Annotated in this window: 47 protein-coding genes and 2 tRNA genes (1 of these 49 running past the window's edge); 28 read left to right on the forward strand and 21 right to left on the reverse strand. The window is 61.7% G+C overall.

Translation table 11 applies throughout. The annotated features are described in order from the left end of the window. Positions 1 to 537 precede the first annotated feature (537 nt). From DMX11_RS20250 to DMX11_RS20260, 3 genes are all read right to left on the reverse strand, one after another. A complete protein-coding gene (locus tag DMX11_RS20250) occupies positions 538 to 3348 on the reverse strand; it encodes an FAD-binding and (Fe-S)-binding domain-containing protein (RefSeq protein WP_110746125.1) in 2811 nt (936 codons plus the stop codon). A gap of 75 nt (positions 3349 to 3423) precedes the next feature. Next, on the reverse strand, positions 3424 to 4569 hold the full coding sequence (gene lldD / locus DMX11_RS20255) for an FMN-dependent L-lactate dehydrogenase LldD (RefSeq protein ID WP_110746127.1): 1146 nt from the start codon (positions 4567 to 4569) through the stop codon (positions 3424 to 3426). Between the two features lie 63 nt (positions 4570 to 4632). Next, positions 4633 to 6303: a lactate permease LctP family transporter gene (locus tag DMX11_RS20260; RefSeq protein WP_110746129.1), complete on the reverse strand. Its 1671-nt coding sequence runs from the start codon at positions 6301 to 6303 to the stop codon at positions 4633 to 4635. 256 nt (positions 6304 to 6559) lie between these two features. Between DMX11_RS20260 and DMX11_RS20265 the strand changes: the two genes are divergently transcribed. Further along, positions 6560 to 7327, forward strand: coding sequence for an FCD domain-containing protein (locus DMX11_RS20265; protein ID WP_003249911.1), 768 nt, complete (start codon positions 6560 to 6562; stop codon positions 7325 to 7327). A 163-nt stretch (positions 7328 to 7490) separates the two neighbouring features. Here DMX11_RS20265 and smpB read toward each other — a convergent pair whose 3' ends face one another. Then, positions 7491 to 7973: an SsrA-binding protein SmpB gene (gene smpB / locus DMX11_RS20270; protein WP_110746131.1), complete on the reverse strand. Its 483-nt coding sequence runs from the start codon at positions 7971 to 7973 to the stop codon at positions 7491 to 7493. 163 nt (positions 7974 to 8136) lie between these two features. On the opposite strand from smpB, the gene DMX11_RS20275 reads away from it, so the two are divergent. Further along, entirely contained in the window at positions 8137 to 8571 is a 435-nt protein-coding gene (locus DMX11_RS20275) for a type II toxin-antitoxin system RatA family toxin (protein ID WP_110746133.1), read from the forward strand. 61 nt (positions 8572 to 8632) lie between these two features. Here DMX11_RS20275 and DMX11_RS20280 read toward each other — a convergent pair whose 3' ends face one another. Further along, complete coding sequence (locus DMX11_RS20280; protein ID WP_110746135.1) at positions 8633 to 9169, reverse strand: outer membrane protein assembly factor BamE; 537 nt, start codon at positions 9167 to 9169, stop codon at positions 8633 to 8635. 97 nt (positions 9170 to 9266) lie between these two features. Here DMX11_RS20280 and fur point away from each other — a divergent pair, with 97 nt between their 5' ends. Next, a complete protein-coding gene (fur, locus tag DMX11_RS20285) occupies positions 9267 to 9671 on the forward strand; it encodes a ferric iron uptake transcriptional regulator (protein ID WP_110746137.1) in 405 nt (134 codons plus the stop codon). Positions 9672 to 9861: 190 nt separating this feature from the next. Here the strand turns inward: fur and recN are convergent, their stop codons facing one another. Then, the gene (recN, locus tag DMX11_RS20290; protein WP_110746139.1) at positions 9862 to 11535 is read right to left on the reverse strand and encodes a DNA repair protein RecN; all 1674 of its coding nucleotides are present in this window, start codon (positions 11533 to 11535) and stop codon (positions 9862 to 9864) included. Between the two features lie 192 nt (positions 11536 to 11727). Here recN and grpE point away from each other — a divergent pair, with 192 nt between their 5' ends. The 8 genes from grpE (at position 11728) to DMX11_RS20330 (ending at position 22086) form a co-directional block, all read left to right on the forward strand. Beyond that, the gene (gene grpE / locus DMX11_RS20295; RefSeq protein ID WP_110746141.1) at positions 11728 to 12285 is read left to right on the forward strand and encodes a nucleotide exchange factor GrpE; all 558 of its coding nucleotides are present in this window, start codon (positions 11728 to 11730) and stop codon (positions 12283 to 12285) included. Between the two features lie 101 nt (positions 12286 to 12386). Then, positions 12387 to 14312, forward strand: a complete 1926-nt coding sequence (gene dnaK / locus DMX11_RS20300; protein WP_110746143.1) for a molecular chaperone DnaK — start codon at positions 12387 to 12389, stop codon at positions 14310 to 14312. A gap of 197 nt (positions 14313 to 14509) precedes the next feature. After that, a complete protein-coding gene (gene dnaJ, locus DMX11_RS20305; protein ID WP_110746145.1) occupies positions 14510 to 15634 on the forward strand; it encodes a molecular chaperone DnaJ in 1125 nt (374 codons plus the stop codon). 13 nt (positions 15635 to 15647) lie between these two features. Further along, entirely contained in the window at positions 15648 to 16451 is an 804-nt protein-coding gene (dapB, locus tag DMX11_RS20310; protein WP_012053753.1) for a 4-hydroxy-tetrahydrodipicolinate reductase, read from the forward strand. A 265-nt stretch (positions 16452 to 16716) separates the two neighbouring features. After that, on the forward strand, positions 16717 to 17853 hold the full coding sequence (gene carA / locus DMX11_RS20315; RefSeq protein ID WP_110746147.1) for a glutamine-hydrolyzing carbamoyl-phosphate synthase small subunit: 1137 nt from the start codon (positions 16717 to 16719) through the stop codon (positions 17851 to 17853). 105 nt (positions 17854 to 17958) lie between these two features. Then, on the forward strand, positions 17959 to 21180 hold the full coding sequence (gene carB / locus DMX11_RS20320) for a carbamoyl-phosphate synthase large subunit (protein WP_110746149.1): 3222 nt from the start codon (positions 17959 to 17961) through the stop codon (positions 21178 to 21180). A 2-nt stretch (positions 21181 to 21182) separates the two neighbouring features. Continuing rightward, positions 21183 to 21659 carry a transcription elongation factor GreA gene (greA, locus tag DMX11_RS20325; protein ID WP_024717413.1) on the forward strand — a complete coding sequence of 159 codons (477 nt, stop codon included), beginning with the start codon at positions 21183 to 21185 and terminating at the stop codon, positions 21657 to 21659. After that, entirely contained in the window at positions 21637 to 22086 is a 450-nt protein-coding gene (locus tag DMX11_RS20330; protein ID WP_110746151.1) for an MFS transporter, read from the forward strand. The genes greA and DMX11_RS20330 overlap by 23 nt, the downstream gene beginning before the upstream one ends. Positions 22087 to 22098: 12 nt before the next feature. On the opposite strand, the gene yhbY is transcribed toward DMX11_RS20330, so the two are convergent. Next, on the reverse strand, positions 22099 to 22407 hold the full coding sequence (yhbY, locus tag DMX11_RS20335; RefSeq protein WP_003249945.1) for a ribosome assembly RNA-binding protein YhbY: 309 nt from the start codon (positions 22405 to 22407) through the stop codon (positions 22099 to 22101). Positions 22408 to 22509: 102 nt separating this feature from the next. On the opposite strand from yhbY, the gene rlmE reads away from it, so the two are divergent. The 16 genes from rlmE (at position 22510) to DMX11_RS20420 (ending at position 38476) form a co-directional block, all read left to right on the forward strand. Beyond that, positions 22510 to 23136 (forward strand): 23S rRNA (uridine(2552)-2'-O)-methyltransferase RlmE, encoded by a 627-nt coding sequence (gene rlmE, locus DMX11_RS20340; protein WP_110746153.1) that lies wholly within the window; start codon positions 22510 to 22512, stop codon positions 23134 to 23136. Positions 23137 to 23339: 203 nt separating this feature from the next. Further along, on the forward strand, positions 23340 to 25244 hold the full coding sequence (gene ftsH, locus DMX11_RS20345) for an ATP-dependent zinc metalloprotease FtsH (protein ID WP_110746155.1): 1905 nt from the start codon (positions 23340 to 23342) through the stop codon (positions 25242 to 25244). Positions 25245 to 25252: 8 nt separating this feature from the next. Continuing rightward, the gene (gene folP, locus DMX11_RS20350; RefSeq protein WP_110746157.1) at positions 25253 to 26104 is read left to right on the forward strand and encodes a dihydropteroate synthase; all 852 of its coding nucleotides are present in this window, start codon (positions 25253 to 25255) and stop codon (positions 26102 to 26104) included. Between the two features lie 16 nt (positions 26105 to 26120). Continuing rightward, positions 26121 to 27461, forward strand: coding sequence for a phosphoglucosamine mutase (gene glmM, locus DMX11_RS20355; protein ID WP_110746160.1), 1341 nt, complete (start codon positions 26121 to 26123; stop codon positions 27459 to 27461). Positions 27462 to 27526: 65 nt separating this feature from the next. Continuing rightward, positions 27527 to 28282, forward strand: coding sequence for a triose-phosphate isomerase (tpiA, locus tag DMX11_RS20360; protein WP_110746162.1), 756 nt, complete (start codon positions 27527 to 27529; stop codon positions 28280 to 28282). 4 nt (positions 28283 to 28286) lie between these two features. After that, complete coding sequence (gene secG, locus DMX11_RS20365; RefSeq protein WP_110746164.1) at positions 28287 to 28685, forward strand: preprotein translocase subunit SecG; 399 nt, start codon at positions 28287 to 28289, stop codon at positions 28683 to 28685. Between the two features lie 21 nt (positions 28686 to 28706). Beyond that, positions 28707 to 28792: transfer RNA gene (locus DMX11_RS20370), tRNA-Leu, on the forward strand. Positions 28793 to 28892: 100 nt separating this feature from the next. Continuing rightward, positions 28893 to 28969, forward strand: a tRNA-Met gene (locus DMX11_RS20375). Positions 28970 to 29099: 130 nt separating this feature from the next. Further along, entirely contained in the window at positions 29100 to 29558 is a 459-nt protein-coding gene (rimP, locus tag DMX11_RS20380) for a ribosome maturation factor RimP (RefSeq protein WP_060509592.1), read from the forward strand. A gap of 59 nt (positions 29559 to 29617) precedes the next feature. Further along, positions 29618 to 31099 carry a transcription termination factor NusA gene (gene nusA, locus DMX11_RS20385; RefSeq protein ID WP_009685349.1) on the forward strand — a complete coding sequence of 494 codons (1482 nt, stop codon included), beginning with the start codon at positions 29618 to 29620 and terminating at the stop codon, positions 31097 to 31099. Between the two features lie 27 nt (positions 31100 to 31126). Beyond that, positions 31127 to 33655 carry a translation initiation factor IF-2 gene (gene infB / locus DMX11_RS20390; RefSeq protein ID WP_110746166.1) on the forward strand — a complete coding sequence of 843 codons (2529 nt, stop codon included), beginning with the start codon at positions 31127 to 31129 and terminating at the stop codon, positions 33653 to 33655. A 116-nt stretch (positions 33656 to 33771) separates the two neighbouring features. Next, a complete protein-coding gene (gene rbfA, locus DMX11_RS20395) occupies positions 33772 to 34170 on the forward strand; it encodes a 30S ribosome-binding factor RbfA (protein ID WP_051101213.1) in 399 nt (132 codons plus the stop codon). A gap of 3 nt (positions 34171 to 34173) precedes the next feature. Then, the gene (gene truB, locus DMX11_RS20400) at positions 34174 to 35091 is read left to right on the forward strand and encodes a tRNA pseudouridine(55) synthase TruB (RefSeq protein ID WP_110746168.1); all 918 of its coding nucleotides are present in this window, start codon (positions 34174 to 34176) and stop codon (positions 35089 to 35091) included. A gap of 147 nt (positions 35092 to 35238) precedes the next feature. Further along, positions 35239 to 35508: a 30S ribosomal protein S15 gene (gene rpsO / locus DMX11_RS20405; protein WP_003249971.1), complete on the forward strand. Its 270-nt coding sequence runs from the start codon at positions 35239 to 35241 to the stop codon at positions 35506 to 35508. A 250-nt stretch (positions 35509 to 35758) separates the two neighbouring features. Continuing rightward, positions 35759 to 37864: a polyribonucleotide nucleotidyltransferase gene (gene pnp / locus DMX11_RS20415; RefSeq protein ID WP_110746170.1), complete on the forward strand. Its 2106-nt coding sequence runs from the start codon at positions 35759 to 35761 to the stop codon at positions 37862 to 37864. 261 nt (positions 37865 to 38125) lie between these two features. After that, positions 38126 to 38476: a BON domain-containing protein gene (locus tag DMX11_RS20420; protein ID WP_012274238.1), complete on the forward strand. Its 351-nt coding sequence runs from the start codon at positions 38126 to 38128 to the stop codon at positions 38474 to 38476. Between the two features lie 75 nt (positions 38477 to 38551). Here the strand turns inward: DMX11_RS20420 and DMX11_RS20425 are convergent, their stop codons facing one another. Continuing rightward, positions 38552 to 38854 carry a putative quinol monooxygenase gene (locus DMX11_RS20425; RefSeq protein ID WP_110746172.1) on the reverse strand — a complete coding sequence of 101 codons (303 nt, stop codon included), beginning with the start codon at positions 38852 to 38854 and terminating at the stop codon, positions 38552 to 38554. Between the two features lie 60 nt (positions 38855 to 38914). Between DMX11_RS20425 and DMX11_RS20430 the strand changes: the two genes are divergently transcribed. Next, positions 38915 to 39328, forward strand: coding sequence for a VOC family protein (locus DMX11_RS20430; RefSeq protein ID WP_019752964.1), 414 nt, complete (start codon positions 38915 to 38917; stop codon positions 39326 to 39328). Between the two features lie 57 nt (positions 39329 to 39385). On the opposite strand, the gene DMX11_RS20435 is transcribed toward DMX11_RS20430, so the two are convergent. The 13 genes from DMX11_RS20435 to dksA form a co-directional block, all read right to left on the reverse strand. Then, positions 39386 to 42322 carry a DUF748 domain-containing protein gene (locus DMX11_RS20435; RefSeq protein WP_110746174.1) on the reverse strand — a complete coding sequence of 979 codons (2937 nt, stop codon included), beginning with the start codon at positions 42320 to 42322 and terminating at the stop codon, positions 39386 to 39388. 78 nt (positions 42323 to 42400) lie between these two features. Beyond that, positions 42401 to 43270, reverse strand: coding sequence for an oxygenase MpaB family protein (locus tag DMX11_RS20440; protein ID WP_110746176.1), 870 nt, complete (start codon positions 43268 to 43270; stop codon positions 42401 to 42403). Positions 43271 to 43313: 43 nt separating this feature from the next. Then, positions 43314 to 45248 carry an acetate--CoA ligase gene (gene acs, locus DMX11_RS20445; protein WP_110746178.1) on the reverse strand — a complete coding sequence of 645 codons (1935 nt, stop codon included), beginning with the start codon at positions 45246 to 45248 and terminating at the stop codon, positions 43314 to 43316. A gap of 195 nt (positions 45249 to 45443) precedes the next feature. After that, the gene (gene pgi / locus DMX11_RS20450; RefSeq protein WP_110746180.1) at positions 45444 to 47108 is read right to left on the reverse strand and encodes a glucose-6-phosphate isomerase; all 1665 of its coding nucleotides are present in this window, start codon (positions 47106 to 47108) and stop codon (positions 45444 to 45446) included. A gap of 176 nt (positions 47109 to 47284) precedes the next feature. Then, positions 47285 to 48148: a pantoate--beta-alanine ligase gene (gene panC, locus DMX11_RS20455; RefSeq protein WP_110746182.1), complete on the reverse strand. Its 864-nt coding sequence runs from the start codon at positions 48146 to 48148 to the stop codon at positions 47285 to 47287. Next, entirely contained in the window at positions 48145 to 48945 is an 801-nt protein-coding gene (gene panB / locus DMX11_RS20460) for a 3-methyl-2-oxobutanoate hydroxymethyltransferase (RefSeq protein ID WP_110746184.1), read from the reverse strand. The genes panC and panB overlap by 4 nt, the downstream gene beginning before the upstream one ends. A 262-nt stretch (positions 48946 to 49207) precedes the next feature. Further along, on the reverse strand, positions 49208 to 49687 hold the full coding sequence (gene folK / locus DMX11_RS20465; protein WP_110746186.1) for a 2-amino-4-hydroxy-6-hydroxymethyldihydropteridine diphosphokinase: 480 nt from the start codon (positions 49685 to 49687) through the stop codon (positions 49208 to 49210). Continuing rightward, on the reverse strand, positions 49684 to 51072 hold the full coding sequence (locus DMX11_RS20470; protein ID WP_110746189.1) for a polynucleotide adenylyltransferase PcnB: 1389 nt from the start codon (positions 51070 to 51072) through the stop codon (positions 49684 to 49686). Before DMX11_RS20470 ends, folK begins: the two co-directional genes overlap by 4 nt. A 768-nt stretch (positions 51073 to 51840) precedes the next feature. Next, positions 51841 to 53289 carry a sigma-54 dependent transcriptional regulator gene (locus DMX11_RS20475; RefSeq protein WP_110746192.1) on the reverse strand — a complete coding sequence of 483 codons (1449 nt, stop codon included), beginning with the start codon at positions 53287 to 53289 and terminating at the stop codon, positions 51841 to 51843. A gap of 4 nt (positions 53290 to 53293) precedes the next feature. Continuing rightward, complete coding sequence (locus tag DMX11_RS20480; RefSeq protein WP_177410769.1) at positions 53294 to 56269, reverse strand: sensor histidine kinase; 2976 nt, start codon at positions 56267 to 56269, stop codon at positions 53294 to 53296. Beyond that, a complete protein-coding gene (locus tag DMX11_RS20485; RefSeq protein WP_003250005.1) occupies positions 56253 to 56429 on the reverse strand; it encodes a hypothetical protein in 177 nt (58 codons plus the stop codon). The genes DMX11_RS20480 and DMX11_RS20485 overlap by 17 nt, the downstream gene beginning before the upstream one ends. A gap of 182 nt (positions 56430 to 56611) precedes the next feature. Further along, the gene (gene gluQRS / locus DMX11_RS20490) at positions 56612 to 57499 is read right to left on the reverse strand and encodes a tRNA glutamyl-Q(34) synthetase GluQRS (RefSeq protein WP_177410770.1); all 888 of its coding nucleotides are present in this window, start codon (positions 57497 to 57499) and stop codon (positions 56612 to 56614) included. 63 nt (positions 57500 to 57562) lie between these two features. Beyond that, positions 57563 to 57671, reverse strand: partial view of an RNA polymerase-binding protein DksA gene (gene dksA, locus DMX11_RS20495; RefSeq protein ID WP_016501618.1) — the end only. 338 nt of this gene lie beyond the right edge of the window; 109 of the gene's 447 nt are visible here — the last part of the coding sequence; its start codon lies off the right edge, out of view; its stop codon occupies positions 57563 to 57565.

Consider the following 57671-nt stretch of genomic DNA (forward strand, 5'->3'; position numbering starts at 1 on the left):
GGGTAGGTGCTTGGCGGGGCATGTTCGGGGGCTGGGAGACCGAGCGCCGCCCGCGCGGCGCTCGGTCTCACGGGCGACGTACCTCTACCGCCATACCCTTAAAGCGACACCGCATGGCATGAGATTGCGGAATGCCCGGGAGTGTTTGGCGCGAGTTTTAGGGTGTTGCAGAAATCGAGCGCCGCCCGCGCGGCGCATCGCGAGCTGCGCTCGCTCCTACATTTGTTTCGGGCCAGTTATGCCTGTGACAGGCGCGCGCGACCGCCTTGTTTGTACGACGCGATATCGCGCCATGCGCCAGGGCGTTCGCGCGCAATTTCCCCAGGAATAATTGGCCCGAAACGCCTGTGACAGGCGCCCGCGACCGCCTGGTTCATACGACGCGATATCGCGCCATGCACCAAGGCGTTCGCGCGCAAATCCCACAGGCATAATTGGCCCGAAACAAACGTGGGAGCGAGCGCAGCTCGCGATGCGCCGCGCGGGCGGCGCTCGATCGCCCAGGCGCCGCACCCCTCACGGCGAACCGCCCCCCGCCTAAATACTACGCGGCCGGGTAACGCGGTCGACCAGGTAAACCAACCCGTGATAATCGATGCCACTGTGGCTCGACAGCCCAATTTCGCACGTGCGGCTGGTAGAAATCCCTTCGCTGCAATACTGCACCGCATCTTTCAGGCTGCGCAGCGAGTGGGCGTTCAGCTCGGGGGTGGTGAAGCCCTTGTCCCCGGCGAACCCGCAGCAATGAATGCCTTCCGGAATCACCACCTGCTTGCTGCAACGCCGCGCCAGGTCGATCAAGGCCTGGCTTTCGCCCAAGTGCTGGGTGCTGCAGGTCACGTGCACAGCTACCGGTTCGTCCTGAGGGGTGAACTCCAGTCGGTGGACCAGGTGGGTGCGGATGAAGCGCACGGGGTCGTACAGGTCCAGCCGGGTGTCGCTCAGGTCCTGCACCAGGCGCAGGGTGCAGGGGCTGGTGTCGCAATAGATCGGGTCGAGGCCGCCGCGGCTGGCGTGCAGCAGGGCGGTGATCAGCTCCTGGCGCTTGTGTTCGGCCTGCTCGGGGTAGCCCTTGGAGGCGAACGGTTGGCCGCAGCACAGGCTGTCGGCGTTGTCGGGGAACACCACCTGGTAACCGGCCTTTTCCAGCAGGGCGCGGGTTTTGTCCAGCAGCGAACTTTGCTCGCGATCGGAATACGCCGGGCCCATCACCCGCGACACGCAGGCAGCCAGGTACACCACGCGGGGGCGGGCGTCGTTGCTGGCCGGGCCGAAATCCAGTGGGCGCAGTGGTTGCGGCATGGCCGGGGTCCACTGCGGCAGGCGGCCCTTGCTGGCTTTGCTCATCGACGCACTCAGGCGGCCCAGGCGTGGAGCGCCTAGGAGCTTGCGTGCGGTATTGGCGGCGATCAGCGTCAGGCGGGCGCCGCCCAAGGCGGTGTGGAAGTGTTCGGCCAGCCAGTTGGCGGTCTTGGTGTGGTCGGCGGCCTGGCTGCGCAGTTTCTTCACCAGCTCGCCGGTGTTGATGCCGACCGGGCAGCGCTGGGCGCACAGGCCGGTAGCGGCGCAGGTGTCGATGCCCTGGTACTGGTAGGTCTGCATCAGTTCGCGGGTATCGATGCCGGCGCGCTGCTTGGCCTGGATGTCACGCCACATGACGATGCGCTGGCGTGGGCTGAGGGTCAGGCCTTTGGAGGGGCATACCGGTTCGCAGAAGCCGCACTCGATGCACTTGTCGACGATTTCGTCGGCGGCCGGCAGCGGCTTGAGGTTTTTCAGGTGGATATCCGGGTCGTCGCTCAACACCACGTCGGGGTTGAGGATGCCGTTGGGGTCGAGCAGGCGCTTGAGCTTCCACATCAGCTGGTAGGCGTCTTGGCCCCATTCCAGCTCCACGAACGGTGCCATGTTGCGGCCTGTACCGTGCTCGGCCTTCAGCGAGCCGCCAAACTCCACCGCCACCAGTTGGGCCACGTCGTCCATGAATGCCTGGTAACGGGCGACTTCTTCGGCGCTGTTGAACCCCTGGGTAAAGACGAAGTGCAGGTTGCCTTCCAGCGCATGGCCGAAAATGATCGCTTCGTCATAGTGATGCTTGTCGAACAGCTGGATCAGGCGGTTGACGCCCTCGGCCAGTTGCTCGACGGGGAAGGTCACGTCTTCGATGATGACCGTGGTGCCAGTCTGGCGCACGGCACCGACGGCGGGGAAGGTGTCCTTGCGGATTTTCCACAGCTGGTTGTACACGGCTGGGTCTTCGCTGAAGTCCACCTGTTGTTCCAGCGGGAAGTCGGCGATCGAGGCCATGATCTGCTGCAGTTGCTCGTGCAGCAGGCTCTGGCTGGCGGCGCGGGACTCGATCAGCAGGGCGCAGGCATTGTCCGACAGGCCTTTTACCCACAGCGGCATGCCGGGCATGTTCTGCACCGAGCGCAGGCTGCGGCGGTCGAGCAGTTCCACGGCCGAGACCGGCTGCTGCTTGAGGACGGGTACCGCGCGGCAGCAGCTTTCGACGCTGGGGAACACCAGTAAGGCGCTGGCCTTGTGCGGGTGGTCGGGCACGGTGTCGTACGTGACGGCGCTGATGAAGCCCAGGGTGCCTTCGGAGCCGACCAGCAGGTGCTGCAGAATGTCCAGCGGCTGGTCGTAGTCCACCAGTGCGTTCAGTGACAGGCCTGTGGTGTTCTTCAGCCTGTATTTGTGCCGGATGCGTTCGGCCAGCGCGGTGTTGGCGCGGGTTTCGCGGCCCAGGCGGGCCAGTGCTTCCAGCAGCTCGGCGTGGCTGCTTTCGAAGGCGGCGACGCTGGCAGGGTCTTCGCTGTCCAGGCGGGTGCCGTCGGCCAGCACCAGGCGCAGGCCGGCCAGGGTGTGGTAGGTGTTCTGCGCGGTGCCGCAGCACATGCCGCTGGCGTTGTTGGCGACGATGCCGCCGATCTTGCAGGCGTTGATCGAGGCCGGGTCAGGGCCGATCTTGCGCCCGAACGGGGCCAGCCAAGCGTTGGCCTGGGCGCCGATCACGCCGGGTTGCAGGCGGATTTGCTCGCCCTGGCCACGGATCTCGCGGCCATTCCAGTTGTCACCGAGCACGATCAGCACCGAGTCGCTGATGGCCTGGCCAGACAGGCTGGTGCCGGCAGCGCGGAAGGTGACCGGCACCCGCTCGCGCTGGGCCAGCTTGATCAGGCTGACTACTTCGTCTTCGGATTCGACGCGCACCACCAGCTTGGGGATCAGCCGGTAGAAGCTGGCGTCGGTGCCAAAGGCCAGGGTGGACGTGGGGTCGTCGAAGCGGCGTTCGGCGGGTATCAGGCGCTCGGCATCACGCAGGAACGCGGCGGGCAAGCTCATGCAGTCTCCTCGCGGGGCTGTGGCGTCTGTGCGCCACATGCCCCAGGTCAATCAGGCGTTGGTTCTTGCAGGCGGTCAGGCGCCCAGTTCGCGTACCAGCGAGTCGCGGGTGATCTCGCTGATCGACTTGGCGCCGGTCAGCACCATGGCCACGCGCATTTCCTTCTCGAACAGCTCCAGCAGGTTCTTCACCCCGGCTTCGCCATGCACGGCAAGGGCCCAGAGGAAGGCGCGGCCGATCAGCACGGTGTCGGCGCCCATGGCGATCATGCGCACCACATCGAGGCCGCTGCGGATACCGGAGTCGGCCAGAATCTTCAGGTCACCTTTGACCGCGTCGGCGATTGCCGGCAGGGCGCGGGCGCTGGACAGCACGCCGTCGAGCTGGCGCCCGCCGTGGTTGGACACGACGATACCGTCGGCACCGAACTTGACCGCATCGCGGGCGTCATCGGCATCGAGAATGCCCTTGATGATCATCGGGCCGTCCCAGAACTCGCGGATCCACTCCAGGTCTTTCCACGAGATGGACGGGTCGAAGTTGTTGCCCAGCCAGCCAATGTAGTCGGCCAGGCCGGTGGGGTTGCCGCGGTATTTCGAGATATTGCCCAAGTCGTGCGGGCGGCCCATTACGCCAACGTCCCACGCCCATTCTGGGTGGGTCATCGCTTGCAATACCCGGCGCATCGGCCCGTTCTTGCCGCTCATGCCGGAGTGCGCGTCGCGGTAGCGGGCGCCGGGCACCGGCATGTCGACGGTGAACACCAGGGTCTTGACCCCGGCAGCCCTGGCCCGCTCCAGCGCATTGCGCATGAAGCCGCGGTCCTTCAGCACATACAGCTGGAACCACATCGGCCGGTTGATGGCGGGCGCCACTTCTTCGATCGGGCATACCGACACGGTAGACATGGTGAACGGGATGCCATGGGCGGCGGCTGCGCGCGCGGCCTGCACTTCGCCACGGCGGGCGTACATACCGGTGAGGCCGACCGGGGCCAGGGCCACCGGCATGCTCAGGGTCTCGTCGAACAGCCGGGTCTCGAGGCTGAGTTCGGACATGTTCTTCAGCACGCGCTGGCGCAGGGCAATGCTGGCCAGGTCGGACACGTTGTGGCGCAGGGTGTGTTCGGCGTAGGCGCCGCCGTCAGCGTAGTGGAACAGGAAGGGAGGCAGCTTGCGTTGGGCCGCGGCGCGATAGTCGGTAGAGGCAGAAATGATCATGGATTCTCGCAGCGTTGCTTGTGGGGAATGCCGGGCGCTTGACGGCGCCCGGCCCCTTTCACTTTAGTGATGAACCAGCATGCCGGTCAGCCAGTAAGCCTGGATCAGGGTGATCAGGCCGACGATGGTGGCGAAGAACAGGCTGTGCTTGACGGTGAAGCGGAACAGGTCGGATTCCTTGCCGACCAGGCCGGTGGCGGCGCACGCCACGGCGATCGACTGTGGCGAAATCATCTTGCCGGTCACGCCGCCGCTGGTGTTGGCGGCTACCAGCAGGGTGTCGTTGACCCCGATCTGGTGCGCGGTGGTGGCCTGCAGCGAGCTGAACAGGGCATTGGACGAGGTGTCCGAGCCGGTCAGGAACACGCCCAGCCAGCCGAGGAACGGCGAGAAGAACGGGAACGCTGCGCCCGTGCCGGCCAGCACCAGGGCCATGGTCGAGGACATCCCCGAATAGTTGGTGACAAAGGCGAAGGCCAGCACCATGCCGATCGACAGGATCGGCCAGCGCAGCTCCCAGAAGGTCTCTTTGAAAGTGGTAAGACCAGTTTTGAAATTGATCTTCAGTACCGCCATGGAAATCAGTGCCGATAGGAAGATCGCGGTGCCGGTGGCAGAGATCGGGTCCAGCTTGAACACCGCTGGCATGGCGGTTGGCGCGGCAACGATCGGGGCGGTCTTGATGACCAGCTGGTCCAGGTGCGGGATGGCGAAGTTGAACACGAAGTTGTACATCGCGCCGCCCGGGGCGAAGGCCGCCTTGAACGGCTTCAGGGTCCAGATGGTGACCAGCACGGTGAGGATCAGGAACGGCGACCAGGCCTTGAAGATCTCGCCAAAGCTGTACGGGCTTGGCTGGCTGCCGCTTGGCTGGACCACGGCGGCGCCGACGCTGCCCTTGGCTTCGCCGAACGAACGCTTGGGTTGCCAGACTTTCAGGAACAGGGTCAGGCAGATCAGGCTGGCCAGGGCCGAAGTGATGTCAGGTAGCTCTGGGCCGATGAAGTTGGAGGTGAAGTACTGGGTGACGGCAAAGCTCAGGCCGGCGACCAGGGCTGCGGGCCAGGTTTCCTTCACGCCACGCAGGCCGTCCATCATGAACACCAGCCAGAACGGTACGAACAGCGACAGCAGCGGCAGCTGGCGACCGGTCATGGCGCCGATGTGGAAGGCGTCGATGCCGGTAACCTGGCCGGCCACGATGATCGGGATGCCGAGGGCGCCGAAGGCCACGGGGGCGGTGTTGGCGATCAGGCAAAGGCCGGCGGCGTACAGCGGGTTGAAGCCCAGGCCTACCAGCAGCGCGGCCGTAATGGCCACGGGTGCGCCAAAGCCTGCCGCACCTTCCAGGAAGGCACCGAAGCAGAAGCCGATCAGCAGTACTTGCAGGCGCTGGTCGTCGGTAATCGACAGCACCGAGCTGCGGATCACTTCGAACTGGCCGCTCTTGACCGTGAGTTTGTACAGGAACACCGCGGCAACGATGATCCAGGCAATTGGCCAGAGGCCGTAGAGGAAGCCGTAACCCGCAGCGGCGAAGGCCATGTCGACAGGCATCTGGAAGGCGAAGATCGCTACCAGGATCGACAGTGCCAGGGTGATGCTGCCAGCCACGTGGCCCTTGAGTCGGAACACGGCCAGGGCGAGGAAGAAGAACACGATCGGGATGACCGCCGCGAGTGCGGACAGGCCAAGGCTACCAAGCGGGCTATAGAGTTGTTGCCAGGTTTGCATATGGGGTGGCCCCTAATTGTTGTTGGTCAGGCGCTGGCATTGGATAATTGGTAAGACCAATTTACAATGGCTGGTCGCTAGGTTAAAAGGGCTGTCGTGGGTGTGTCAATTTGTCCCGTGCAAAACTTTGGTCGTGTATCGATGAGCGGGCACCTGATGTGCTGCGAAAAACGCGGTGTGATGGGTGTTCGCGCTGCCTGGATCGGCGAGAATAGGCCACCCCTGAAATTTGCCGGGGGTTTGTGGAGAGCATGTGATGGTTTTTGATCAGGTCCGCCAACGGCGCCTGTCCGACGACATTGTCGATCGGCTGGAAGGGATGATTCTGGAAGGCACGCTGACCTCGGGGCAGCGGCTGCCGGCCGAGCGCGTCCTGGCCGAGCAGTTTGGTGTATCCCGCCCGTCACTGCGTGAGGCGATCCAGAAGCTGGTGGCCAAGGGGCTGCTGGTCAGCCGCCAGGGTGGCGGCAATTTTGTTGCCGAATCGCTGGGGTCTACGTTCAGCGATCCACTCCTGCAATTGCTTGAGCACAGTGCTGAGGCGCAGCGGGACCTGCTCGAGTTCCGCCATACCCTGGAGGCGTCCTGCGCCTATTACGCGGCCCAGCGTGCCACCGAGCCGGACCGGGCACGGTTGAAGGCGGCCTTCGATACGCTGCAGGACTGCTATGCCAGGGTCGATGAGGTGACCCGTGCGGAAGAGGGCGCGGCTGATGCGCGCTTCCACCTGGCGATCGCCGAGGCCAGCCATAACGCGGTGTTGCTGCACACCATCCGGGGTTTGTTCGACCTGCTGAAACGCAACGTGGTGACCAACATCGGGGGCATGTACCAGCAGCGTACCGAAACCCGGGACATGCTGATCAGTCAGCACCGGGAGCTGTACCTGGCGATTGTCGAGGGCAGGGCGGAGGATGCGCGGGAAGTGTCCAGCCGGCACATTTTGTATGTGCAGGAAGTGCTGCATGAGGCGCACGAAGAAGCGCAGCGGGTGGCACGGGCGGAGCGGCGCAGCGGGCGCTGAGAGCGCGTACTTTGTGCTGTAACGTGGGGCCTGTGGGAGCGGCCTTGCGTCGCGAAAGGGTCGCAGAGCGGCCCCAGGATCGGCGTCGATGCGCAGATTACTGAGGCTGCTTCGCAGCCCTTTCGCGACACAATGCCGCTCCCACAGCGGCCAGGCAGGCTGGTTACTCTTCCTTGCCCTTGTTCCGCACAGCCCGCTGCAGCTCGCGGTTGGAATCGCGTTCGCGCACGGTATCGCGCTTGTCGAATTCCTTCTTGCCCTTGCCGAGTGCGATTTCGCACTTGATCAGGTGCTTGCTCCAGTACAGCGACAACGCCACGCAGGTGTAACCCTTTTGCGCGACCGCAGCTTCCAGCCGTTCAAGCTCGCGCTTGTTCAGCAGCAGCTTGCGTGTGCGGATAGGGTCGGCGATGACGTGGGTGCTGGCCGTGGTCAGCGGGGTGATGTGGCTGCCGAACAGCCAGGCTTCGCCGTCCTTGAGCAGCACGTAGCTGTCAACGAGGTGCGCCTTGCCGGCTCGCAGGCTTTTTACTTCCCAACCGGACAGGACCAGCCCGGCCTCGAACTTGTGTTCGATGAAGTAATCGTGTCGCGCCTTCTTGTTTTGCGCGATGGTCCCGGTCGGATGTTTCTTTTGCTTAGCCATAGGGGCCGCATTATAGGCAACTCGAAGCGTCGTCCGCTACGGGATTTCGGTGTGCTTGAGCCACCGGAATGAATACCGGACAATACAAAGCCTGTCATATGCACAGAACCTGTTTTCGGCACGCTGCGAAGCACCGCCACCCAGCCTTGGAAGTGACGCCTGGATGACTACCCATATTCAACGCTCCGCCCTGCTGCCTTACCCTGCCCAGGCGCTCTACGATCTGGTCAACGATGTGGCCAGCTACCCTGAGTTTTTGCCGTGGTGCTCGGCCTCGACGGTGATCGAAGCCGGCGACACCCACATGCGCGCCAAGCTCGAGGTGGCCAAGGGGGGCATGAGCCAGCACTTCGTGACGCGTAACGTACTGGTGCCGGGGCAGTCCATCGAAATGAACCTGGAGGAGGGGCCGTTCACCCAGTTGCATGGTGTTTGGGTGTTCAAGCCGCTGGGCGAAAAAGCCTGCAAAATCAGCCTGGACCTGTCCTTCGATTACGCTGGGCCGATTGTGCGCGCCACCTTGGGGCCACTGTTCAATCAGGCAGCCAATACGCTGGTTGATGCGTTTTGCCAGCGTGCCAAGCAACTGCATGCCTGACTGAGTACGCGACAACAAAAAGCCCGGAACAAGTCCGGGCTTTTTTGCATCTGCGTGCCGATTACTGGGTTTCCAGCGGTGCCGGAGTCGGGACCGGGGTGGTCTCGATGGTATCGATCTCGCGCTGGATGGACTCTTCGGTCGAACCAGGTTTGGCTGGCTTTTCTTCAGGCTGAACAGCTGGCTGCTCGGTCTGGCCTGGCTCGGTGGCCGGGCTGACCGTGGTGTCGCCGCTGCCACCCAGGATTTCCTGGTCGCGGCTGACGCCCGGCATGAAGTCGCCAGACAGGCTGACCAACTGGTCGCTTTCGTTGAAGAAAATGCTCATGCGCTCCTGCTGGCGTTTGCCGCCACCAGGTTGCAGGCTGTACAGGTAATCCCACCGGTTGGTGTTGAAGGTGTCCTGAATCAGCGGGTTGCCCATGATAAACCTTACTTGCCGGCGGGTCATTCCGGGGCGTAATTGGTCTATCATGTCTTGCGTGACGACATTGCCCTGCTGGATGTCGATTTTGTAAACCCCGGGAAACGAGCAACCGGCGAGTGCGAGCAGTCCCGCGAGGGCGAGGCTGTTTAGCAAGAGCTTGGTGTTTTGCATCGGTGGGCGACTTCCACTATCTTGGCTGGACAACGTAAACCCCGATCATACCCGTATTAAGAGAAGCTGCGAAGCAGCATCGGCGAGAAAGCTGACCATGGTTGAAAATAGCGAATTGCGCAAAGCCGGTCTCAAGGTAACCCTGCCTCGAGTTAAGATCCTTCAGATGCTCGATTCTACCGAGCAGCGTCACATGAGTGCCGAGGACGTCTACAAGGCGCTGATGGAAGCTGGCGAGGACGTCGGCCTGGCCACCGTGTATCGCGTACTGACCCAGTTCGAAGCGGCGGGCCTGGTGGTTCGCCACAACTTCGACGGCGGCCACGCTGTGTTCGAGCTGGCCGATGGCGGTCACCACGACCACATGGTCAACGTGGATACCAGCGAAGTTATCGAGTTCATGGATGCTGAAATCGAGAAGCGTCAGCGTGAAATCGTGGAAGAGCACGGTTTCGAGTTGGTGGACCACAATCTGGTCCTGTACGTCCGTAAGAAGAAGTAACGATTTTTTCGTTACGGATGACAAAGGCGACCTTCGGGTCGCCTTTGTGCTTTCTGGGGTTGAAAAATGTGTTGCCCGTGCCGGCCTCTTCGCGGGCGCGCCCGCTCCCACAGGTACATCTCAGGTTTCAGATCCTGTGATCACCCTGTGGGAGCGGGCGTGCCCGCGAATCGCCCTGGAAAAGAAAGGATCAGGCCTTGCCGCTCACCACCATCTTGCGTGCATGGGCCAGGGATTCCTTGGTCAGGTCGATGCCGCCCAGCATCCGCGCCACTTCCTCGACTCGCTCGCGCTTGCCAAGGCTAGCCACGGCGGTGTGGGTGGTGTCGCTGTTGCGTACCTTGTGCACGAACAAATGGTGATGCCCCTGCGCCGCCACCTGCGGCAGGTGGGTCACGGTCAGTACCTGGCCGCGCTCGCCCAGGCGCCGCAGCAGTTGGCCGACGATTTCTGCCGTTGGCCCGCCAATACCCACGTCAACCTCGTCGAACACCAGGGTAGGAATGCGCGAGGTCTGCGCGGTAATCACCTGGATCGCCAGGCTTATACGTGACAGTTCACCACCCGAAGCCACCTTCGCCAGGCCCTTGAGCGGCTGGCCAGGGTTGGCGCTGACCAACAGCTCGATCTGCTCCAAGCCATGGGGTGACAGTTCGGCGCCTTCGTTCGCTGTCAGTTCGATGCAGAAACGCCCGCCGGGCATGCCCAGGCGCTGGATTTCATGTTCCACGGCCACTGCCAGCTGCTGGGCAGCCTGCTGGCGCAGGGCGCTGAGTTCGCGGGCCTTCTCTTTATAGTGCTGGGCAAAGGCCGCCAGTTCTTCGCCAAGCTGCTCGATCGATTCGTCGCTGGCGTTCAGGCCTTCCAGCTCTTCCATCAGCTGTTGTTGCAGGCGGGGCAGCTCAGTCGGGTGCACGCGGTGCTTGCGTGCCAGTGTATAGATAGTGTCCAGGCGCTCTTCCAGTGCCTGCAGGCGCATCGGGTCGGCGTCGAAGTTGTCGAGGAAGCGATTGAGTTCACCCATGGCCTCCTCGACTTGAATCTGCGCGCTGGCGATCAGGTTGGCGGCTTCACCCAGTGCCTTGGGTGAATTGGTGGCAGCGCCCAGGCGGTTGAGGCTGGCGGTGAGGGCGCTGAGCACATTCCCCGAATCGCTTTCGCTGCACTGGTCGATGACCTGCCGGCAGATGCCGAACAGGGCTTCGGCGCTGGTCAGGTTTTTGTGTTCCTGCTCCAGTTGCTCCAGTTCGTGTTCACCCAGGCCGAGGTTGTCCAGTTCTTCTAGCTGGTAGCTCAGCAACTGATGGCGCGCGCGTTGCTCGTCACCGGAGTTGGACAGGCGCTCCAGCTCGAGGCGGGTCTGGTTCCAGCGTTTGGCGGCCAGTTGCACTTGGCGGGCCAGGTCGACCGCGCCGGCGTACTCGTCGAGCAGGCGGCGGTGGGTGTCGGTCTTGAGCAGTGACTGATGCTCGTGCTGGCTGTGGATGTCGATCAACAGCTCGCCCAGTGCCTTGAGGTCGCCAAGCGGGCAGGGCGTGCCATTGATGTAGCCACGGCTGCGGCCTTCGGCGGTGATGACCCGGCGCAGGATGCACAGGCCGTCGTTGTCCAGATCACGCTCGGCCAGCCAGGTGTGTGCCTCGGGGATGTCCACCAGGTCGAACGTGGCGAGGATGTCTGCCTTGTCGGTGCCGGGGCGCACCACGCCGCTGTCGGCACGGTCGCCCAGGGCCAGGCCGAGGGCGTCGAGCATGATCGATTTGCCAGCACCGGTCTCGCCAGTGATGACGGACATGCCGCGAGCGATTTCGAGGTCGAGGTGCTCGACGATGGCGTAGTTGTGAATGGACAGGTGCACCAGCATGGGGGCGGCTCCCGAAAGTCAGGTCTGGTTATTTATACAGTACTTTTTTCAGGCCTGCCAATGCCCCTTGGCAGATTCTGTTTCGGGCCGGAAAACCACCTTGCCCCTTGAAGCTGGTTTTTCCGGCCCCATATAGCCGACATCCAAGGCGAGCCTGGCTCGCAGTCCACAAAATTGCGCAGGAGAGACCCCATGGCTGACGAACAGCTGAACGAAAAAGACCTTAATGTTGAAGAAACTGGTGCAGAAACCACTGCTGACGCCCGTGTTCTGGAACTCGAGGAACAGCTGGCCGCCGCCAAGGACCAGTCGCTGCGCGCCGTAGCCGACCTGCAGAACGTGCGCCGTCGCGCCGAGCAGGATGTCGAAAAGGCTCACAAGTTCGCCCTGGAAAAGTTCTCCAGCGACCTGCTGCCGGTGATCGACAGCCTGGAACTGGCCTTGGCCCACTCCAGTGCCGAGGACGAGCACGTCAAGCAGATCCGCGAAGGCGTCGAGCTGACCCTGAAGATGTTCCAGGACATCCTCAAACGCTACCACCTCGAAGCGGTCGACCCGCACGGTCAACCATTCAACCCTGAGCACCACCAGGCCATGGCCATGCAGGAAAACGCCGAGGTCGAGCCAAACAGCGTGCTGAATGTGTTCCAGAAGGGTTACCTGCTGAACGGCCGCCTGCTGCGCCCCGCCATGGTGGTGGTCAGCAAGGCGCCGAGCGCGGCGCAACCCTCGATCAATGAAAAGGCTTGAAATCCTCCGGGGCATCCCCATCTAGGTGTCAAGCCTTCAAGTATTACCGCAGTTGGCCAAAGTAGTCGCTGCTACCAAATTCAAGTTTCGGGAGAGTTAACATGGGTAAAATCATCGGTATCGACCTGGGGACCACCAACTCGTGCGTCTCCATTCTGGAAAACGGTAACGTCAAGGTCATCGAAAACGCCGAAGGTGCGCGTACTACCCCTTCGATCGTGGCCTACGCCAATGACGGCGAAATCCTGGTTGGTCAGTCGGCCAAGCGCCAGGCTGTGACCAACCCGCACAACACCCTGTTCGCAGTGAAGCGCCTGATTGGCCGCCGCTTCGAAGAAGACGTCGTGCAGAAAGACATCAAGCTGGTGCCGTACAAGATCGTCAAGGCGAACAACGGTGACGCCTGGGTCGAGGCTGCTGGCAAGGAAATGGCTCCGCCGCAAATCAGCGCCGAAGTCCTGAAGAAAATGAAGAAGACCGCCGAAGACTACCTCGGCGAGCCTGTCACCGAAGCGGTCATCACCGTTCCGGCCTACTTCAACGACAGCCAGCGTCAGGCTACCAAAGACGCCGGCCGCATCGCTGGCCTGGACGTAAAACGCATCATCAACGAGCCGACTGCCGCTGCACTGGCTTACGGCATGGACAAGGCCAAGGGCGACCACACCGTCATCGTTTATGACCTGGGTGGTGGTACCTTCGACGTTTCGGTCATCGAAATTGCCGAAGTCGACGGTGAGCACCAGTTCGAAGTACTGGCCACCAACGGCGACACCTTCCTGGGTGGTGAAGACTTCGACATGCGCTTGATCGACTACCTCGTCGACGAGTTCAAGAAAGAGTCGGGCATGGACCTGAAGAACGATCCTCTGGCCCTGCAGCGCCTGAAAGAAGCCGCAGAAAAAGCCAAGATCGAGCTGTCGTCCGCCCAGTCGACCGACGTCAACCTGCCGTACATCACTGCAGACGCCACCGGTCCTAAGCACCTGAACGTGAAGATCTCCCGCGCCAAGCTGGAGTCGCTGGTCGAAGACCTGGTCAAGCGTACCATCGAGCCTTGCCGCATCGCCCTGAAAGACGCCGGCATCGACGCAAGCAAGATCGACGACGTGATCCTGGTGGGCGGTCAGACCCGCATGCCGCTGGTGCAGAAAGAAGTTGCCGACTTCTTCGGTAAAGAAGCGCGCAAGGACGTCAACCCGGACGAAGCCGTCGCCATGGGCGCCGCCATCCAGGGTGCTGTTCTGGCCGGTGACGTGAAAGACGTGCTGCTGCTGGACGTCAGCCCGCTGACCCTGGGTATCGAAACCATGGGCGGCGTGATGACTGCGCTGATCGAGAAGAACACCACCATCCCGACCAAGAAGTCGCAGGTGTTTTCCACTGCCGACGACAACCAGGGCGCCGTGACCATTCACGTACTGCAGGGTGAGCGTAAGCAGGCTGCGCAGAACAAGTCGCTGGGCAAGTTCGACCTGGCTGACATTCCGCCAGCACCGCGTGGCGTTCCACAGATCGAAGTGACCTTCGACATCGACGCCAACGGCATTCTGCACGTAGGCGCGAAAGACAAGGCTACCGGCAAGACTCAGTCGATCGTGATCAAGGCCAACTCCGGCCTGTCGGACGAAGAAATCGAGCGCATGGTGCGTGACGCCGAGGCAAACGCCGAGGAAGACCGCAAGTTCGAAGAGCTGGCCGCCGCCCGTAACCAGGGTGATGCGCTGGTTCACTCGACCCGTAAGATGGTCGCTGACGCGGGTGACAAGGTCACCGCTGAAGAGAAAACAGCCATCGAGGCTGCCGTTGTTGCCCTGGAAACCGCTGTCAAAGGCGACGACAAGGCCGCGATCGACGCCAAGGTCGAAGAGCTGTCCAAGGTATCTGCCCCGGTTGCCCAGAAGATGTACGCCGAGCAGTCGGCCGAGCAGCCTCAGGGTGGCGCGCAGCAGGCTGAGCCGGAAGCCAAGCACGATGACGTGGTCGACGCCGAGTTCGAAGAAGTGAAAGGCGAAGACAAGAAGTAATCGTTGCATGTTGTCGGCCAGTTCATCGTCGTTTGCCGGTGAGCTGGTAGGATGTCGCCGCGCGGGGGCTTGCTCCCGCGTTGGCGTATCTGGAATTCGAGAATTTTTACAGCATCTGTCAGCGGCCCGTTCGGGCGAGTGGCAGGTGCTGATGGCGCGGCGCAGATGCCGGACGCCCAACAAGGTGCAAATGACCTATGTCCAAGCGTGATTATTATGAGGTACTGGGTGTCGAGCGCGGCGCCAGCGAGTCTGACCTCAAAAAAGCCTATCGCCGCCTGGCGATGAAATACCACCCGGACCGCAACCCGGGTGACAAAGAGTCGGAAGACATGTTCAAGGAGGCCAACGAGGCCTACGAAGTGCTGTCTGATGCCAGCAAGCGCGCAGCGTTCGACCAGTATGGCCATGCGGGTGTCGACCCGAGCATGGGCGGTGGTGGTGCGGGCTTCGGTGGCGCCAACTTCTCCGACATCTTCGGTGATGTATTCAGCGACTTCTTTGGCGGTGGCCGTGGTGGTGGACGCGGTGGTGCCCAGCGCGGCAGCGACCTGCGCTACACCCTGGAACTGAACCTGGAAGAAGCGGTGCGCGGCACCACGGTCAGCATCCGTGTGCCGACCCTGGTCAACTGCCAGCCGTGCGACGGCTCCGGCGCCAAGAAGGGCTCGACCCCGTCGACCTGCCCGACATGTGGTGGCATCGGCCAGGTCCGCATGCAGCAGGGCTTCTTCTCGGTGCAGCAGACCTGCCCGCGTTGCCATGGCCAGGGCAAGATCATCACCGACCCATGCACCTCGTGCCACGGCGAAGGCCGTGTCGAGGAATACAAGACGCTGTCGGTCAAGGTGCCGGCGGGTGTCGACACCGGTGACCGCATCCGCCTGTCGGGCGAGGGCGAAGCCGGTACCCATGGTGGCCCGACTGGCGACCTGTATGTGGTGATCAGCGTGCGTGAGCACGAAATTTTCCAGCGTGACGGCAAGCACCTGTACTGCGAAGTGCCGATCAGCTATACCGATGCTGCCCTGGGTGGCGAGCTGGAAGTGCCGACCCTCGACGGTCGCGTGAAGCTGAAGATCCCGGAAGGCACCCAGACCGGTAAGCAGTTCCGTCTGCGTGGCAAGGGTGTTGCCCCGGTGCGTGGTGGTGGTGCGGGTGACCTGCTGTGCCGTGTGGCCGTAGAAACCCCGGTCAATCTCAGTCGCCGTCAGCGTGAGCTGCTCGAAGAGCTGCGTGATTCGCTGGAAGGCGACAGTTCCCACTCGCCCAAGGCCAGCGGCTGGTTCGATGGTGTGAAGCGCTTCTTCGGCGATCTCTGACAAGGAACAGGTTATGCGACGTATTGCAGTGATGGGCGCGGCGGGGCGGATGGGTAAAACCCTCATCGAAGCCGTGCAACAAACCTCGGGCGCGGGGCTGACCGCAGCGATCGATCGCCCTGACAGCTCGTTGGTCGGGGCTGATGCCGGAGAGCTGGCGGCACTTGGCCGAATTGGCGTGCTGCTGTCCGACGACCTGGCCAAGGTTGCCGACGAGTTCGATGTACTGATCGACTTCACTCACCCCTCGGTGACCCTGAAGAACCTCGCGTTCTGCCGCAAGCATGGCAAGGCGATGATCATCGGCACGACCGGTTTTACAGTCGAAGAGAAGCAGCTGTTGGCCGAAGCTGGCAAGGACATTCCAATCGTGTTCGCCGCCAACTTCAGCGTGGGGGTCAACCTTAGCCTCAAGCTGCTGGATATGGCTGCGCGGGTGCTGGGCGATGATGTCGATATCGAAATCATCGAGGCGCACCACCGGCACAAGGTCGATGCGCCATCGGGTACTGCGCTGCGCATGGGTGAAGTGGTTGCCAATGCGCTGGGCCGTGATCTGCAGGAAGTGGCGGTGTATGGCCGTGAAGGGCAAACCGGCGCGCGTGATCGCAAAACCATCGGTTTCGCTACCGTGCGTGCCGGCGATGTGGTGGGCGATCACACCGTGTTGTTCGCTGCCGAAGGCGAGCGCCTGGAAATCACCCACAAGGCCTCCAGCCGCATGACCTTCGCCAAGGGTGCCGTGCGTGCGGCACTGTGGCTGGATGGGCGCGAGCCTGGCCTGTACGATATGCAGGATGTGCTCGAGCTGCGTTAAGCCGTTCGAGTGGTATTGGCTGCTTCGCGGGCTTGCTCGCGAAGCGTCCACTGCCGATGTCAGTCTGTCGCAATCTTGTGTTTTAGAGACACATTCACGGTAGACCGAAAACGCACTTTTCTGTAAGCTACAGCTTTAGTGTGTCCACTAAAAGCGCGCAGCGAATTGAATTCAGCACATGAAAGCGGGGTGACGTGTCCATACGTCACTCCGCTTTTTTGCAACCTGCGATCGCCCTTTCATGCTTGATTTACGGGAGGTCTTCTTGACAAAGCCAGCCATACTCGCCCTTGCCGACGGCAGTATTTTTCGCGGTGAAGCCATCGGTGCCGACGGTCAGACCGTTGGTGAGGTGGTATTCAACACCGCTATGACCGGCTACCAGGAAATCCTTACAGACCCTTCCTACGCGCAGCAAATCGTTACCCTGACCTACCCGCACATCGGCAATACCGGTACTACGCCGGAAGATGCCGAGTCGAACCGTGTCTGGTCCGCTGGCCTGGTCATCCGTGACCTGCCGCTGCTGGCCAGCAACTGGCGTAACACCCAGTCGCTGCCTGAGTACCTCAAGGCCAACAACGTCGTTGCCATCGCTGGCATCGACACCCGCCGCCTGACCCGTATCCTGCGTGAAAAAGGCGCCCAGAACGGTTGCATCCTCGCCGGTGACAACATCAGCGAAGAAGCCGCCATCGCCGCCGCCCGCGGCTTCCCAGGCCTGAAGGGCATGGACCTGGCCAAGGTAGTTTCCACCAAGGAACGCTACGAGTGGCGCTCCAGCGTGTGGGAGCTGAAAACCGACAGCCACCCGACCATCGACGCAGCCGACCTGCCCTACCATGTGGTCGCCTTCGACTATGGCGTGAAGCTGAACATCCTGCGCATGCTGGTTGCCCGTGGCTGCCGCGTGACCGTGGTGCCGGCCCAGACCCCTGCCAGCGAAGTGCTGGCACTCAACCCGGACGGCGTGTTCCTGTCCAACGGCCCTGGTGACCCTGAGCCGTGCGACTACGCGATCCAGGCGATCAAGGAAATCCTCGAAACCGAGATCCCGGTGTTCGGTATTTGCCTCGGCCATCAGCTGCTGGCCCTGGCTTCCGGCGCCAAGACCGTGAAAATGGGGCACGGCCACCACGGTGCCAACCACCCGGTCCAGGACCTGGACACCGGTGTGGTCATGATCACCAGCCAGAACCACGGCTTCGCCGTTGACGAGGCAACCCTGCCGGCTAACGTTCGCGCCATTCACAAGTCGCTGTTCGACGGCACCCTGCAGGGTATCGAGCGTACCGACAAGAGCGCGTTCAGCTTCCAGGGCCACCCTGAAGCGAGCCCAGGCCCGACCGACGTCGCGCCGCTGTTCGATCGTTTCACCGATGCCATGGCCAAGCGCCGCTGAGCATCCTGCTTCAAGGCCCCGGGCCGGCACACGCCGCGCCCGGCAGCGCCTGACCCAGATTGTTCAAAGCGGCTTGCCGACTGACCCCGGATTTGAGTGACCACCATGCCAAAACGTACAGACATCAAAAGCATCCTGATTCTCGGTGCCGGCCCGATCGTGATCGGCCAGGCCTGCGAATTCGACTACTCCGGCGCCCAGGCTTGCAAAGCCCTGCGCGAAGAAGGTTTCCGCGTTATCCTGGTGAACTCCAACCCAGCCACCATCATGACCGACCCGGCCATGGCTGACGCCACCTACATCGAGCCGATCAAGTGGCAATCGGTGGCCAAGATCATCGAGAAAGAGCGCCCGGACGCCGTCCTGCCGACCATGGGTGGCCAGACCGCCCTGAACTGCGCCCTGGACCTGGAGCGCCACGGCGTTCTGGAGAAGTTCGGCGTAGAGATGATCGGCGCCAACGCCGACACCATCGACAAGGCCGAAGACCGCTCGCGCTTCGACAAGGCCATGAAGGACATCGGCCTGGAGTGCCCGCGCTCCGGTATCGCCCACAGCATGGAAGAGGCCAATGCGGTCCTCGAGAAGCTCGGCTTCCCATGCATCATCCGTCCATCGTTCACCATGGGCGGCACTGGCGGCGGTATTGCCTACAACCGTGAAGAATTCGAAGAAATCTGCACCCGTGGTCTGGATCTGTCGCCGACCAAGGAACTGCTGATCGACGAATCGCTGATCGGCTGGAAAGAGTACGAGATGGAAGTGGTCCGCGACAAAAAGGACAACTGCATCATCGTCTGCTCGATCGAGAACTTCGACCCGATGGGTGTGCACACCGGTGACTCGATCACTGTTGCCCCGGCGCAGACCCTCACCGACAAGGAATACCAGATCATGCGCAACGCCTCGCTGGCGGTGCTGCGTGAAATCGGTGTGGAAACCGGCGGTTCCAACGTCCAGTTCGGCATTTGCCCGAATACCGGCCGCATGGTCGTCATCGAGATGAACCCGCGCGTTTCGCGTTCCTCGGCGCTGGCATCGAAAGCCACCGGCTTCCCGATCGCCAAGATCGCCGCCAAGCTGGCCATCGGCTACACCCTCGACGAACTGCAGAACGACATCACCGGTGGCCGTACCCCGGCGTCCTTCGAGCCGTCGATCGACTACGTCGTCACCAAGCTGCCACGCTTCGCCTTCGAGAAATTCCCGAAAGCCGACGCTCGCCTGACCACTCAGATGAAATCTGTGGGTGAAGTCATGGCCATCGGCCGTACTTTCCAGGAATCCCTGCAGAAAGCCCTGCGCGGCCTGGAAGTCGGCGCCTGCGGCCTCGACCCGAAAGTCGACCTGGCCAGCCCGGAAGCCGGCAGCATCCTCAAGCGCGAACTGACCGTGCCGGGTGCCGAGCGTATCTGGTACGTCGCCGACGCCATGCGTTCGGGCATGACCTGCGAAGAAATCTTCAATCTGACCGGCATCGATATGTGGTTCCTGGTGCAGATGGAAGACCTGATCAAGGAAGAAGAGAAGGTCAAGACCCTGGCCCTGTCGGCAATCGACAAGGACTACATGCTGCGCCTCAAGCGCAAGGGCTTCTCTGACCAGCGTCTGGCTGTGCTGCTGGGTATCACCGACAAGAACCTGCGCCGTCACCGCCACAAGCTGGAGGTGTTCCCGGTGTACAAGCGCGTCGACACCTGCGCCGCCGAGTTCGCCACCGACACCGCCTACCTGTACTCCACCTACGAGGAAGAGTGCGAGGCCAACCCGTCCACCCGCGACAAGATCATGATCCTGGGTGGCGGCCCGAACCGTATCGGCCAAGGTATCGAGTTCGACTACTGCTGCGTACACGCCGCCCTGGCGCTGCGTGAAGACGGTTACGAGACCATCATGGTCAACTGCAACCCGGAAACCGTCTCCACCGACTACGACACTTCCGACCGCCTGTACTTCGAGCCGCTGACCCTGGAAGACGTGCTGGAAGTCTGCCGCGTCGAGAAGCCGAAGGGCGTGATCGTTCACTACGGCGGCCAGACCCCGCTGAAGCTGGCCCGCGCCCTGGAAGAAGCTGGCGTTCCGATCATCGGTACCAGCCCTGACGCCATCGACCGCGCCGAAGACCGTGAGCGCTTCCAGCAGATGGTTCAGCGCCTGAACCTGCTGCAGCCGCCAAACGCCACCGTGCGCAGCGAAGAAGAGGCCATCCGTGCTGCTGGCAGCATCGGCTACCCGCTGGTCGTGCGCCCGTCATACGTACTGGGCGGCCGTGCCATGGAGATCGTCTACGAGCTGGACGAGCTCAAGCGCTACCTGCGTGAAGCGGTACAAGTGTCGAACGACAGCCCGGTACTGCTCGACCACTTCCTCAACTGCGCCATCGAGATGGACGTGGATGCGGTGTGCGACGGCACCGACGTGGTCATCGGCGCGATCATGCAGCACATCGAGCAGGCCGGCGTACACTCCGGCGACTCGGCGTGCTCGCTGCCACCTTACTCGCTGAGCAAGGAAGTGCAGGATGAAGTCCGCGTTCAGGTCAAGAAAATGGCGCTGGAGCTGGGCGTGGTCGGCCTGATGAACGTGCAGCTGGCCCTGCAGGGCGACAAGATCTACGTGATCGAAGTCAACCCGCGTGCCTCGCGTACCGTACCGTTCGTGTCCAAGTGCATCGGCACTTCCCTGGCGATGATCGCGGCCCGCGTCATGGCTGGCAAAACCCTGAAAGAGCTGGGCTTCACCCAAGAAATCATCCCGAACTTCTACAGCGTCAAGGAAGCCGTCTTCCCGTTCGCCAAGTTCCCAGGGGTTGACCCGATCCTCGGCCCTGAGATGAAATCGACCGGTGAAGTCATGGGTGTCGGTGACAGCTTCGGTGAAGCCTTCGCCAAAGCCCAGATGGGTGCCAGCGAAGTGCTGCCGACCGGCGGTACCGCGTTCATCAGCGTGCGCGACGACGACAAGCCACAAGTGGCTGGCGTTGCCCGCGACCTGATCGCCCTGGGCTTCGAAGTGGTTGCTACTGCCGGCACCGCCAAGGTTATCGAAGCGGCTGGCCTGAAAGTGCGCCGTGTGAACAAAGTGACCGAAGGTCGCCCGCACGTGGTCGACATGATCAAGAACGACGAAGTGTCGCTGATCATCAACACCACCGAAGGCCGCCAGTCGATCGCCGATTCCTACTCGATTCGTCGCAATGCGCTGCAGCACAAGATTTACTGCACCACTACCATTGCGGCTGGTGAAGCCATCTGCGAAGCGCTGAAATTCGGTCCGGAAAAGACCGTTCGCCGCTTGCAGGATCTGCATGCAGGACTCAAAGCATGAGTATTACCAAGTACCCGATGACCGTCCAGGGCGCCCGCGCCCTGGAAGAGGAGCATCTGTTCCTGAGCAAGACCGAGCGCCCGCGCCTGAGCCAGGCCATCGGTGAAGCACGGGAACTGGGTGACCTCAAGGAAAACGCCGAATACCATGCCGCCCGCGAGGAGCAGGGCATGGTCGAGGCGCGTATCCGTGATATCGAAGGCCGTCTGCAGAATTCGGTGGTCATTGATGTGACCACTATCCCTCATACTGGCAAGGTGATTTTCGGTACCACCGTGGTACTGGCCAACACCGAAACAGATGAAGAGGTGACCTACCAGATCGTTGGCGAGGATGAAGCCGACGTGAAGCAGGGCAAGCTGTCGAGCGGCGCTCCCATTGCCCGTGCCATCATCGGCAAGGAAGAAGGTGATACCGTCGTCGTCAAGACGCCTAGTGGCACGGTCGAGTACGAGATTGTCGAAGTCAAGCACATCTGACCGGCGCCTGCGGGCGCCATCCCTTGAGGGGATCCTCTGGCAACTGGCCCAGGTATTCTGGGTCGGAGGCCTGTGGGTGTTCCACGTGGGGCTGGTGCCTGCGCTCAAGGTCAGTGGCCTGGCGCCGCTGCTGGTGCAGGATATCGCCGGGCAGATCGACCGCTGGTTGATCGGCGTGGCGTTACTTGGCTTGTTGACCCAGCTGGCAGTGCTGGCAAGGGTGGACGGCCTGGCGGCCTGGTGGCGGCAGTTCCGGGGCCAGATGCTGTTGCTCGGCTTCGGTGCCTGCGTGGGGTACTACACCTTGCGCTACGGCATTTCCGTCGGCGAGCGCTGGCAGATGTTCTGCTTCCTGGTGCTGGGCTTTTCCGGCATTGTCCTGGTGGCCCAGCCGGTGCCGGTCAGGGCGCGTCCGACGCGCCACTGACCGGGGCCACTGTTACTTGTAACGGTGGATGTTGGACAGCTGCTTGTTCGGCTGTGGGTTCTTGCGGTAGATCAGGGCTTTCTTGCCGATGGTCTGCACCAGCTCGGCACGGCCGGCCTTGCACAGCTCGGCAATGGTCTCTGCGCGTTCTTCGCGGTCTTCCGAGCGGATTTCGACCTTGATCAGTTCGTGGTCGACCAGAGCGCGCTCCAGCTCGGCGATGACGCCTTCATTCAAACCGTTGCCAGCAACGATCAGGACCGGCTTCAGGTCATGACCAATGGACTTGTATTGCTTCTTCTGCTCGTTATTGAGCGGCATAATCTGACCCTTTCCGTCTGATTCTGTAAAATTGACCGGCATTTTACCCGAGGGCCACCGGCTCCGCCCAGTCAATCACGACGCATATCATCGAGGTGCCCCGTGGTACAACGTTCCAAAAGCAGCGCAAACTGGCTGCGAGAGCATTTCAACGATCCTTTTGTGAAGCAGGCACAGAAGGATGGCTACCGCTCGCGTGCGAGCTACAAACTGCTGGAGATCCAGGAAAAAGACCGCCTGATCCGTCCCGGCATGAGCGTCATCGACCTCGGCGCGGCCCCGGGTGGCTGGTCGCAGGTGACCAGTCGTCTGATTGGTGGCCAGGGTCGGTTGATCGCTTCCGACATCCTGGAAATGGACTCGATCCCCGATGTGACCTTCATTCAGGGCGATTTCACCGATGATGCCGTGCTCCAGCAAATCCTCGAGGCGGTAGGGGATTCGCATGTAGACCTTGTGATTTCCGACATGGCCCCCAATATGAGTGGTACGCCCGAAGTGGACATGCCGCGCGCAATGTTCCTCTGTGAGCTGGCCCTGGATCTGGCAACCCGCGTACTGAAGCCTGGCGGTGATTTCCTGATCAAGATTTTCCAGGGCGAAGGTTTCGACATGTACCTGAAGGATGTGCGCACCAAATTCGACAAGGTGCAGATGCGCAAACCATCCTCTTCGCGGGATCGTTCGCGTGAGCAGTACCTGTTGGGCAAAGGTTTCAAAGGCGCTTGAAAGGCGTGAAGCGCGGCGGCTGATAGTTATTTCCAATTGGCCGCGGCGTCAGGATTGTCCGAACTTCGTGTAGTCTAGCTTTCACAAAGGGTTACAGACGGTGCCTGCGGCTGCGTAGGTAATGTAGTAAGTTAGGGCGATGAATATCATGCGAGGCACGGCTGCGTCGTGCGCCGGCCTCAGAGGGTAGCGAATTGAACGACATGGCAAAGAATCTGATCCTGTGGTTGATCATCGCAGCTGTCCTGGTGACAGTGATGAACAACTTCTCCAGCCCTAACGAGCCGCAGACCCTCAACTACTCCGACTTCATCCAGCAGGTCAAGGATGGCAAGGTCGAGCGTGTGACTGTCGACGGCTACATCATTACCGGCAAACGCGCCGACGGCGACAACTTCAAGACGGTGCGCCCGGCCATTACCGATAACGGCCTGATTGGCGACCTGGTCGACAACCATGTGGTCGTCGAAGGCAAACAGCCTGAGCAGCAGAGCATCTGGACCCAGTTGCTGGTAGCCAGCTTCCCGATCCTGGTGATCATTGCCGTGTTCATGTTCTTCATGCGCCAGATGCAGGGCGGTGCGGGCGGCAAGGGCGGGCCGATGAGTTTCGGCAAGAGCAAGGCGCGCCTGCTGTCGGAAGACCAGGTCAAGACCACCCTGGCCGATGTCGCAGGTTGCGATGAAGCCAAGGAAGAAGTCGGCGAGCTGGTCGAGTTCCTGCGTGACCCGGGCAAGTTCCAGCGCTTGGGTGGCCGTATCCCGCGTGGCGTGCTGATGGTTGGCCCGCCCGGTACGGGTAAGACCCTGCTGGCCAAGGCCATCGCCGGTGAGGCGAAGGTGCCGTTCTTCACCATCTCCGGTTCGGACTTCGTGGAAATGTTCGTCGGTGTCGGTGCCAGCCGCGTTCGCGACATGTTCGAACAGGCCAAGAAGCACGCCCCGTGCATCATCTTCATCGACGAGATCGACGCCGTTGGTCGCCACCGTGGCGCCGGCATGGGTGGCGGTCACGACGAGCGTGAGCAAACCCTCAACCAGTTGCTGGTGGAGATGGACGGCTTTGAAATGAACGATGGCATCATCGTCATCGCCGCAACCAACCGTCCGGACGTGCTCGACCCGGCATTGCTGCGTCCCGGCCGCTTCGACCGCCAGGTAGTGGTTGGCCTGCCGGATATCCGTGGTCGCGAACAGATCCTCAAGGTGCACATGCGCAAGGTGCCGATTGGCGAGAACGTCAACCCGGCCGTCATTGCCCGTGGTACCCCAGGCTTCTCCGGTGCCGACCTTGCCAACCTGGTCAACGAAGCATCGCTGTTTGCCGCGCGTTCCAACAAGCGCCTGGTCGAAATGAAAGAGTTCGAGCTGGCCAAGGACAAGATCATGATGGGCGCCGAGCGCAAGACCATGGTCATGTCCGAGAAGGAAAAGAAGAACACCGCTTACCACGAGGCTGGCCATGCCATTGTCGGTCGCCTGGTGCCTGAGCACGACCCGGTCTACAAGGTTTCCATCATCCCGCGTGGCCGTGCCCTGGGTGTGACCATGTTCCTGCCGGAAGAAGACCGCTACAGCCTGTCCAAGCGTGCGCTGATCAGTCAGATCTGCTCGCTGTACGGTGGCCGTATTGCCGAAGAGATGACGCTGGGCTTCGATGGCGTCACCACCGGTGCGTCGAACGACATCATGCGTGCCAGCCAGATCGCTCGGAACATGGTCACCAAGTGGGGCCTGTCCGAGAAGCTCGGCCCGCTGATGTACGCCGAAGAAGAGGGTGAAGTGTTCCTCGGCCGCAGTGCCGGCAGCCAGCACGCCAGTGTCTCGGGCGAGACTGCCAAGCTGATCGACTCCGAGGTCCGCAGCATCATCGATCAGTGCTACGCCACTGCCAAGCAGCTGCTGATCGAGAACCGCGACAAGCTTGAAGCCATGACCGAAGCGCTGATGAAGTATGAGACCATTGATGCCGATCAGATCGACGACATCATGGCTGGGCGTACGCCACGCGAACCGCGTGACTGGGACGATGACAAGGATTCGGGCACGCCTGCGGCCCAGAATGATCGTCCGGAATCGCCAATCGGCGGCCCAGCAGCTCAACACTAAGGGCATCTATGAGCTCAGTGCAGTACCCGACCCGGTTGCCTTGCGGCAACCGGGTTCTTGATTTGTCACGTACCCATGTCATGGGTATTCTCAATATCACCCCTGATTCCTTCTCCGATGGCGGGCGTTTCAGCCAGCGCGACGAGGCTCTGCGTCATGCCGAAGCCATGGTTGCCGCAGGCGCCACGCTGATCGACATTGGTGGCGAGTCCACCCGGCCAGGCGCGCGCGCGGTCTCGGTCATCGAGGAACTGGAGCGGGTGGCGCCGATGGTCGAGGCCATCAATAGCCGCCTCGACGTGGTCATCTCTGTCGATACCTCCACGCCTGCCGTTATGCGTGAGTCGGCCCGTCTCGGTGCCGGGCTCATCAACGACGTGCGGGCCCTGGAGCGCGATGGTGCGCTGGATGCAGCGGCAGATACCGGTTTACCCGTGTGCCTCATGCACATGCGTGGCGAGCCCGGTAACATGCAGGACGACCCGCATTACGAAGACGTGACTGCCGACGTTGCACGATATCTTGAGCAGCGGATGGCCGCCTGTGCGGCCGCCGGCATCGACACGAACAAAGTCATTCTTGACCCGGGCTTTGGTTTCGCCAAGACATTGGCGCACAACCTGAGCCTGTTCAAGCACATGGAAGCGCTCTATCGCCTGGGGCGCCCGTTGTTGGTGGGCGTTTCACGAAAGAGCATGATCGGCCTGACGCTGGAACGTCCGGTCGGCGAGCGGTTGTACGGCAGCCTTGCGCTGGCGGCGTTGGCCATGACCAAGGGAGCCAGCATCCTTCGTGTCCATGACGTGGCCGAAACTGTCGATGTGGTGCGCATGATCGCTGCGGTGCAAAACGCCGAATAAGAACATTGGAGTCCCTATGAGCAGAAAATACTTTGGTACCGACGGCATTCGTGGCCGCGTCGGCGAATACCCGATCACGCCTGACTTCATGCTGAAGCTTGGCTGGGCGGCAGGCATGGCCTTCCGCAAGCAGGGGCACTGCCGTGTGCTGGTGGGCAAGGATACGCGTATCTCCGGCTACATGTTCGAGTCCGCACTCGAAGCCGGTCTGGCCGCGGCAGGTGCCGATGTCATGCTGCTGGGGCCAATGCCTACGCCGGCCATCGCCTACCTGACCCGCACCTTCCATGCCCAGGCGGGGATTGTCATCAGTGCCTCGCACAACCCGCACGAAGACAACGGCATCAAGTTTTTCTCGGGCCAGGGCACCAAGCTGCCGGACGAAGTCGAGCTGATGATCGAGGAGCTGCTTGACCAGCCGATGACGGTTGTCGACTCGGGCAAGTTGGGCAAGGTTTCCCGCATCAATGATGCTGCCGGCCGCTACATCGAGTTCTGCAAGAGCAGCGTGCCGACCAGCACCAGCTTCGACGGTCTCAAACTGGTGGTCGATTGCGCCCACGGCGCCACCTATAAGGTCGCGCCTAGCGTATTCCGCGAGCTGGGTGCCGACGTAACGGTGCTGCATGCCCAGCCGGACGGTCTGAACATCAACGAAGGTTGCGGTTCGACCCACATCGAATCGCTGCAGGCCGCCGTGTTGGTAGGCCATGCCGACCTCGGTATTGCCTTCGACGGTGATGGCGACCGCGTGTTGATGGTCGATCACACCGGTGCCATCGTTGACGGTGACGAACTGCTGTTCATCATCGCGCGCGATCTGCACGAGCGTGGCAAGTTGCAGGGCGGGGTGGTGGGCACGCTGATGAGCAACCTGGGCCTGGAGCTGGCGCTGAAGGACCTGGATATCCCATTCGTGCGGGCCAAGGTAGGCGACCGTTACGTCATGGCCGAGTTGCTGGAGCGTGAATGGCTGGTGGGGGGTGAAAACTCCGGCCACGTCGTGTGCTGCAACCACACCACCACGGGTGACGCGATCATCGCTGCGCTGCAGGTGTTGATGGCGCTCAAGCGTCGTGGCGAAACCCTGGCTCAGGCCCGTCAGGCCCTGCGCAAGTGCCCGCAGGTGCTGATCAATGTACGCTTCGGTGCCAGCAAGGTCGACCCGCTGGAGCACCCGGCCGTCAAGGAGGCCAGTGCCAAGGTTACCGAAGCACTGGCTGGCCGTGGCCGCGTGCTGTTGCGCAAGTCGGGCACCGAGCCTCTGGTGCGGGTGATGGTCGAGGGCGAGGACGAAAGCCAGGTGCGTGGTCATGCAGAAGCACTGGCCAAGCTGGTCGGCGAAGTTTGTGTCTGAAGGCGCTTGCCAGCGCAGATCTGGTTGGGTAAGATCTGCGCCCACTTTGACCGACGAGGTAAAGCATGCGTCGCCCTATGGTAGCTGGTAACTGGAAGATGCACGGTACCCGCGCTAGCGTCGCTGAGCTGACCAAAGGCTTGAGCAATCTTGCCTTGCCGAGCGGAGTGGAAGTCGCGGTATTTCCACCGGCCCTGTTCATCAATCAAGTGATCGATGGCCTGGCGGGTAAAGAAATTACTGTCGGCGCACAGAATTCTGCTGTACAACCCGAACAGGGTGCGCTGACCGGAGAAATTTCTCCTGAGCAGCTGGTTGAAGCAGGTTGCAAGTTGGTGTTGATTGGCCATTCGGAGCGTCGCCAGATCATTGGCGAAACCGATGAAGTGCTGAATCGCAAGTTTGCAGCGGCCCAGGCCAAAGGTTTGAAGCCAGTGCTTTGTATCGGGGAAACCCTTGAAGAGCGCGAGGCTGGCAAGACGCTCGAAGTTGTCGGGCGTCAACTAAGCAGTATCATCGAAGCATTCGGTGTTAAGGCTTTTGCCAATGCAGTAATTGCCTATGAGCCTGTATGGGCCATCGGCACCGGCCTTACGGCCACGCCACAGCAGGCCCAGGATGTGCATGCCGCCATCCGCGGCCAGCTGGCGGCAGAAGATGCTGAAGTAGCTGCGAAGGTGCAGTTGCTCTACGGCGGCAGCGTGAAGGCGGCCAATGCGGCCGAACTGTTCGGCATGCCGGATATCGATGGGGGTCTCATTGGTGGGGCTTCCCTGAACGCAGACGAATTCGGTGCAATTTGTCGCGCCGCAGGAAACTGAACAAATGCTGGAAACAGTCATCGTTGTTTTTCATCTGTTGGCAGCGCTGTCGCTTGTAGTGCTGGTTCTGTTGCAACAGGGTAAAGGTGCGGAAGCAGGTGCATCTTTCGGCGCGGGTGCTTCTAATACCGTGTTCGGGAGCCAGGGCTCTGCAACGTTCCTAAGTAAATTAACTGCAATACTCGCTGCCACTTTCTTTTTGACAGCACTTGGGTTAGGATACTTCGCGAAGCAACAAGCTCACCAGCTTAGCCAAGCAGGTCTTCCAGATCCAGCAGTGCTAGAAGTGAAAGAGCCGCAAAAACCGGCAGTTAATGATGATGTACCGGTGCTCCAACAGCAGAAGAGCGAAACCACCAATACCACTGGTGATGTACCTCCTCCAGCGCAAGAGCAGAAGTAACGGGTTTCAAGTAGTAACATTGCCGAGGTGGTGGAATTGGTAGACACGCAACCTTGAGGTGGTTGTGCCCATAGGGTGTAGGGGTTCGAGTCCCCTTCTCGGTACCAATTGAAGCTTGAGAGCCCGCTTTAGCGGGCTTTCTTGCAGGTGAAGGTTTGGATTTGACCCTCAGCAGGGTTCGGTCTTATACTTTCGCCCCAGCTTTGTCGCGGGGTGGAGCAGCTTGGTAGCTCGTCGGGCTCATAACCCGAAGGTCGTTGGTTCAAATCCAGCCCCCGCAACCAGCTTCAGCGGAGCCCCTTTTCAGGGGCTTTTTGCTAACCGAACAGTTTTCGGCGTCGTTGTCCAACGGCGCTTTCAGGGATGGGCGCTTTGCCCATTTTTTATTTGCACAGCATGCACGAGGGGGTTCAGGTGTCGAGCAAGCTAGAACAGTTGCAGGCCTTGTTGGCCCCGGTTGTCGAGGGTCTGGGCTATCAGTGCTGGGGGATCGAGTTCGTTTCCCAGGGTAAGCATTCGGTACTGCGCATCTACATCGACAAGGAAGACGGCATTCTGGTGGATGACTGCGAAGCGGTCAGCCGTCAGGCCAGCGCCATTCTCGATGTGGAAGATCCAATCAGCAGTGAGTACACCCTCGAGGTGTCTTCTCCAGGCATGGATCGCCCACTGTTCACTCTGGAACAGTTTGCCTCGCATGCCGGCGAACAAGTGAAGATCAAGCTGCGCTCACCCTTCGAGGGTCGTCGTAACTTCCAGGGCCTTCTCCGCGGTGTGGAGGAGCAGGACGTGGTGGTCCAGGTGGACAACCAGGAGTTCCTGTTGCCGATCGACTCGATCGACAAGGCCAATATTATTCCCAGTTTTGACTGAGACGTGCCGGGCCCGGCGGACTATCCGGGCCCAATGGCTTGCGCAAGGCGAGGCGTACGATGAGCAAAGAAGTACTGCTGGTTGTTGAATCGGTATCCAACGAAAAAGGTGTACCGCCCGGCGTCATTTTCGAAGCGCTGGAAGTGGCCCTGGCCACTGCAACCAAAAAACGTTTTGAAGACGAAGTCGATCTGCGTGTGGAAATCAACCGCCACACCGGTAGCTACGAGACCTTCCGTCGCTGGACCGTGGTCGATGAAGCGGATCTTGATGATCCGGCGATCGAGACCTGGCTGGACAAGATCAAGGACACCCACCCTGAAGCCAAGGTTGGTGACGTGATCGAAGAGAAGATCGAGTCCATCGAGTTCGGTCGTATCGCCGCCCAGACCGCCAAGCAGGTCATCGTGCAGAAGGTCCGTGAGGCCGAGCGCGCCCAGGTGGTCGATGCTTACCGCGAGCGCGTTGGCGAGATCATTTCCGGTACCGTGAAAAAGGTTACCCGCGACAACGTCATCGTTGACCTGGGCAACAACGCCGAGGCCTTGCTGGCCCGCGAAGACATCATTCCGCGCGAAACCTTCCGTGTCGGCGTGCGCCTGCGTGCGCTGCTCAAGGAAATTCGCACTGAAAACCGTGGCCCTCAGCTGATCCTGTCGCGCACCGCGCCGCAGATGCTGATCGAGCTTTTCCGCATTGAAGTGCCGGAAATTGCCGAAGGGCTGATCGAAGTCATGGCTGCTTCCCGTGATCCGGGTTCGCGAGCCAAGATCGCCGTCCGCTCCAAGGACAAGCGCATCGACCCGCAAGGCGCCTGCATCGGCATGCGTGGTTCGCGCGTCCAGGCCGTATCCGGGGAGCTGGGTGGTGAGCGTGTGGATATCGTCCTGTGGGACGATAACCCGGCGCAGTTTGTCATCAACGCCATGTCGCCGGCTGAAGTCGCGGCGATCATCGTTGATGAAGATGCCCATGCCATGGACATCGCCGTCGCCGAGGACAACCTGGCCCAGGCCATTGGCCGTGGCGGTCAGAACGTTCGTCTTGCCAGTCAACTGACCGGTTGGACCCTGAACGTGATGACCGAGAAGGACATCCAGGCCAAGCAACAGGCCGAAACCGGTGACATCCTGCGCAATTTCATCGATGAACTGGAAGTCGACGAGGAGCTGGCCCAAGTGCTGGTCGACGAAGGCTTTACCAGCCTCGAAGAAATTGCCTACGTACCGTTGGAAGAAATGCTCAACATCGATGGCTTTGACGAAGATATCGTCAATGAGCTCCGCGCTCGAGCCAAGGACCGTTTGTTGACCAAGGCCATCGCTACCGAAGAAAAACTGGCAGACGCCCACCCGGCCGAAGACCTGCTCTCCCTTGAGGGCATGGACAAGGACCTGGCGGCTGAACTGGCGGTGCGCGGCGTGGTTAACCGCGAAGACCTGGCCGAGCAGTCGATCGACGATCTGCTCGACATCGACGGCATCGACGAAGAGCGTGCCGGCAAGTTGATCATGGCCGCCCGAGCCCACTGGTTCGAGTAATTAGGCGCGGCCTGAGGAGAGAAGTGCATGACGCAAGTCACGGTGAAAGAACTGGCCCAAGAGGTCGAGGCACCGGTAGAGCGCCTGCTGCAGCAGATGCGTGAGGCAGGTCTGCCGCACACCGACGCCGGTCAGGTAGTGACCGACAATGAGAAGCAGACCCTGCTGACTCATTTGAAAAGCAGCCACAAGAGCAAGGCGGAAGAGCCGCGCAAGATTACCTTGCAGCGCAAAACCACCAGCACCCTGCGTGTCGCCGGTAGCAAGAGCATCAGCGTAGAAGTACGCAAGAAGAAAGTTTTCGTGCAGCGTAGCCCGGAAGAAATCCAGGCTGAGCAGAAGCGTGAGCTGGATGAGCGCCGCGCGGCTGAAAATGCCGCTCGCGACAAGGTCGAGGCCGAAGTTCGCCAGCGCAACGAAGAGCAGGCTCGCCGTCAGGCTGCCGACACCGCTGCTGCTGCGCCAGCGCCTGCCGCCAAGCCAGAGCAGGCTCCAGCCGCTGCCCCGGCCCCGGTTGTCGCCGACGCCCCGGCTTCCGAAGACGCCGCAGCTCGTGCTGCCGAGCGCAAGAAAGACGAGACCCGTCGCAACGAAAGCCGTACCCGTGATGACGACCGTCGTCGTGGCGAGGCGCCTCGTGTGTCGATCAAGGTCAAGGTCAAGGAGAAGGAAAAGGCGCCGACTCCACGTGCCGCTCCGCGTACCACCGACGAAGAGAGCGATGGCGCTCGTCGTGGTCGTGGTGGCAAGAGCAAGCTGAAGAAGCGTAATCAGCACGGCTTCCAGAACCCGACTGGCCCCGTCATCCGTGACGTGACCATCGGCGAGACCATCACCGTCTCGGAACTGGCCCAACAGATGTCGGTCAAGGCCGCTGAAGTGGTCAAGTTCATGTTCAAGATGGGCACTCCGGTCACCATCAACCAGGTGCTCGACCAGGAAACTGCCCAGCTGATCGCCGAAGAACTGGGCCACAAGGTCACCCTGGTCAGCGACACTGCCCTGGAAGACTCCCTGGCCGAATCGCTGAAGTTCGAAGGCCAGGCCGAGTCGCGTGCGCCGGTGGTTACCGTCATGGGTCACGTTGACCATGGCAAGACCTCGCTGCTCGACTACATCCGTCGTGCCAAGGTTGCCGCTGGCGAAGCCGGTGGTATTACCCAGCACATCGGTGCCTACCACGTGGAAACCGACCGCGGCATGGTCACCTTCCTCGACACCCCAGGCCACGCTGCTTTCACCCAGATGCGTGCCCGTGGTGCCAAGGCGACCGACATCGTCATCCTGGTGGTGGCGGCGGACGACGGCGTGATGCCGCAAACCCGCGAAGCCGTTCAGCATGCCAAGGCAGCTGGCGTCCCGCTGGTTGTTGCAGTGAACAAGATCGACAAGCCAGGTGCTGACCTCGATCGTATTCGTAACGAGCTGGCTGTCGAAGGCGTTACCTCTGAGGACTGGGGTGGTGACACGCCGTTCGTCAAGGTTTCGGCCAAGATGGGTACCGGTGTCGACGAGCTGCTCGAAGCTGTCTTGCTGCAGGCCGAGATCCTTGAATTGACCGCTACCCCGACTGCTCCAGGTCGTGGTGTGGTTGTCGAATCGCGCCTGGACAAGGGCCGCGGTCCGGTGGCGACCATCCTGGTTCAGGACGGCACCCTGCGTCAGGGCGACATGGTCCTGTGCGGCTCCAACTATGGCCGCGTACGTGCCATGCTCGACGAGAACGGCAAGCCTGTGAAGGAAGCTGGCCCGTCGATCCCGGTCGAGATCCTCGGCCTGGACGGTACCCCGGAAGCCGGTGACGAGCTGTCGGTGGTGGCTGACGAGAAGAAGGCCCGTGAAGTTGCCCTGTTCCGTCAAGGCAAGTACCGCGAGGTCAAGCTGGCCCGTGCTCACGCCGGCAAGCTGGAAAACATCTTCGAGACCATGGGTCAGGAAGAGAAGAAAACCCTCAACATCGTTCTCAAGACCGATGTGCGTGGTTCTCTGGAAGCGCTGCAGGGCTCGCTCGGCGGCCTGGGCAACGACGAAGTGCAGGTACGCGTGATTGGTGGTGGCGTCGGTGGTATCACCGAGAGCGACGCCAACCTGGCGCTGGCTTCGAATGCAGTACTGTTCGGCTTCAACGTGCGTGCCGATGCCGGCGCGCGCAAGATCGTCGAGCAGGAAGGTCTGGATATGCGTTACTACAACGTGATCTACGACATCATCGAAGACGTCAAGAAGGCCCTGACCGGCATGCTCGGCAGCGATGTTCGCGAGAACATCCTGGGTGTCGCCGAAGTGCGTGACGTGTTCCGTTCGCCGAAGTTCGGCGCCATCGCTGGCTGTATGGTCATCGAGGGTACCGTGTACCGCAACCGTCCGATCCGCGTACTGCGCGACGACGTTGTGATCTTCGAAGGCGAGCTGGAATCGCTGCGTCGCTTCAAGGACGACGCCTCCGAAGTTCGTTCGGGCATGGAGTGCGGTATTGGCGTCAAGAGCTACAACGACGTCAAGGTCGGCGACAAGATCGAAGTCTTCGAGAAAGTCCAGGTGGCTCGTACCCTTTAAGGGCGAGCGAACCGCAAGCGCGCGCTACAGGGCGGCTTGCGGTACCTCTTCAGGTAGCGCCCGGTCAGGCTCAGGTCTGTCCGGGCGTTTGCCGCTTTAAGTTACAGGTAGCAAGAATGGCAAAAGAATATAGCCGTACCCAACGTATTGGCGATCAGATGCAGCGCGAGCTGGCCGAGCTGATCCGTCGCGAAGTCAAGGACCCGCGTGTCGGCCTGGTGACCATCACCGCCGTGGACGTCAGCCGTGACTTGGGCCATGCCAAGGTGTTCATCACCGTCATGGGCGAGGAAACCCCGGACGCCGTGCAGCAGTCGCTGAAGGCACTGAACAGCGCTGCCAGCTTCCTGCGTTTGCACCTGGGGCGCTCGATGCAGCTGCGCAGCGTGCCGCAACTGCACTTCCACTTCGATGAAAGCGTCAGCCGCGGTGTGCACCTGTCGGCGCTGATCGAGCGTGCAGTGGCCGAAGACCGCCTGCACAAGGAAGCCGACGAGCCGGACACCAAGGAGTAAGCGGTGGCCCAGGTCAAACGTATCCGCCGCAACGTCAGCGGCATCATCCTGCTCGACAAGCCGCTGGGCTTCACCTCGAATGCCGCCCTGCAGAAAGTGCGTTGGCTGCTCAACGCGGAAAAGGCCGGCCACACCGGTAGCCTCGACCCGCTGGCAACCGGCGTGCTGCCACTGTGCTTTGGCGAAGCGACCAAGTTTTCGCAGTACTTGCTCGATTCCGACAAGGGCTACGAAACCGTCATGCAGATGGGGCAGACTACCAACACCGGCGACGCCGAAGGTGAGGTTCTGCAGACCCGCGAAGTGACCGTTGGTCGCGCCGACATCGAGGCGCTGCTGCCACGTTTTCGCGGCCCGATCAGCCAGATACCGCCGATGTACTCGGCGCTCAAGCGTGACGGCCAGCCGCTGTACAAGTTGGCACGTGCAGGAGAGGTAGTGGAGCGCGAGGCGCGTTCTGTTACTATTGGCCGGCTGGAGTTGCTCGAGTGCGAAGGCACCCGTGCACGGCTGAGCGTAGGCTGCAGCAAAGGCACCTATATCCGCACCCTGGTGGAGGATATTGGCGAGGCCCTTGGTTGCGGCGCCTATGTCGCCGAGCTGCGCAGGACCCAGGCCGGGCCCTTTGCGCTGGCACAGACGGTTACTCTCGAGGAACTCGAACAGGCCCACGCCGAAGGCGGCAACGAAGCGCTCGATCGCTTTCTGATGCCCTCGGACAGCGGCCTGCAGGACTGGCCAATGGTCAGCCTGTCCGAACACAGTGCGTTCTACTGGCTGCATGGTCAGGCAGTGCGCGCGCCGGACGCGCCACAATTTGGCATGGTCCGGGTACAGGATCATAATGCGCGCTTCATCGGTATCGGTGAAGTGAGCGAAGACGGGCGCATTGCGCCGCGTCGGCTGATTCGGTCGGAATGACCGAAACCGGGGGGCAAGGCTGGTGCCAAGCCCCACGGCATCAAGGGTGGCTGTCAGTAGGCACGGTCACACCTTTTTTATTAATACAGGGATTTGTCCCTGGCCTATTGGACCCCGCATGCGGGATCCGTTATCAGGAGAAGCCAAATGGCCCTCAGCGTTGAAGAAAAAGCTCAGATCGTTGCCGAATATCAGCAAGCCGCCGGTGATACCGGTAGCCCGGAAGTGCAGGTTGCTCTGCTGACCGCCAACATCAACAAGCTGCAAGGCCACTTCAAGGCCAACGATAAAGACCACCACTCCCGTCGTGGCCTGATTCGTATGGTCAACCAGCGTCGTAAGCTGCTGGACTACCTGAAGGGCAAAGACACCACTCGTTACAGCGCCCTGATCGGTCGCCTGGGCCTGCGTCGCTAATAGCGGCCTGGTCAGTGGTGTGCATGGCGTGTCGCAGGCTTCGGCTATGCTGTTTCGCAGCATTGTCGTTGGGCACGTCACGCGTATCTCCGAGGTTGGCAGCCTGGTTGAGCTGAGCGGTTTACCGCACAGCTGCCAGGCTCCCAACCTCGTGTTGTATCTGGACGGTCAATGGGGCCGATTCCCCGTTCTGCCCAAGAATTCGCAAGAAACCAGTTCCCCCAAGAGCCACTGAAAAAGGTAGGAAACCGTGAACCCGGTAATCAAGACTTTCCAGTTCGGTCAATCGACCGTTACTCTCGAAACGGGCCGTATTGCCCGTCAGGCAACCGGCGCCGTGCTGGTTACCGTCGACAACGACGTCACCGTGCTGGTGACCGTGGTAGGCGCCAAGCAGGCTGATCCAGGCAAGGGCTTCTTCCCGCTGTCGGTTCACTACCAGGAAAAGACCTACGCCGCCGGCAAGATCCCGGGTGGCTTCTTCAAGCGTGAAGGCCGTCCTTCCGAGAAAGAGACGCTGACCTCGCGCCTGATCGACCGTCCGATCCGTCCGCTGTTCCCGGAAGGCTTCATGAACGAAGTGCAGGTCGTCTGCACCGTGGTTTCCACCAGCAAGAAGACCGACCCGGACATCGCCGCGATGATCGGTACCTCGGCTGCCCTGGCCATCTCCGGCATTCCGTTCGAAGGCCCGATCGGCGCCGCTCGCGTTGCCTTCCACGAAAGCACCGGCTATCTGCTGAACCCGACCTACGAGCAACTGGCCGCCTCGAGCCTGGACATGGTCGTTGCCGGTACCTCTGACGCCGTGCTGATGGTTGAATCGGAAGCCCAAGAGCTGACCGAAGACCAGATGCTGGGTGCGGTGCTGTTCGCCCACGACGAATTCCAGGCTGTGATCCAGGCTGTCAAAGAGCTGGCTGCCGAAGCTGGCAAGCCGACCTGGGACTGGAAACCTGCCGTTGCCAACACCGAGCTGTTCAACGCCATCCGCGCCGAGTTCGGCGAAGCGGTTTCGCAGGGTTACACCATCACTGTCAAGGCCGATCGCTATGCGCGCCTGGGCGAGCTGCGCGACCAGGCGGTTGCCAAGTTCTCCGGTGAAGAAGGTCAGCCTTCGGCTGGTGAAGTAAAAGACATCTTCGGCGAAATCGAATACCGCACCGTTCGCGAAAACATCGTCAACGGCAAGCCTCGGATCGACGGTCGCGACACCAAGACCGTGCGCCCGCTGAACATCGAAGTCGGCGTGCTGCCGAAAACCCACGGTTCGGCACTGTTCACCCGTGGCGAGACCCAGGCCCTGGTCGTTGCGACCTTGGGTACTGCCCGTGACGCCCAGCTGCTGGACACCCTCGAAGGCGAGAAAAAAGACCCCTTCATGCTGCACTACAACTTCCCACCGTTCTCGGTAGGTGAGTGTGGCCGCATGGGCGGTGCTGGTCGTCGCGAAATCGGCCACGGCCGTCTGGCCCGCCGTTCGGTCCAGGCCATGCTGCCTGCTGCCGACGTGTTCCCGTACACCATTCGTGTGGTTTCGGAAATCACCGAATCCAACGGCTCCAGCTCCATGGCTTCGGTCTGCGGTGCTTCCCTGGCCCTGATGGACGCCGGTGTACCGATGAAGGCGCCAGTGGCTGGTATCGCCATGGGCCTGGTCAAGGAAGGCGACAAGTTCGCGGTCCTGACCGACATCCTGGGTGACGAAGACCACCTGGGCGACATGGACTTCAAGGTAGCCGGTACCGCCAAAGGCGTCACCGCGCTGCAGATGGACATCAAGATCAACGGCATCACCGAAGAGATCATGGAAATCGCTCTGGGCCAGGCCCTGGAAGCGCGCCTGAACATCCTCGGCCAGATGAACCAGATCATTGGCCAGTCGCGTACCGAACTGTCGGCCAACGCCCCGACCATGATCGCGATGAAGATCGACACCGACAAAATCCGTGACGTCATCGGTAAAGGCGGCGCCACCATTCGCGCCATTTGCGAAGAGACCAAGGCTTCGATCGACATCGAAGACGATGGCTCGATCAAGATCTTCGGCGAAACCAAGGAAGCGGCAGAAGCTGCCAAGCAGCGCATCCTGGGCATCACCGCCGAGGCCGAGATCGGCAAGATCTACGTCGGCAAGGTTGAGCGCATCGTTGATTTCGGTGCCTTCGTCAACATCCTGCCTGGTAAGGACGGCCTGGTGCACATCTCCATGCTGAGCGATGCTCGCGTCGAGAAAGTCACCGACATCCTGAAAGAAGGCCAGGAAGTCGAAGTACTGGTACTGGACGTGGACAACCGCGGCCGTATCAAGCTGTCGATCAAGGACGTAGCTGCGGCCAAGGCCTCGGGCGTCTAAGCGACTGCGACGCTACAGGAAAGGGCCCTTCGGGGCCCTTTTTTAATGCCTTGCGGGAACCTTTTGCGGACTTGCATCTTGCATGCAGGTTTACCGTGCAGATTGCAAATTGCACGACCCCTGCAGTGCTGGCTGTTTGCTAACTTGTTGATTTATAAGGGCTTAAGCGAAGCGGTAAAAGTGGCACAGCGCGTGCAACTACCTTCATACCTGACGCCAGGACCTTCGGCGCAGACCTTTCAAAAAACAGGAGTGACCCACATGAAGAAGTTCGCCATTGCTGCCGCTACTGCTACCGCTCTGACCCTGACCATGGCTAACGCGGCATTTGCCCAGCAGTCCACCCAGGCCCCAATGACGCTGGCGGCCGGTGAGGTGACCAAAGCCAAGGAAGCAACCTCCGATACCTGGATCACCACCAAGGTAAAGGCTGACCTGATGACCGAGAAAGGGGTGCCTGGCAGCGATATCAAGGTTGAAACCAACAAAGGCGTTGTGTCCCTGTCGTCTGACGTGGCTGTGACCGATGCGCAGAAAGAGATGGCTGTTGCCATCGCCAAAAAGATCAAAGGCGTACAGGCCGTGTCGGCTGATGGCCTGAAGTCCGAATAAGGATTGTCCCGTCGGCCAAAAGGATTTGGCCACCGTTTCACCAGCCCCGGCCTATGCCGGGGCTGTTCGTTATGACTAGTACATTGGGTTGCGCGCAATCACATCGCTTTCGAAGCACTCCTGCTCGATGATCAGCGGTTCCACCAGAGGCCGGCTGTCGCGAAAGTGCGCGGTCTGTGTATGGGCGTCATACGCCGCATCATCACGGTAGATCTCGTAGAGGTAGATCACTTGCGGGTCGACCCTGTCCTGTGACACATCGAACACCAGACAGCCAGGTTCGGTGGCAACGGAGGCTGCGGCATTGGCCTTGATGGCGGTTAGGAAAGCTTCAGCGGATCCGGGTTTGACTCGGGTTCTGATGAACAGACTGTACACAAATGGCTCCTTTTGTTTTAAATTCGAATATGAATTGTATACAAAAATGGAGCTTCGCCAATGTCTGAATTGCCCGCCCGCCCTGGCCGCCTGAACGGCCTGCGCCATATCGCCCTGCTGGTGCCCAACCTTGAGGAATGTGAGCGTTTCTACGTCGATGTGCTGGGCATGGAAGTGCTGAACCGCGCCAATGAGGACCTGGTGTACCTCACCTGTGGTAACGACAACCTGTCATTGGGGCGTGGGGCAGGGGCGGCCAACGGGTTGCAGACCCTGGATCACTACGGCTTCATTGTCGACAGTGTGGAGGAACTGGAGGCCTGGTATGCCTACTTCAAGGCCCGTGGCGTGACCTTGCTCGACCGGCCGTTCAACCATGGTGACGGCGCACGTAGCTTCCACCTGCTGGACCCGGCCGGGAACAAGGTGCAGCCGTTGTACCACCCGGCAGTGTCGGGGCAGCGTTTGGTTTGAAGCCGAGCTGGCTTCTCGCGGGTAAACCCGCGAAGAAGCCGGGCCTGCGAACAGGGACTACTCGGCATCCAGGTGCATCGGTGTCACCACCCGGCCATCGCTCTCAGGCTGCCCCAGGTTGGTATCGATGAAGTACACCCGGTCGTCTTCCAGCTTGCCCTTGTCGACCAGGTAGTCCTTGATGCTGCTGGCCCGCTCCTGCCCCAAGGTACGCAGCAAGGCGGTACTCTCGGCCCACGATTTGATCACGGCCTCGCGCAGCTTGGCCGCGCGCTCGTCGCGGCCCAGCTGTTCCCATTCGGCAGGCGGCTGCTGCTTCAGGCGGGTGCGATAGATGCCTTCGAGCATCGCCGGTTTGTCACTGTCGTCAACAACCAGCATCGAGGCATTGGCCGGCACCTTGTCGCCACGACGCTGCAGGATCTTGTACCAAGTGGCCTGGTACTCGCGCTCGAGGCGCTGTTGGGCGATCAGCGGGCCATCGCTGGCCTGGGCGCTGGTGCCCTCGATTTCAAGGCGAAGTTCTGGGCGTTCTTTCAGTGCCGACGCCAGCTTGTCCAGCGATGACTGGGCATCACCGCTGAGTTCGCTGGAACCGGGTGCGAACGCGACGTTGCCGAGGTCTTCCGAACCCCCGCCAGTTATCAGCCCGCCAATGAACTTGAACGGCGCTTGCGCAGCGCGCAGCACCAGGTTGCGCAGGGTCTGCCAGACGATCGGCATCACGCTGAACTGCGGGTTGTTCAGGTCGCCAGACACCGGCAGCTCGATCGAGATCTTGCCCTCGGTATCCTTGAGCAATGCCACCGCCAAGCGGATCGGCAGGTCGACCGCATCTGGGCTGTCAACTTTCTCACCCAGTTGCAACTGCTCCACCACCACCTTGTTCTCTGCCTTGAGCTGGCCGTTGGTGATCAGGTAGTGCAGGTCGAGGTTGAGCCGCCCCTTGCGGATGCGGTAGCCCGCGAACTTGCCGGAGTAGGGCGTCAAGGTAGTCAGCTCGACGCGCTTGAAGCTGGTGGCGATGTCCAGGCTGGCCAATGGGTTGAACGGGTTGAGGGCGCCCTTGATGGTAACCGGTGCGTAGCGGTCTACCTTGCCCTTGACGTCGACCTTGGCCGGCGTCGGCTTGCGGTTGTCGATGGTGCCGATCTGCCCGTTGAGTTGCTGGATGGCCGTGGCGAAGTTGGGGGTAAGCGACAGGTCGGCAAAGTTGGCCGAGCCATCGTTGATGTCGATCTGGCCGATGCGAATGCCGAGCGGTTTGCTGTTGCTGGCGGTGGTCGGCTTGGGCTGGCTGCTGGCGGGGGCGTCGGCCGGTTGCGGGATCAGCAGATCATTCACGTTGGTGGTGCGGTCTTCGTTGATGATGAAGCGCGCATAGGGTTGCAGCAGCGTCACCTTGTCGATCGACAGTGCGTCGCCGTGCACGTAGGACAAGCCGTCGACATTCACCTGCTGCCATTTGACGAAGTCGCGGCTCTTGATGGTGTCGAGGGTATGCAACTGGCTGACCTGCGCCTTGCCGGTTACATTGAAGGCCAGCGGCGTGGTGTTCTTCAGGTCGACCTTGAGGTCGGTCGAGAGCATGCCGCTGCGCAGTTCCAGCAGGATGAACGGGCTGATGTAGGCCTGGGCCACGCGCAGGTCGATATCGCGGGTGCTTACATCGAGCTTGGCCCACACCGGCGCCAGGTTGACCTGGCCGGCCGCCTGCAGCTTGCCTTGCTTACCGACGCCGGTATCCAGCTTGAGGTTGAAGGGTGTCTGGTTGAGGCTGTCGAAGCCCTGCAGATCGGCGTTGAGCGGGCCTACGTCCAAGGCTACCGGCTCTTTCTGCGTACGGTCAGCCAGGTGCACCAGATAGTTGCGCAGCTGCACGTCCTTGAGCAGCACCTGCCACGGCTTGCCTGGCGCCTTGGCCGCTTTCTCCTCGGGCGTAGGCTCAGCGGCGGCCGGTTCGGCCTTTTCCTTGGGTGTAGCCTTGGCCGGCTGGCCGGCGAACAGTTTTTGCCAGTCGAGTTGGCCGTCTTTCTCTAGCGCGGCCCAGGTTTCCAGTTTTTCGCTACGGACCTTGCCCACGGTAACCAGCTGCTTGACCAGATCGACCGAAGTCTCGCTCACTTCAAGCTTGGCCAGGCGTGCCAGTGGTCGGCCGTCCGGTGCCTTGATGGCGAATGGCGCGATGCGCACCGAGGTGTTGTCCAGTAGCAGCTCGGTCTGTTTGGCGAGGTTGAGCTTGTAGTGGGTATCCAGGCTGACAACCCCGTCTTCCAGCACCAGCGGTACGGCATCGCGCACATAGGGCCAGAACAGTTTCATCTTGGCGTCGGTGACCTTCAGCGTACCCTCGGAGGCGATCGGTGACAGGCTCAGGGTCCCGTTCCAGTCGATGCGCCCGCCGTTCGGGCCGTTGGCCACCAAGGTCATGTCGGCGTTGTCATCAGGCAAGGTGCTGAGGTTTTTCAGCTCCAGATTCATGTTGTCGTAGAGGAACTCGATCGGCTCGCTCGGGCGCATGTCCTGAAAGTGCAGGAAACCTTCCTTGAGCTTGATGCTGCCAATGCGCAGAGGAAACGGATCGCTGGGGGGCTCGTCGGCTTTGGCCTCGCTGGGCGGCAGCTTGAACAACCCGGTCAGGTTGAGGCTGCCGTCCTTGGCGAACAGCACTTCATTGCGCGGCTTGTCGAGTTCGACTGCTTCCAGGTGCAGGGCGCGGGTCCACAGGCTATCGAGCGAGAGGTTGGCGTATAGCCGCTCGAAGCCGACCTGCTCCTTGCCTGGCTCGCCAATCTGCAGGCCCCACACCGTGAGCTCCAGGCTGAAGGGGTTGAGCTCGATGCGTTCAAGGTGGGCCGGTACAGTGGCGTACTGGGCCAACTGCTGGTTGGCGATGCGCAGCGCGACACCGGGAACAATGAGAAAGCCGAGCAGGCTGTAGAGCGCTACCAGTGCCGCGATTGCGCCAGCGGCGCGAGTCAATCCTTTGTACATGTGTCGCTTCGTCTGTCTTGGCAGGAGTGCTTGGAGTATGGCACGTTAAATCAGTTCCGCTGGGCGGACCATTTGCCCTCAGTCAATGCCCATGCGCCGCCTGGCACGGTGCGCCGAGCCGTCACGCATGGCCCAGCGCAGCACCGGTGCAGTACGTTTCAGGCCAAGGCGGATCAGGCGTTGCTGCAAGGGCCCGTGCTGCAAGCCGAGCATGGACTGGGCCCAGCCCGGCAGCAGGTCGATACCCGCGTGCAGCATCAGTTTGCCCACTGGTTGTGCCAGCCGGCTGGGTGCGGGGGCCGCTAGCAGGATCTGCATCACCTCATGGCTGCGTGCGTCGCAGTGCAGCTGCGGGCGCAGGCGTTGCAAGTAATCTTCCACCTGCTGGCGTGAACGCGGCACGTCGCGTGCACCGAGGCGCTCGGCAATCAGGGCGATTTCGTCGTAGTAGGCGTCCTGTTCTGCGGGCGACAGGTGTGGGTTGCGGTAGCGCAGATGGGCGGCGAGAAAGCTGCTGACCTCCGCCACATGCACCCAGGTCAGCAAATCCGGGTCGCTGGCCGCATACGGTCGGCCATCCGCAGCGGTACCGGTCACCAGCAGGTGGATGGTGCGGACCTTGTCGATCAACCATTCAGCATCGCCTGTGGCGCCGAAGGTAGTACCGGAGATGAACTGGCTGGTACGGCGCAGGCGGCCCAGCAGGTCTTCACGAAAATTGGAATGGTCCCAGACCCCGGCGAGGGCCAGCGGATGCAACAACTGCAACATCAGCGCACTGATCCCGCCCACGAGCATGCTCGGGAAGTCGCCGTGTACCTGCCAGCTGATGCTGTGTGGGCCGAACAGGCCAGGGTCGCCTTTGGGCGATTCGAGGTCGAGCTGGCCGAGGGCCAGCCCGGTGAGGCTCATGACCTGGGTTTCGATGCGGCGGCGAAGGGCTTCCATGGCGACCTGCGGGGGCAGGGCGGCCAGGAGCGATGGCCGCCGGTTACTGATTGAGGCGTTTGTCGATCAGGCCTTGCACCACGCTGGGGTCGGCCAGGGTCGATGTATCGCCCAGGTTGTCCAGCTCATTGCAGGCGATTTTGCGCAGTATACGCCGCATGATCTTGCCTGAGCGCGTCTTGGGTAGCGCGGGTGCCCACTGAATCAGCTCGGGCTTGGCGAAGCTGCCGATTTCCTTGCTGACCAGGGCCAGCAGCTCGGCCTTCAGTGCGTCATCCGGCGACACGCCATTCATGGTCGTGACGAAGGCGTAGACGCCCTGGCCCTTGAGGTCGTGGGGGTAGCCGACCACCGCTGCTTCGGCCACGCTGTCATGCAGTACCAGCGCGCTTTCCACTTCAGCGGTGCCGATGCGGTGCCCGGAAACGTTGATCACATCGTCGATGCGCCCGGTGATCCAGTAGTCGCCATCGGCATCGCGGCGGGCACCGTCACCGGTGAAGTAGTAGCCGGGCAAGGGCTTGAAGTAGGTGTCGACCATACGCTGGTGGTCGCCGTAGACACTGCGGATCTGTCCGGGCCAGCTGGCCTTGATCGCCAGCAGGCCGGCGCCGGGGCCTTCGATCGGTTGGCCTTTTTCGTCCAGCAGCACCGGTTGCACGCCGAACATGGGCTGGGTGGCGCAGCCGGGTTTGAGTGACTGCGTGCCCGGCAGTGGCGTGAGCATGATGCCGCCGGTTTCGGTCTGCCACCAGGTATCGACGATGGGGCAGCGCTTTTGCCCTACCTCCTCGAAGTACCACTCCCAGGCTTCGGGGTTGATCGGTTCGCCGACGCTGCCCAGCAGGCGCAGGCTTTTGCGCGAGGTACTCTGCAGTGGCGCCGAGCCCTCGCGCATTAGCGCACGCAGCGCAGTCGGGGCGGTGTAGAAGATATTCACCTGGTGCTTGTCCACCACCTGCCAGAAGCGCGAAGTGTCTGGGTAGTTGGGCACGCCCTCGAACATCAGCGAAATCGCACCATTGGCCAGCGGGCCATAGACGATGTAGCTGTGGCCGGTGACCCAGCCAACGTCGGCGGTGCACCAGAACACCTCGCCGTCACGGTAGTCGAACACGACCTTGAAGGTCATGGTCGCCTGCAGCAGGTAACCCCCAGTGGTGTGCATTACCCCCTTGGGTTTGCCGGTGCTGCCAGAGGTGTAGAGGATGAACAGCGGGTCTTCGGCATCCATCGGCTCGGGGGCGCAAGTGTCGCCTGCCTGTTCCGTTGCCTCGTGGTACCAGAGGTCGCGGCCTTCGGTCCAGGCGACATCGCCACCCGTGCGACGCGCCACGAACACGCTGCTGACTGCAGGGCAACTGGCCAGTGCCTTGTCGACATTCTGTTTCAGAGGGATGCGCTTGCCACCGCGCACCCCTTCATCGGCTGTGATCACCGTGCGGCAGTCGGCATCGAGGATGCGGTCGCGCAGGGCATCGGGCGAGAAGCCGCCGAACACGACCGAGTGGATGGCGCCGATGCGGGTGCAGGCGAGCATGGCGAACGCCGCCTCAGGGATCATCGGCATATAGATGCACACCCGGTCGCCTTTTTTTACCCCGCGTGCTTTCAGCGCGTTGGCCAGGCGGCAAACCTGGCGATGCAGTTCGCGGTAGCTGATGGCCTTGGAGTCGCCCGGCTCGTCGCCTTCCCAAAGCAGGGCGGTCTGTTCGCCGCGCTTGGCCAGGTGACGGTCGATGCAGTTGAAGCTGACGTTGAGTTGAGCGCCGTCGAACCAGCGGGCCTTGCCGGTACGCAGGTCGCATTGCTGCACGCTTGACCAGGGTTTGATCCAGTCCAGGCGCTTGGCCTGTTCGGCCCAGAAGGTGTCTGGGTCTTCGACCGACTGGCGGTAGAGGCGGCGGTAGTCTTCGGGGGTGAGGGCGGCGGACTGGCTGACGGCCAGGGCCTGGGGGTAATTGCGGATATCGAACATGGCGGTGGTCCTGCTCTTGTAAGGGGCGAGGGACTGCAACGGCTATTCGATAGGACAGTGTAGCTGGGAGCGGTGTTCAACCTGTGCAGGCCACCTCGCCGGCTTGCCCTCCCACAGGTACCGCACAGCCGTGGACGGCTGTGTTGTGCCTGCGGGGGCGGGCAAACCCGCGAAGAGGCTAGCGAAGGTCTCGAATCAACCGCGGTGACGGCCGCGGAAATAGTTGATCAGGCCTTGGGTAGAGCCGTCTTCGGCGCTGTCTTCCAGGCTGCCGACCAGGCGCTGGTATACGCCCTTGCCCAACTCCTTGCCCAGCTCCACGCCCCACTGATCGAAGGCATTGATACCCCAGATCACGCTCTGCACGAACACCTTGTGCTCGTACATCGCCACCAGCGCGCCGAGACGACGCGGGCTGATACGCTCGACCACCAAGGTGTTGCTCGGGCGGTTACCCGGGATCACCTTGTGCGGGGCCAGCTTTTCGATGTCCGCTTCGCTCAGGCCTTTGCCACGCAATTCGGTTTCGGCTTCGTCGCGGGTCTTGCCGAGCATCAGCGCCTGGCTCTGCGACAGGCAGTTGGCGTACAGCCATTGGTGATGGTCGGCCACCGGGTTGAAGCTCACGACCGGTACGATGAAGTCGGCCGGAATCAGCTGGGTGCCTTGGTGCAGCAACTGATGGTAGGCGTGCTGGCCGTTACAGCCGACGCCGCCCCAGATCACCGGGCCAGTGTCGGTCTTCACCGGGGTGCCGTCCTGCAGCACGCTCTTGCCGTTGGACTCCATGTCCAGCTGCTGCAGGTGCTTGGTGATGTTGCGCAGGTAATGGTCGTACGGCAGGATCGCGTGGCTGCTGGCATTCCAGAAATTGCCGTACCACACGCCCAGCAGGGCCAGCAGTACCGGCATGTTCTTGTCGAATGGCGCGGTCTGGAAGTGCTGGTCCATGGTGTAGGCACCGGACAGCAGTTCCTTGAAGTTGGCCATGCCGATGGCCAGGGCGATTGGCAGGCCGATGGCCGACCACAGCGAATAACGCCCGCCCACCCAGTCCCACATCGGGAAGATGTTCTCTTCGCGAATACCGAAGGCCACCGCGGCGGCCTTATTGCTGGAAACGGCGATGAAGTGGCGGTAAAGCTCGGCTTCCGACCCGCCCTGGGCCCGGTACCAGGGACGAGCGGCCATGGCCTTTTTCAGCGTCTCGAGGGTGTTGAACGACTTCGACGAGACGATGAACAGGGTGGTTTCGGCCCGCAGGCTGGCCGACAGCTCGTGGAACTCACTGCCGTCGATGTTTGCCAGGTAATGGCAGCGAACACCGCGCTGGGCATAGGGCAACAGCGCCTCGGACACCAGCTCTGGGCCAAGGAAGGAGCCGCCGATGCCAATGTTGACCACGTCGGTGATCGGCTTTTCGCTGTAGCCGCGCCACAGCCCATCGTGGATACGGCCAACCAGCTCGGTGATCTGGTTCAGTACCTTGTGCACTTCCGGCATGATGTTCGTGCCATTGACACTGAGCTTGTCGCCCACGGGCCGGCGCAGCGCGGTGTGCAGCACCGGGCGGCCTTCGGAGGCATTGACGATTTCGCCGCCGAACATCGCCTTGATGGCGTCCTGCAGGCCCACCTCATCGGCCAGTTTGACCAGCAGGTCGCGGCTTTGCTCGGTGATCAGGTTTTTCGAGTAGTCGAGGAACAGGCCGCAGGCGCTAAGGGAAAACTGGTCGAAGCGTTTGGCATCGGCGGCGAAGGCTTCGCGCATGCTGAAACTCTGCATGGCGTCGCGGTGTTGCTGAAGCGCCTGCCAGGCGGGCAGCGCCGTCACATCGTGGGGTGTACGGTAATACGCCATTGCGCGGGATTCCCTTGGTGCGTGGTGAGGCCTTGGACACGGCAGTCGTTGCCGGGTTCAGGCTGGCATCATTATAGGCAAAGGCCACGCGCTGGGAATGGGTATGGCGGAGTGATTTTGGAGCCCCTGTGGAAGCGGGCTCTTGCCGCGAATGGGCTGCCAGGCAGCCCAGGCCGTTACGCGGTTTTTTCTTCCACATGCAGGTAAAGGTTGTCGATCAACCGTGTGTTACCCAGGTAAGCCGCCGCAATCACCACCAGGTCTCGATCATCGATCACGGCCGGGCGCAGGCTCACAGCATGGCGCACTTCCAGATAATCCGGGCGCAAACCCGCAGCACTCAGCTGTGCCTGCCCTTCAGCGACCAGTGCGGCAAAATCCCGTTGGCCACGGCTGATGGCCGCTGCAATGTGCTGCAACGTACGGTACAGCACCGGCGCAGTCGCACGTTGCTCCGGCGTGAGGTAACCATTGCGCGACGACAGCGCCAGGCCATCCTCCGCCCGTACGGTCGGTTCGCCAATGATCTGGATCGGCATGTTCAGGTCCCGCACCATGGCGCGGATAACCGCCAACTGCTGGAAGTCTTTCTCGCCGAACACGGCAAGGTCCGGCTGGACCATGTTGAACAGCTTGCTGACCACCGTGGCCACGCCCTCGAAATGCCCGGGTCGGCTGGCGCCGCACAGGCCTTCGGAAAGCCCGGGCACGCTGACGCGGGTCTGTACGGTCATGCCGTCGGGGTACATCTCTTCCACGGTGGGCGCGAACAGCAGGTTGCAGCCGGCCTGCAGCAGGCGTTCCTGGTCGGCGGCAAGGGTACGCGGATATTTGTCGAGGTCTTCGTTGGCACCGAACTGCAGCGGGTTGACGAAGATACTGGCGACCACGAAATCGGCACGCTGCGCCGCCTTGGTCACCAGCGCGGCGTGGCCGCTGTGCAGGTTGCCCATGGTCGGCACGAAGCCGATGCGCTTGCCTTCACCGCGTGCGCGGGCTACTGCCGCGCGCAGTTCGCGGACGGTCTTGACTGTATTCATGCACTGAACCCGTGTTCGCTGCCTGGGAAGCTGACTTGCTTGACGGCCTCGACGTAAGCGACGAGGGCGCTGTGGATATCTGGCTGGCCTTGCATGAAGTTCTTCACGAACTTGGGGACCCGGCCGCTCAGCGACAGGCCAAGCATGTCGTGAAGCACCAGAACCTGGCCATCGGTGGCGCTGCCGGCGCCAATGCCGATTACCGGGATGCCCACGGCATTGGTGATTTCTGCCGCCAGTTCGCTGGGAACGCATTCGAGCAGCAGCATGGCCGCACCGGCCTGCTCCAAGGCAATGGCGTCAGCGCGCATTTGCCGGGCCTGGGCTTCCTGGCGGCCCTGCACCTTGTAGCCGCCCAGCACGTTGACGGTTTGCGGGGTCAAGCCCATGTGCGCGCACACCGGCACGCCACGCTCGGCCAGCAGGCGGATGGTTTCGCCCAGCCAGGCCGCGCCTTCTATCTTGATCATGTGGGCGCCGGCCTGCATCAGCGTGGCGCTGTTGGCAAAGGCTTGTTCCGGGGTGGCATGGGCCATGAACGGCAGGTCGGCGAGGATCAGCGCCCCATGGTTGCCACGCTTGACGCTGGCGGTGTGGTAGGCCATGTCCGCAGTGGTGACCGGCAGTGTGCTGTCGTGGCCTTGCAGGACCATCCCCAGCGAGTCGCCTACCAGCAACACTTCAACGCCGGCCTGGCTCGCTGCCTTGGCGAAAGTCGCATCGTAGCAGGTCAGCATGGTGATCTTTTCACCCTTGGCCTTGAGGCCATTGAGGGTGGTGAGGGTTACTTCAGGCATGTCGGAAATTCCTCGTTCAGGCGCTGTAAAAAACGACTGCATTCAACGTGTGTAGTCATCTTCCGGAGCGGCACATCATCGCGCGTGATGTTCGGGCACAGGTCCGTCCGGGCCTAAATACGGGTATGCGGCACTTTGGTGCCACACGGGACGCCTATAGTCGTGAGCGAGGTGGGGGAAGTCAATCACCCTGTTACCGCATTGTTACGATCAGGGTGTTACGGGCGTTACCGGGAGTGTGTAGCCGCCTGGAACGCCCGGTTCACAGGCGTTCCAGGCCGACGAATGGGCAGTCGTCGAGCAGTTGCGCGAGGGCGCGGCCATCGGCCAGGCGGAAGTCCCCCGGTACCAGTTCGGCCAGCGGGTACAGTACGAAAGGGCGAGCATGCATGTGGTAATGGGGCACTTTCAGGCGTGGCTCGTCGAGCACCTGGTCGCCGAACAGCAGGATATCCAGGTCCAGCGTACGTGGCCCCCAGCGCTCTGTGCGCACGCGGCCCTGGCCGTTTTCGATGGCCTGCAGCGCATCGAGCAGGGCCAGTGGCGCCAGGGCGGTGTCCACGGCAGCGACGGCGTTGGTGTAACGCGGCTGGCCGGGTAACAGCGAATCGCTGGTGTACAAGGCCGAGGCTGCCACCAGACGTGTGGCTTCAACCTGGTCGAGCGCCTGCAAGGCGCTGCGCAGCTGTTCGGCAGGTGCGTCCAGGTTGCTGCCCAGGCCTAGGTAGGCGCGCGTCTTCACTCGAACGCCTCGTCACCACTGCGCTTGCGTTTGCTGCCGCTGCGCTTGCGTTTGCGCGGGCCGGCTGCGCTACCTTCGTCACGGCTGCCCAGCTCACGAATCATCTCGCGACGCTCGCTGTCGTTGGCATCCTGGTAATCGGTCCACCACTGGCCCAGGTCGTCGGTTTCTTCTCCGGCACATTCACGCAGCAGCAGGAAGTCGTAACCGGCGCGGAAGCGCGGGTTGTCCAGCAGCATGTCGGCGCGCTTGCCACTGCGGCGAGGCAGGCGCTCCTGCATGTCCCAGATCTCGCGGATCGGCAGGGTGAAGCGCTTGGGAATGGCGATGCGCGCGCATTGCTCGGCGATCAGGTCGTGGGCTGCGCCATTCATGGCCGGAATCGGCGGCACGCCCTGGTTCTGCAAGTGCAGTACACGCGCCGGCAGGGCAGGCCACAGCAGTGCAGCGAACAGGAAGGCAGGCGTCACCGGTTTGCCTTGCTTCACTCGTAGGTCGGTGTTGTTCAGTGCCTGGCTGATCAGCGTGTGGGTGTAGGTTGGGCGCTCTTCCAGGGCGTGCGCACTGGCCGGGAACAAAGGTTCGAACAGCTCCAGGTCGACGAGCATTTCGAAGGCGATGGCGCCTTGGCCGGACAGGAACAGCTTGAGGCATTCTTCGAACAGGCGCGCCGGCGGGATTTCGCGCAGCAATGGCGCCAGTTCGCGGATCGGCTTGAATGTGTGCTTCTCGATACCGAAGTCCAGCTTGGCGGCGAAACGCACCGCGCGCAGCATGCGCACCGGGTCTTCCTGGTAGCGGTGGGTAGGGTCGCCGATCAGCCGCAGCAGGCGGTTGCGCACATCGTGCACGCCGTTGGCGTAGTCGAGGATGCGCTCGCTGACCGGGTCGTAGTACAGGGCATTGATGGTGAAGTCGCGGCGTTGCGCGTCTTCTTCAAGGGTGCCGTACACGTTGTCACGCAGGATACGACCACTGGCGTTATGCGACGAACGGTGGCTGTCACCCTGGTCTTCGTCCGAGTGGTGGGCGCGGAAAGTGGCGACTTCGATGATGTCACGGCCAAAATGCACGTGGACCAGCTTGAAGCGGCGACCAATGATGCGCGCGTTACGGAATTCGGCTCGGACCTGTTCGGGGGTGGCGCTGGTGGCGACGTCGAAGTCCTTCGGCGTAATGCCGAGCATCAGGTCGCGGACACAGCCACCGACCAGGTAAGCCTGGTAACCGGCACTTTGCAGGCGCTCGACAATGTTCACCGCATGGCGGCTGAACTGGTGGCGCTGCAGCGAGTGCTGGCTCTTGTTGATCACCTCAGGCGTGGTGCGCCTGTGGTGCTGGCCCGGTACGGGCGGGCGGAACGACTGGAACAGCTTCTTCAGCATGGGATGCACTGTTTGAAGGAATGTTCGGCCAAGAATAGGAGAATGGCCGCATGATGGGCGGGGATTCTAGCATTTACTCAGGGAATGGTGTAGGCGGGTAGCAGGATGCCTGCCAGGAAGACAGAAACGACAAGGGGAGCCTAAGCTCCCCAAGAAGTGTCGTTGCGTGCTCTTATTATTTTTTTGCTGGGCTTCTTGTTTTTGTTGAGTGCCCTGCCCACAAATCTCAAAGCTTGTGGACGACCCCCAAACCGGGGGTAAAGAGCAAACGGATTGCTTTGGCCGCTGATGTCACGTTGATCTGTCGATCCAACCAGTTCAGGCGCTGCTTTTTAGTGCAGTTTTTGTTGTTCTCTGCCTGGTCGTGGGGCAAGCCCCAAACACGCATCCTCTCCAAAAGAATCAGTTAGCTGCGCCTCCGCCGTCTTGTTTTTATTGTGCGTGAGCCGTTTCGTCTTGTTCTTATTTTAGATTCAGTGCTTGTTATTGTTTTTGTACTAAGCATATAGCAGGTGCCGTGCCAACTTTTGTAAATCCTTTAAAATCAAGGGCTTGAGAGGGTTTGGCGATTTCCGGTAGGTCCAAAATGGCGGGATTTCGTTACCGTACGCCTCGGGAACTGTTACGGCGGAAAGGTGGGGTAACAGATTTTTGGGGGGACTGAGGTGTTACCTGCGGTGTTCTCCGTCAAGCACTCAGCGCCTTCGAGATCGAGCGCCCGTGCGGCGCTCGATCTCGAAGGCGACATAAATGCTGTGCCGAACTCAATTACTCGCTGGTGGCGTTGCTCTTGCGCCGTGGAATGCCCAAGCGCTGACGGCGTTCCCACAGGCACTTGCGGCTGACGCCGAGCTTGCGTGCCAGTTCGGTCTCGGTCATGTGGTCCTGATGCTCGAGCACGAAATGCTGGAAGTAGTCCTCCAGCGACAGGTCTTCGGTCGGCTCGTGGCTGGCATTGTTGCCGCCAGAACTCGCTGCGACCAAGGCATTGTCGAGGAGGTCATCCTCTTCCAGGTCACTCAGCTCGATGTCGATACCCAGCAGGTCGGCGGAAATTTCTGCGCTCTCGCTAAGAATCACCGCCCGCTCCACGGCGTTTTCCAGCTCACGGACGTTACCTGGCCAGCTGTAGTGACGAATGGCCTGCTCGGCCTCGGCCGAGAAGTGCAGGTCGTCACGGCCGATGCGTGCGCGCTGGCGGGCGAGGAAGGCACTGGCAATCTCGTTCACGTCGCTGCCGCGCTCGCGCAGGGCCGGCAGCTTCAGGGCGATCACGTGCAGGCGGTAGTACAAGTCCTCACGGAACTGCCCAGCCTTGGCAAGGTTTTTCAGGTCGCGGTGGGTCGCTGCGATCAGGCGCACATCGACCTTTTGCGACTGCACCGAACCTACCCGTCGAATCTCGCCTTCCTGCAGGACACGCAGCAGGCGGGCCTGGGCTTCGAGCGGCAATTCGCCGATTTCATCGAGGAACAGCGTACCGCCGTCGGCAGCCTCCACCAGGCCGGCGCGACCCGCGCTGGCACCGGTAAACGCACCTTTTTCGTGGCCGAACAGTTCGGACTCGATCAGTGTTTCGGGAATGGCCGCACAGTTTACCGAGATCATCGGTGCCTTGGCCCGTCGGGACAGGTTGTGCAGGGCGCGGGCCACCAGCTCTTTACCGGTGCCCGACTCGCCCTGGATGAGCACGTTGGAGTCGGTGGGTGCGACCTTGCGTATCTTGCTGTACATGTCCTGCATGGGTGGGCACGAGCCAATGATGCCGATTTCGCCATTGGCCGCTGTGGCGCTACCTTTTTCGGCTGGGGCAGCCTTGCCATTGCTGACGCGTGGCTCGGCAGCCGGTGCAGCGGCCGGAGCGTTCTGGCGGTCGCGCAGGATGCGTGCCACGGCCTGCAGCATCTCGTCGTGGTCGAAGGGCTTGGCGATGTAGTCCACCGCGCCCATTTTCATCGAGTCCACCGCCGAGCGCAGGCTGGCGTAGCTGGTCATGATCAGCACCGGGGTGCCTTGGCCAAGCTTGATCAGCTCGGTGCCAGGCGCGCCTGGCAAGCGCAGGTCACTGACGATCAGGTCGAAGGTGGCAATGCTGAAGCGTTCCTGGGCTTCCTGCACCGAGCCGGCTTCGCTGACCTGGTACTGGTTCCGCTCAAGCAGACGACGCAAGGCCGAGCGGATGATGGTTTCGTCTTCGACGATCAGAATATGCGGCATTGATTCAATTCTCTCGACGGTCTCGAATTTCAGGGGACGTCGCTACGACATGCCGGGGCAGGGTCACGCGGATCCGGGTGCCACGTTGCCGTTCGATATCGGCCGGGCTGTCGATGGTGATTTGCCCATAATGCTCTTCCACGATGGAATAGACCAGAGCGAGCCCCAGTCCGGTTCCTTCGCCCGGGTCCTTGGTGGTGAAGAACGGTTCGAACAGGCGGTCCATGATGTTCTTCGGGATCCCGCTGCCCTCGTCCTCGACGATGAGGTCGACGGTGTGCTCGCTGGCTTCGCTGCGCACACGCACGGCACTGCCGGGCGGCGAGGCATCGCGGGCATTGGAAAGCAGGTTGATCAGCACCTGGGCCAGGCGCTGCGGGTCCCCTTCGGCCCAGTGGTCCGGGTCGCAGAGGTTGAAGAACTGTACTTCGAAATTGCGCCGGTTCAACGCCAGCAGACCGATGGCGTCCTGTGCCACTTCGGCCAGGCACACGGGTTCTTCGCTGTTCTGGACGCTACCGCCGGCATGGGCGAAGCTCATCAGCGACTGGACGATTCGCGACACGCGCTTGGTCTGTTCGAGGATCTGGCTGGACAACTCGGTGATCTCGCCATCGCCTTCGCGTTCTTCGCGCAGGTTCTGCGCCAGGCAGGCGATGCCGGTGATGGGGTTGCCGATTTCGTGGGCCACGCCCGCAGCCAGGCGGCCAATGCTGGCCAGGCGCTCGGAATGCACCAGTTTGTCTTCCAGCGCCTGAGTTTCGGTAAGGTCTTCCACCAGCAGTACCAAGCCACTGTTACCCGGGGCCAGCGGCTCGTCGATCGCCGCTTTGTGCAGGTTCAGCCAGCGCGGTTGGCCGTCCAGGGCCAGGCGCTGCTTGTGCAGGTGCTCGTCGGGCACATTGATGAAGCCTTGCAGCAGGCCGCGCCAGGGTTCGCCGATGGTCACCAGGCGTGAGCCGACCACGTGCTTGGCGGCAATGCCGGTGAGCTCTTCCATGGCCTTGTTCCACATGAGGATTTCCTGGTCCTTGGCCAGTGAGCAGACACCCATGGGCAACTCTTGCAGGGTCTGCCGATGGTAACGGCGCAAGGCATCCAGTTCGGCAGCCAGGCCGGTCAGGCGCGAGTGGTAGTCTTCCAGGCGGCTTTCGATGAAGTGGATGTCCTCGGTCACGTAGTTTTCGTTACCGGACTTGTACGGCAGGAAGGTTTCGACCATGTCCTGGGCCACGCTTGGCCCCATCAGGCCCGACAGGTTGGCCTCGATTCGGTCGCGCAGGCGGCGCAGGGCATAGGGGCGGCGCTCGTCGAACGGCAGGTACAGGTCACGCAGGGCCTGCTCCACTTCTTTTTGCGCAGCCTTGGCACCCAGCGGTTTGGCCAGCTGGGTAGCGAATTCCTGCGGAGAGGCAGCGTGCAGTTCCCGGCGTTGCGGGCGGCGCACGTTGTCCACCGCGCAGGCTTCGGCGGCGCTGACCTCTTCGCTGCTGGCGTTGGTGAACAGCGAGATGAGGGTGAACAGCAGCACGTTGGCCGCCAGCGAAGCAATGGCCGCCATGTGCCAGCTGGTATCGTCCAGCACATAGATCATGTCCAGCAGCGGGATGTAGAAACCCTGCAGGTTGCCCAGCAGCGGCAGCAGCATGGTTACCATCCAGACCAGGGTACCGGCCAGCAGCCCGGCGATGAAGCCGCGGCGGTTGGCGGTTGGCCAGTACAGCACCGACAGTACCCCTGGCAGGAACTGCAATGTCGCCACGAAGGCGACGATACCCAGATTGGCCAGGCTCTGGTGGTTGTTCTGAGTCAGGTAGAACATGAACCCGGCGGTAATGATGGCAACGATCAGCGCCCGACGGGTCCATTTCAGCCAGCGGTAGATATTGCCCTCGGCCGGTGGTTGGTACAGCGGCAGTACCAAGTGGTTGAGGGCCATCCCCGACAGGGCCAGGGTGGTGACGATGATCAACCCGCTGGCGGCGGACAGGCCGCCGATATAAGCCAGCAGCGCCAGAGCCTGGTTGTTCGCGGCAATGCCCAGGCCCAAGGTGAAGTACTCGGGGTTGGTGCTGGCGCCCAGGCGCAGGCCGGCCCACAGCACCAGCGGTACCGCCAGGCTCATCAGCAGCAGGAACAGCGGCAGGCCCCAGCTGGCGCTGACCAGCGAGCGCGGGTTGAGGTTTTCGGTGAAGGCCATGTGGTACATGTGCGGCATGACGATGGCCGAGGCGAAGAACACCAGCAGCAGGGTGCGCCATGGGCCTTCCTGCAGCGGAGTGTGCAGGGCTGCCAGGGCGGTCTGGTTCTGCAGCAGCCAGACTTCCAGCTCGTGTGGGCCGCCGAACACGCCGTATAGCGCATACAGGCCAATGCCACCCAGTGCCAGCAGCTTGATTACCGACTCGAAGGCGATGGCGAATACCAGGCCTTCATGCTTTTCGCGCGTGGCGATGTGCCGCGAGCCGAAGAAAATGGTGAACAGGATGATCAGTGTACAGAAGGCAAATGCCACCCGGGCCTTGACTGGCTCACCGGTGAGGATGCTGATCGAGTCGGCCACCGCCTGAATCTGCAGGGCGAGCAGCGGCAGCACGCCGATCAGCATGATGATGGTGGTCAAAGCCCCGGCCCAGGTGCTGCGAAAACGGAACGCCAGCAGGTCGGCCAGTGATGAAAGCTGGTAGGTGCGGGTGATCTTCAGGATCGGGTACAGCAGCACCGGTGCCAGCAGGAACGCGCCGGACACCCCCAGGTAACAGGCGAGGAAGCCGTAGCCGTACTGGTAGGCCAGGCCCACCGAGCCATAGAAAGCCCAGGCACTGGCATACACGCCCAGCGACAGGGTGTAGGTAAGTGGGTGGCGAATGATTGCGCGCGGGATCAGCCCACGCTCGCTGATCCAGGCCACGCCGAACAGCACCATGAGGTACCCGGCGCTGATCAGGATCATCTGGGTCAGACTAAAGCTCATCGGCATCTCGTTGGCTCTGCAGGATAAAGGTGACGACGATCAGGATCAGCCAGAGCAGGTAGGGGCGGTACCAGGCTCCGGTCGGTTCGATCCACCAGTCCATGATGGCCGGGGAGAACAGGTAGATCCCCACGACCAAAAGCAGGACCAAACGATAGATGTACATGCTGGCCTCGATGGTTGGGCGCTGCGGGCTTGAACTTATTATTGGCGCAAATGGCAGGGGGGATGCTAGCGGGAATCCACAGCGTTCGCCAAGGGTTTGAATTTAATGGGCTTTTGTGTTCAGGGAGCCTTTGCCTGTGGCGGCCCCTTCGCGAGCATGCCCGCGAAGGCGCCGGTAAAGGTTCAGCGCAAATCAGCTTCTGGCACCGTGGTCCGCTGCGCGATGGCATCCGGCCGCCATTGGGTGCGCGCTACTGCCAGCACTTCAGCCGGTGTAGCCAGCAGGAGTTCCGGGTCTGTTTCCTGCCCCAGCGCCCGCAATGCCCGCAACAGCAGCGGTGTAGCATGCTCCGCCTGCAGTGGCGGCGAGCGGTACGATTTGCCCAGCTTGTGCCCATCCGGCTGCACGATCAGCGGTATATGCAGGTAGCGTGGTTGCGAAAAGCCCAGCAGCTCCTGCAGGTATAGCTGGCGCGGGGTGTTGTCGAGCAGGTCGGCGCCGCGCACGATGTCGGTAACACCTTGCCACGCATCGTCCAGCACCACCGCTAGCTGGTATGCATAAAGCCCGTCGCGCCGCTGGATGACGAAATCGCCCACTTCACGGCCCAGGTGTTGCTGATATTCCCCCTGCACCCGATCGGTAAAACGATAGATAAGCTCCGGCACCCGCAAGCGGATCGCCGCGCCTTCACGGGCATGCCCGGCGTTACGGCACAAGCCTGGGTAGATGCCGTTGTAGCCCTCCAACTGCTTGCGCGAGCAGGTGCAGGCGTAGGCCAGGCCCATGTTGAACAGGCGGTCGACTACTGCGGCATAGGCATCGTGGCGCTGGCTCTGGAACACAACCTCGCCATCCCACGCCAGGCCGTAGCGCTCGAGCGTCTGCAGGATCGCATCCCGGGCACCGGGCATTTCACGGGGTGGGTCGGTGTCTTCCATGCGCAGCAGCCAGCGGCCATTGACGGCGCGGGCATCAAGCCAGGAGGCGAGGGCGGCCACCAGCGAGCCAAAGTGCAGGAAACCGCTGGGGGTGGGGGCGAAACGCCCGATGTAGCTGGAGTGGGTCATGGTCTGGCTGGGCATATAAATGAAACGGGGCGCATGATGCGCCCCGTTCAGGTGGAAGAAAGATCAGCCTTTGCCGACCGTTTTTTCCTTTTTCTCGGCGATTTCCTTGCAGTCGAAGCACAGGTCGGCGGTTGGGCGGGCTTCGAGGCGGCGCAGGCCGATTTCGATACCG

Origin of the sequence: Pseudomonas sp. LB-090624 (genome assembly GCF_003205205.1) — a bacterium.
GTDB lineage: Bacteria > Pseudomonadota > Gammaproteobacteria > Pseudomonadales > Pseudomonadaceae > Aquipseudomonas.

Excerpts from the sequence above, each read along its gene's own strand:
- panB (WP_110746184.1), bottom strand. The coding sequence starts at position 48,945 with ATGCCTGAAGTAACCCTCACCACCCTCAATGGCCTCAAGGCCAAGGGT.
- tpiA (WP_110746162.1), top strand. The coding sequence starts at position 27,527 with ATGCGTCGCCCTATGGTAGCTGGTAACTGGAAGATGCACGGTACCCGC.
- DMX11_RS20470 (WP_110746189.1), bottom strand. The coding sequence starts at position 51,072 with ATGCTGAAGAAGCTGTTCCAGTCGTTCCGCCCGCCCGTACCGGGCCAG.
- lldD (WP_110746127.1), bottom strand. The coding sequence starts at position 4,569 with ATGATCATTTCTGCCTCTACCGACTATCGCGCCGCGGCCCAACGCAAG.
- DMX11_RS20265 (WP_003249911.1), top strand. The coding sequence starts at position 6,560 with ATGGTTTTTGATCAGGTCCGCCAACGGCGCCTGTCCGACGACATTGTC.
- DMX11_RS20475 (WP_110746192.1), bottom strand. The coding sequence starts at position 53,289 with ATGCCGCATATTCTGATCGTCGAAGACGAAACCATCATCCGCTCGGCC.
- DMX11_RS20480 (WP_177410769.1), bottom strand. The coding sequence starts at position 56,269 with ATGCCGATGAGCTTTAGTCTGACCCAGATGATCCTGATCAGCGCCGGG.
- infB (WP_110746166.1), top strand. The coding sequence starts at position 31,127 with ATGACGCAAGTCACGGTGAAAGAACTGGCCCAAGAGGTCGAGGCACCG.
- carB (WP_110746149.1), top strand. The coding sequence starts at position 17,959 with ATGCCAAAACGTACAGACATCAAAAGCATCCTGATTCTCGGTGCCGGC.
- DMX11_RS20485 (WP_003250005.1), bottom strand. The coding sequence starts at position 56,429 with ATGTACATCTATCGTTTGGTCCTGCTTTTGGTCGTGGGGATCTACCTG.
- dapB (WP_012053753.1), top strand. The coding sequence starts at position 15,648 with ATGCGACGTATTGCAGTGATGGGCGCGGCGGGGCGGATGGGTAAAACC.
- acs (WP_110746178.1), bottom strand. The coding sequence starts at position 45,248 with ATGTTCGATATCCGCAATTACCCCCAGGCCCTGGCCGTCAGCCAGTCC.
- yhbY (WP_003249945.1), bottom strand. The coding sequence starts at position 22,407 with ATGCCGCTCAATAACGAGCAGAAGAAGCAATACAAGTCCATTGGTCAT.
- DMX11_RS20435 (WP_110746174.1), bottom strand. The coding sequence starts at position 42,322 with ATGTACAAAGGATTGACTCGCGCCGCTGGCGCAATCGCGGCACTGGTA.
- DMX11_RS20260 (WP_110746129.1), bottom strand. The coding sequence starts at position 6,303 with ATGCAAACCTGGCAACAACTCTATAGCCCGCTTGGTAGCCTTGGCCTG.
- dnaJ (WP_110746145.1), top strand. The coding sequence starts at position 14,510 with ATGTCCAAGCGTGATTATTATGAGGTACTGGGTGTCGAGCGCGGCGCC.
- glmM (WP_110746160.1), top strand. The coding sequence starts at position 26,121 with ATGAGCAGAAAATACTTTGGTACCGACGGCATTCGTGGCCGCGTCGGC.
- panC (WP_110746182.1), bottom strand. The coding sequence starts at position 48,148 with ATGAATACAGTCAAGACCGTCCGCGAACTGCGCGCGGCAGTAGCCCGC.
- DMX11_RS20250 (WP_110746125.1), bottom strand. The coding sequence starts at position 3,348 with ATGAGCTTGCCCGCCGCGTTCCTGCGTGATGCCGAGCGCCTGATACCC.
- dnaK (WP_110746143.1), top strand. The coding sequence starts at position 12,387 with ATGGGTAAAATCATCGGTATCGACCTGGGGACCACCAACTCGTGCGTC.
- secG (WP_110746164.1), top strand. The coding sequence starts at position 28,287 with ATGCTGGAAACAGTCATCGTTGTTTTTCATCTGTTGGCAGCGCTGTCG.
- gluQRS (WP_177410770.1), bottom strand. The coding sequence starts at position 57,499 with ATGACCCACTCCAGCTACATCGGGCGTTTCGCCCCCACCCCCAGCGGT.
- rpsO (WP_003249971.1), top strand. The coding sequence starts at position 35,239 with ATGGCCCTCAGCGTTGAAGAAAAAGCTCAGATCGTTGCCGAATATCAG.
- DMX11_RS20440 (WP_110746176.1), bottom strand. The coding sequence starts at position 43,270 with ATGGAAGCCCTTCGCCGCCGCATCGAAACCCAGGTCATGAGCCTCACC.
- DMX11_RS20275 (WP_110746133.1), top strand. The coding sequence starts at position 8,137 with ATGACTACCCATATTCAACGCTCCGCCCTGCTGCCTTACCCTGCCCAG.
- grpE (WP_110746141.1), top strand. The coding sequence starts at position 11,728 with ATGGCTGACGAACAGCTGAACGAAAAAGACCTTAATGTTGAAGAAACT.
- smpB (WP_110746131.1), bottom strand. The coding sequence starts at position 7,973 with ATGGCTAAGCAAAAGAAACATCCGACCGGGACCATCGCGCAAAACAAG.
- rbfA (WP_051101213.1), top strand. The coding sequence starts at position 33,772 with ATGGCAAAAGAATATAGCCGTACCCAACGTATTGGCGATCAGATGCAG.
- ftsH (WP_110746155.1), top strand. The coding sequence starts at position 23,340 with ATGGCAAAGAATCTGATCCTGTGGTTGATCATCGCAGCTGTCCTGGTG.
- folP (WP_110746157.1), top strand. The coding sequence starts at position 25,253 with ATGAGCTCAGTGCAGTACCCGACCCGGTTGCCTTGCGGCAACCGGGTT.
- DMX11_RS20430 (WP_019752964.1), top strand. The coding sequence starts at position 38,915 with ATGTCTGAATTGCCCGCCCGCCCTGGCCGCCTGAACGGCCTGCGCCAT.
- nusA (WP_009685349.1), top strand. The coding sequence starts at position 29,618 with ATGAGCAAAGAAGTACTGCTGGTTGTTGAATCGGTATCCAACGAAAAA.
- DMX11_RS20280 (WP_110746135.1), bottom strand. The coding sequence starts at position 9,169 with ATGCAAAACACCAAGCTCTTGCTAAACAGCCTCGCCCTCGCGGGACTG.
- recN (WP_110746139.1), bottom strand. The coding sequence starts at position 11,535 with ATGCTGGTGCACCTGTCCATTCACAACTACGCCATCGTCGAGCACCTC.
- fur (WP_110746137.1), top strand. The coding sequence starts at position 9,267 with ATGGTTGAAAATAGCGAATTGCGCAAAGCCGGTCTCAAGGTAACCCTG.
- pgi (WP_110746180.1), bottom strand. The coding sequence starts at position 47,108 with ATGGCGTATTACCGTACACCCCACGATGTGACGGCGCTGCCCGCCTGG.
- DMX11_RS20420 (WP_012274238.1), top strand. The coding sequence starts at position 38,126 with ATGAAGAAGTTCGCCATTGCTGCCGCTACTGCTACCGCTCTGACCCTG.